Source organism: Kitasatospora sp. NPDC101108 (assembly GCF_055584725.1).
Genome location: NZ_JBVJLM010000004.1, coordinates 1 through 57,671 on the forward strand (window position 1 = coordinate 1; position 57,671 = coordinate 57,671).

The 57,671-nt window shown below is 74.9% G+C and carries 35 protein-coding genes and 1 pseudogene (1 of these 36 running past the window's edge); 20 read left to right on the plus strand and 16 right to left on the minus strand.

Features of this window, described 5'->3' with window-relative positions; translation table 11 throughout:
• On the plus strand, positions 1–470 hold a 470-nt coding region (locus ACZ6Z8_RS11315), incomplete at its 5' end, for a helix-turn-helix domain-containing protein (RefSeq protein WP_465608473.1).
• A 113-nt stretch (positions 471–583) separates the two neighbouring features.
• Positions 584–724: pseudogene (locus tag ACZ6Z8_RS11320) on the plus strand (IS701 family transposase); the annotation flags it as partial.
• A 116-nt stretch (positions 725–840) separates the two neighbouring features.
• Here the strand turns inward: ACZ6Z8_RS11320 and ACZ6Z8_RS11325 are convergent.
• Positions 841–1,482, minus strand: a complete 642-nt coding sequence (locus ACZ6Z8_RS11325; RefSeq protein ID WP_465608475.1) for a TetR/AcrR family transcriptional regulator — start codon at positions 1,480–1,482, stop codon at positions 841–843.
• A 119-nt stretch (positions 1,483–1,601) separates the two neighbouring features.
• Between ACZ6Z8_RS11325 and ACZ6Z8_RS11330 the strand changes: the two genes are divergently transcribed.
• The gene (locus ACZ6Z8_RS11330) at positions 1,602–2,603 is read left to right on the plus strand and encodes an ABC transporter substrate-binding protein (RefSeq protein ID WP_465608477.1); all 1,002 of its coding nucleotides are present in this window, start codon (positions 1,602–1,604) and stop codon (positions 2,601–2,603) included.
• Positions 2,604–2,989: 386 nt separating this feature from the next.
• Here the strand turns inward: ACZ6Z8_RS11330 and ACZ6Z8_RS11335 are convergent, their stop codons facing one another.
• The 5 genes from ACZ6Z8_RS11335 to ACZ6Z8_RS11355 all read right to left on the minus strand — a co-directional run bounded on the left by ACZ6Z8_RS11335 (position 2,990) and on the right by ACZ6Z8_RS11355 (position 7,449).
• Positions 2,990–3,979, minus strand: coding sequence for an aldo/keto reductase (locus tag ACZ6Z8_RS11335; protein WP_465608479.1), 990 nt, complete (start codon positions 3,977–3,979; stop codon positions 2,990–2,992).
• A 284-nt stretch (positions 3,980–4,263) separates the two neighbouring features.
• Entirely contained in the window at positions 4,264–5,538 is a 1,275-nt protein-coding gene (locus ACZ6Z8_RS11340; protein ID WP_465608481.1) for an alpha/beta hydrolase family protein, read from the minus strand.
• A gap of 154 nt (positions 5,539–5,692) precedes the next feature.
• On the minus strand, positions 5,693–6,226 hold the full coding sequence (locus ACZ6Z8_RS11345) for a hypothetical protein (RefSeq protein ID WP_465608483.1): 534 nt from the start codon (positions 6,224–6,226) through the stop codon (positions 5,693–5,695).
• 305 nt (positions 6,227–6,531) lie between these two features.
• Positions 6,532–6,912 carry a hypothetical protein gene (locus tag ACZ6Z8_RS11350; protein ID WP_465608485.1) on the minus strand — a complete coding sequence of 127 codons (381 nt, stop codon included), beginning with the start codon at positions 6,910–6,912 and terminating at the stop codon, positions 6,532–6,534.
• A 141-nt stretch (positions 6,913–7,053) separates the two neighbouring features.
• A complete protein-coding gene (locus ACZ6Z8_RS11355) occupies positions 7,054–7,449 on the minus strand; it encodes an SH3 domain-containing protein (RefSeq protein WP_465608486.1) in 396 nt (131 codons plus the stop codon).
• A gap of 218 nt (positions 7,450–7,667) precedes the next feature.
• On the opposite strand from ACZ6Z8_RS11355, the gene ACZ6Z8_RS11360 reads away from it, so the two are divergent.
• From ACZ6Z8_RS11360 to ACZ6Z8_RS11370, 3 genes are all read left to right on the plus strand, one after another.
• On the plus strand, positions 7,668–10,793 hold the full coding sequence (locus tag ACZ6Z8_RS11360) for an AfsR/SARP family transcriptional regulator (protein WP_465608487.1): 3,126 nt from the start codon (positions 7,668–7,670) through the stop codon (positions 10,791–10,793).
• A gap of 67 nt (positions 10,794–10,860) precedes the next feature.
• Positions 10,861–11,544: a M15 family metallopeptidase gene (locus ACZ6Z8_RS11365; protein ID WP_465608489.1), complete on the plus strand. Its 684-nt coding sequence runs from the start codon at positions 10,861–10,863 to the stop codon at positions 11,542–11,544.
• A gap of 151 nt (positions 11,545–11,695) precedes the next feature.
• Positions 11,696–12,241 carry an RNA polymerase sigma factor gene (locus ACZ6Z8_RS11370; RefSeq protein WP_402821779.1) on the plus strand — a complete coding sequence of 182 codons (546 nt, stop codon included), beginning with the start codon at positions 11,696–11,698 and terminating at the stop codon, positions 12,239–12,241.
• Positions 12,242–12,299: 58 nt separating this feature from the next.
• Here ACZ6Z8_RS11370 and ACZ6Z8_RS11375 read toward each other — a convergent pair whose 3' ends face one another.
• Positions 12,300–13,055 carry a hypothetical protein gene (locus ACZ6Z8_RS11375; protein ID WP_465608491.1) on the minus strand — a complete coding sequence of 252 codons (756 nt, stop codon included), beginning with the start codon at positions 13,053–13,055 and terminating at the stop codon, positions 12,300–12,302.
• Positions 13,056–13,283: 228 nt separating this feature from the next.
• Here ACZ6Z8_RS11375 and ACZ6Z8_RS11380 point away from each other — a divergent pair, with 228 nt between their 5' ends.
• Positions 13,284–14,441 carry a C40 family peptidase gene (locus ACZ6Z8_RS11380; RefSeq protein WP_465608493.1) on the plus strand — a complete coding sequence of 386 codons (1,158 nt, stop codon included), beginning with the start codon at positions 13,284–13,286 and terminating at the stop codon, positions 14,439–14,441.
• A gap of 135 nt (positions 14,442–14,576) precedes the next feature.
• Here ACZ6Z8_RS11380 and ACZ6Z8_RS11385 read toward each other — a convergent pair whose 3' ends face one another.
• The gene (locus tag ACZ6Z8_RS11385) at positions 14,577–15,143 is read right to left on the minus strand and encodes a Uma2 family endonuclease (protein WP_465608494.1); all 567 of its coding nucleotides are present in this window, start codon (positions 15,141–15,143) and stop codon (positions 14,577–14,579) included.
• 235 nt (positions 15,144–15,378) lie between these two features.
• Between ACZ6Z8_RS11385 and ACZ6Z8_RS11390 the strand changes: the two genes are divergently transcribed.
• A complete protein-coding gene (locus ACZ6Z8_RS11390) occupies positions 15,379–17,820 on the plus strand; it encodes a bifunctional serine/threonine protein kinase/MFS transporter (protein WP_465608496.1) in 2,442 nt (813 codons plus the stop codon).
• A gap of 408 nt (positions 17,821–18,228) precedes the next feature.
• Here ACZ6Z8_RS11390 and ACZ6Z8_RS11395 read toward each other — a convergent pair whose 3' ends face one another.
• The 3 genes from ACZ6Z8_RS11395 to ACZ6Z8_RS11405 all read right to left on the minus strand — a co-directional run bounded on the left by ACZ6Z8_RS11395 (position 18,229) and on the right by ACZ6Z8_RS11405 (position 20,541).
• Complete coding sequence (locus tag ACZ6Z8_RS11395; protein WP_465608497.1) at positions 18,229–18,555, minus strand: PadR family transcriptional regulator; 327 nt, start codon at positions 18,553–18,555, stop codon at positions 18,229–18,231.
• 165 nt (positions 18,556–18,720) lie between these two features.
• Entirely contained in the window at positions 18,721–18,975 is a 255-nt protein-coding gene (locus tag ACZ6Z8_RS11400; protein ID WP_465608499.1) for a hypothetical protein, read from the minus strand.
• Positions 18,976–19,089: 114 nt separating this feature from the next.
• The gene (locus ACZ6Z8_RS11405) at positions 19,090–20,541 is read right to left on the minus strand and encodes an amidase (RefSeq protein WP_465608501.1); all 1,452 of its coding nucleotides are present in this window, start codon (positions 20,539–20,541) and stop codon (positions 19,090–19,092) included.
• A gap of 190 nt (positions 20,542–20,731) precedes the next feature.
• Here ACZ6Z8_RS11405 and ACZ6Z8_RS11410 point away from each other — a divergent pair, with 190 nt between their 5' ends.
• Together ACZ6Z8_RS11410 and ACZ6Z8_RS11415 are read left to right on the plus strand one after the other, a co-directional pair.
• On the plus strand, positions 20,732–21,346 hold the full coding sequence (locus ACZ6Z8_RS11410) for a TetR/AcrR family transcriptional regulator (protein ID WP_465608503.1): 615 nt from the start codon (positions 20,732–20,734) through the stop codon (positions 21,344–21,346).
• 93 nt (positions 21,347–21,439) lie between these two features.
• Positions 21,440–22,675, plus strand: a complete 1,236-nt coding sequence (locus ACZ6Z8_RS11415; protein ID WP_465608504.1) for a cytochrome P450 — start codon at positions 21,440–21,442, stop codon at positions 22,673–22,675.
• Positions 22,676–22,879: 204 nt separating this feature from the next.
• On the opposite strand, the gene ACZ6Z8_RS11420 is transcribed toward ACZ6Z8_RS11415, so the two are convergent.
• Complete coding sequence (locus tag ACZ6Z8_RS11420) at positions 22,880–23,653, minus strand: hypothetical protein (RefSeq protein ID WP_465608505.1); 774 nt, start codon at positions 23,651–23,653, stop codon at positions 22,880–22,882.
• A 373-nt stretch (positions 23,654–24,026) separates the two neighbouring features.
• Between ACZ6Z8_RS11420 and ACZ6Z8_RS11425 the strand changes: the two genes are divergently transcribed.
• Positions 24,027–24,473, plus strand: a complete 447-nt coding sequence (locus ACZ6Z8_RS11425; protein ID WP_465608507.1) for a hypothetical protein — start codon at positions 24,027–24,029, stop codon at positions 24,471–24,473.
• Between the two features lie 73 nt (positions 24,474–24,546).
• Here the strand turns inward: ACZ6Z8_RS11425 and ACZ6Z8_RS11430 are convergent, their stop codons facing one another.
• The 3 genes from ACZ6Z8_RS11430 to ACZ6Z8_RS11440 all read right to left on the minus strand — a co-directional run bounded on the left by ACZ6Z8_RS11430 (position 24,547) and on the right by ACZ6Z8_RS11440 (position 27,260).
• A complete protein-coding gene (locus ACZ6Z8_RS11430; RefSeq protein WP_465608509.1) occupies positions 24,547–25,140 on the minus strand; it encodes a VOC family protein in 594 nt (197 codons plus the stop codon).
• A gap of 260 nt (positions 25,141–25,400) precedes the next feature.
• The gene (locus ACZ6Z8_RS11435) at positions 25,401–26,249 is read right to left on the minus strand and encodes an SDR family oxidoreductase (RefSeq protein WP_465608510.1); all 849 of its coding nucleotides are present in this window, start codon (positions 26,247–26,249) and stop codon (positions 25,401–25,403) included.
• A 129-nt stretch (positions 26,250–26,378) separates the two neighbouring features.
• Positions 26,379–27,260 (minus strand): SDR family oxidoreductase, encoded by an 882-nt coding sequence (locus ACZ6Z8_RS11440; RefSeq protein ID WP_465608512.1) that lies wholly within the window; start codon positions 27,258–27,260, stop codon positions 26,379–26,381.
• An 85-nt stretch (positions 27,261–27,345) separates the two neighbouring features.
• On the opposite strand from ACZ6Z8_RS11440, the gene ACZ6Z8_RS11445 reads away from it, so the two are divergent.
• The 8 genes from ACZ6Z8_RS11445 (at position 27,346) to ACZ6Z8_RS11480 (ending at position 36,773) form a co-directional block, all read left to right on the plus strand.
• Positions 27,346–27,924 carry a TetR/AcrR family transcriptional regulator gene (locus ACZ6Z8_RS11445; protein ID WP_465608513.1) on the plus strand — a complete coding sequence of 193 codons (579 nt, stop codon included), beginning with the start codon at positions 27,346–27,348 and terminating at the stop codon, positions 27,922–27,924.
• Positions 27,925–28,235: 311 nt separating this feature from the next.
• On the plus strand, positions 28,236–29,195 hold the full coding sequence (locus ACZ6Z8_RS11450) for a thiopeptide-type bacteriocin biosynthesis protein (protein ID WP_465608515.1): 960 nt from the start codon (positions 28,236–28,238) through the stop codon (positions 29,193–29,195).
• A gap of 1 nt (position 29,196) precedes the next feature.
• Positions 29,197–31,986, plus strand: coding sequence for a lantibiotic dehydratase (locus tag ACZ6Z8_RS11455; RefSeq protein WP_465608517.1), 2,790 nt, complete (start codon positions 29,197–29,199; stop codon positions 31,984–31,986).
• 11 nt (positions 31,987–31,997) lie between these two features.
• Complete coding sequence (locus tag ACZ6Z8_RS11460) at positions 31,998–32,165, plus strand: hypothetical protein (protein WP_465608519.1); 168 nt, start codon at positions 31,998–32,000, stop codon at positions 32,163–32,165.
• Positions 32,166–32,310: 145 nt separating this feature from the next.
• Positions 32,311–33,543: a lanthionine synthetase LanC family protein gene (locus ACZ6Z8_RS11465; RefSeq protein ID WP_465608520.1), complete on the plus strand. Its 1,233-nt coding sequence runs from the start codon at positions 32,311–32,313 to the stop codon at positions 33,541–33,543.
• A gap of 252 nt (positions 33,544–33,795) precedes the next feature.
• Positions 33,796–34,521 carry a hypothetical protein gene (locus ACZ6Z8_RS11470; protein ID WP_465608522.1) on the plus strand — a complete coding sequence of 242 codons (726 nt, stop codon included), beginning with the start codon at positions 33,796–33,798 and terminating at the stop codon, positions 34,519–34,521.
• Positions 34,522–35,270: 749 nt separating this feature from the next.
• The gene (locus ACZ6Z8_RS11475; protein WP_465609146.1) at positions 35,271–35,552 is read left to right on the plus strand and encodes a helix-turn-helix domain-containing protein; all 282 of its coding nucleotides are present in this window, start codon (positions 35,271–35,273) and stop codon (positions 35,550–35,552) included.
• Between the two features lie 183 nt (positions 35,553–35,735).
• The gene (locus ACZ6Z8_RS11480) at positions 35,736–36,773 is read left to right on the plus strand and encodes a GDP-mannose 4,6-dehydratase (protein WP_465608524.1); all 1,038 of its coding nucleotides are present in this window, start codon (positions 35,736–35,738) and stop codon (positions 36,771–36,773) included.
• Between the two features lie 57 nt (positions 36,774–36,830).
• On the opposite strand, the gene ACZ6Z8_RS11485 is transcribed toward ACZ6Z8_RS11480, so the two are convergent.
• On the minus strand, positions 36,831–37,148 hold the full coding sequence (locus tag ACZ6Z8_RS11485) for a chorismate mutase family protein (protein ID WP_402821843.1): 318 nt from the start codon (positions 37,146–37,148) through the stop codon (positions 36,831–36,833).
• A 278-nt stretch (positions 37,149–37,426) separates the two neighbouring features.
• Here ACZ6Z8_RS11485 and ACZ6Z8_RS11490 point away from each other — a divergent pair, with 278 nt between their 5' ends.
• Positions 37,427–57,671, plus strand: the 5' portion of a protein-coding gene (locus ACZ6Z8_RS11490) for a type I polyketide synthase (RefSeq protein ID WP_465609148.1). The gene runs 8,081 nt beyond the window's last position; the window shows 20,245 of its 28,326 coding nt (coding positions 1–20,245); it begins with the start codon at positions 37,427–37,429; the stop codon falls past the right edge of the window.

Genomic DNA, 57,671 nt, shown 5'->3' on the forward strand with positions numbered 1-57,671 from the left:
TACATCGAGCAGCAGCAACGGCCAGCTTGAAACGCTGCGGCCCGAGGCCGGAACGCTCCGCGCCTCGGGCCGCACGGGCTATCCCGGCCCTGAAGGACCGGGCTTGCGCCCGAATCAGGTGGGTCACCACCCCGGTGCCCGCCCCGGAGAACCACCCGCTCGCCGCGCTCTTCCCGTGGGTACTGGAACGGCTCGACCAGCCCCTGACGGTCGAGGACCTCGCCCGGCAGGCCCGGATGAGCTCACGCCACCTGGGCCGGCACTTCCGCGCGGTCACCGGCACCACGCCGCTGCAGTGGCTGCTCACCCAACGCATCCGCCACGCACAGGAGTTGCTGGAGACCACGAACGACGGGATCGAGCGGATCGCCGGCGCGACCGGCATGGGCACCGCCACCACGCTGCGCCGCCACTTCCAGCGCACGGTCGGCGTGCCTCCGGACACCTACCGCCGCACGTTCCGTTCTTGAAGCCGTCCTGACGGACGGTCACCGACCGGTCCGCCCGGGACCCGTCCGGGACCGGCGCTAGTACTGCAACGGTGTTTACCGTGACGGTTGTCGGTTCGCTCGTTGGGCGGTTTATGGGTGGGGACATATCCGAAGTTGATGCTCGTTGCTGGTCGGACGGGCTGGCCGGGCTGCATGAGCGGTTTGCTCACCGGTTCGCGCGGAGCGAGTCGCGGGATTCGGCGCTGGCCTACATGCGGGGCCTGCTGGCTCCTCATCCTGCCGAGCGGACCGCAATAGGTTCGATGGATACCTCATTACCGCTGAGGACGCATTTCCCTCGTGCCATGCCCAGAAGCCTCGCGCCCTGCGGGCCGAATAACGCGTGTGTTCAGGGGTGGCCATGTAGCGGTCCGGTGCCGCTGAGTGCGACGCGGACGTCGTGCTTGAAACCGGCGGTGTCGTCGAGTCCGAACGCCGTGTATTGCAGGACGAATCCGTGCAGCAATGCCATCACGATCCGTGCTCCGCGATCTGGGTCGAGTTCGGGCGGCACTGTGCCTGCCCGCCGGCCGTTGCGGAGCGCGTCCGCGATGCGTTGGCGCACGTCCTCGAAGCCCGCCATGGCCTGCCGCCGTAGCCCTTCGTGCCGGAGTAGCTCGCCCCACGCCTGGACGGCACAGCGCAGCAGCTCATCAACGAAGACGGGCTGGGCCGCCCCGTCGGCGGCGACATCACCGCTCACCGGGTCGATCGCCGCCGTGACCAAGTCGGCAACCGTCACGTCGTCGGCCGCGTCGGCGAACTTCTCGAGGGGATCGAACATCAGCCGGAAGGCGTCGCCTGCGATCTCGACAATGATCTCTTCCTTGCTCGCGAAGTAGCGGTAGGGGGCGCCGACCGACACACCCGCTTCGGCCGCGATGTCGGGCATCGAGGTCTGATGGAAGCCGGCGCGCGAGAAGCAGCGACGGGCCGCCGCCACGATCTGCGACCGGTTTGCCGCCCGACGTTCGGCGGTGATGCGTGGCACGAGCCATCCCTCCTTCGAAAATGAACGGCCATTCACCTTGACGATAGCAGGGTCCCGGGTGCACCGTAAAAATGAAAGCTCGTTCACGTAAGCAGTCCGCGAGGCGAAGGAGCCCTGTCATGACCGATCTGAAGCTCAAGGTGGGTGTCTACCGGTACGAACACACCGAGCCGCTGTTCGACGGGCAGGTCTCGATCGACGGTGTCGACACCACCTGGGACACCTCGCCGCTGATCTCCGACGTGTTCCACCGCATGGCCAAGGGCGAACTGGACATCGCCGAGTACGGACTGACCTACTTCCTGCGCACCTTCGACCTGGACGATTCGCCCTTCCTGGCTCTGCCGATCTTCCCGAACCGCAACTTCCGTCACTCCGCACTGTTCGTGAACACCGACAGCGGGATCGAGCGGCCGGAGGATCTCGCGGGCAAGACGATCGGCGAGTTCGCGCTCTACGGCAGCGACCCGGGGGTCTGGATGAAGGGCGTCCTGGCCGACGAATACGGGGTGACGCCTGATCAGATGGACTGGGTGATCGGCGGCACCGACCACCCCATCCCCGCGTTCGACTGGATCCCCCAGCCCGTTCCGGACGCCGTGCGCGTCCGCCACACCGACGGGGATCAGACCTTGGCCGCAATGCTCGAAGCGGGGGAAATCGATGCCCTGTTGTCGGTGGATGTGCCGCAGAGCCTGCTCAACGGGTCAACGAAGAAGATCCGGCGGTTGTTCGTCGACTACGAGACGGTCGAACGGGACTACTACCGTCGCACCGGCATCTTCCCGATGATGCACGTCGTCGCGATCCGCCGGGAGCTGGCCGAGGTGCCCGGCCTGGTGGAGGCGGTCTACCGGGCGTTTTGCCAGGCCAAGGAGATCGTGCAGGAGCACTACCGATCCAATGCGGCCAAGCAACATATGGCGGTGATCACCCCCTGGTTCAGTGAGCTGTTCGCGGAGAACCGCGCACTGCTCGGCGAGGACTGGTGGCCCTACGGCATCGACGCCAATCGCAAGGCCGTCGACACGTTCCTGCGCTACCACCACGAGCAGGGACTGTCCAAGCGGCTGCTCACCTCCGAGGACATCTTCGTGCCCGCCTTCCTCGGCACCCGTTGAACCCTGTCTGTCCCTCCTGTGCCGCACTACAACGGAGCCGCCGAATGAGCGCACCGGCGTTGCGCGTGGGCACCATGCCCTACGACACCACACAGGCACTTCTCGATGGCAGTGTCGCCTTTGCTGGAATCCAAGCGACGGTCGCTACCGCCGACATCGCATCCGACAGCGCGAAAGGTCAGTGCGACCTGGACGACCCTCACTCTCCCCGAGATCCGCCGGCTGGTCACCCACCTCACCCGGCCCGCCCGCAGCAGCGTCGACCACGTCCTGCACTGGTCCCGATGGCGCCGCCGACGCCAGCAACAGGCCCGGACCAGCCATGACAAGAAACGAGGCCACAGCCCAAGAGCTGAAGCCTCGTCACGGTAAGCACCGTTGCAGTACTAGCGGTTCACCGCCCGCATCCCTTCCTCGTCGTAGCGCTCGCCGGCCGCCTCGGGCAACTCGGCGTCGATGCGGGCCAGGTCCTGGTCGGTCAGCTCGACGTCGACCGCGCCCGCGTTCTGCTCCAGGTAGGTGCGGCGCTTGGTGCCCGGGATCGGCACGAGGTCCTCGCCGCGGGCCAGTACCCAGGCGATCGCCAGCTGGGCCGGGGTGACGCCCTTCTCCGCGGCGATCTCCTTCACCTTGTCCGCGAGCCGGAGGTTGGCGGCCAGGTTGGCCTCGGTGAAGCGCGGGTTGGTGCGGCGGAAGTCGTCCCGGTCGAGCTCGTCCGGGGAGCTGAAGCGGCCCGCGAGGAAGCCGCGGCCGAGGGGGGAGTACGGCACGAAGCCGATGCCGAGTTCCCGGCAGGTGGGGAGCACCTCGGCCTCTACGTCCCGGGTCCAGAGCGAGTACTCGCTCTGGACGGCGGTGAGCGGGTGGACGGCGTGGGCGCGGCGGATGGTGTCCGCGCTCGCCTCGCTCAGTCCGATGTGGCGCACCTTGCCCTCGGCGACCAGTTCGCCGAGCGCGCCGACGGTCTCCTCGATGGGCACGGTCGGGTCGACCCGGTGCTGGTAGTACAGGTCGATGCGGTCGGTGCCGAGCCGCGTGAGCGAACCGTGGACGGAACTGCGGACGTGCTCGGCGGAGCCGTCCTGACGGCCCACCGTCGACATGTCGCCCGGTACCGCGCCGTCCATCCGGTAGTTGAACTTCGTGGCGATCACGTACTCGTCGCGGTGGCCCCGGACGGCCTCGCCGACCAGGGACTCGTTGGTGAGCGGTCCGTAGACCTGCGCCGTGTCGAGGAAGGTGATGCCCAGCTCCAGGGCGCGCCGGATGGTCGCGACGCCCTCGTCCTGGTCGGCCGTGCCGTAGAAGGCGGACATCCCCATGCAGCCGAGGCCGATGGCCGACACCTGGAGATCCCGCAGACTGCGCTGTTGCATGTGACCCTGCCAGCCCTTCCGTTGGTCCTTCGCACGGCCCGACGCTCTTCCGCCACCTCGTTCCGGGCGCACCGGCCGGGCCTCGCGTCCTGGGAGAGGACCCTACGGGGCCCGCGCCGTCCGGCGGCGGACCGGCACGGCCCGGTGCGGGTTCCCCGCGGGGACCGGCGCGCGGCAGGCATGCCGTCGGGCTCCCGCTCGCCGGGCTGGACTCGCCGGGCGGCCCCGTCCTCCGGGCACGCCGTACCCCCCGTCAGGTGTGCCACGCACGGCTCCGGCGCGTGTCACCGCTCGTGGACCATCTCGGGGAAGACCGGCGAGGGGCCGTCGAGGAGGTGGTCGTCGTGGCCGCGCAGCCAGCGGTCGAGGAACGACGCGACGTAGGAGCGGGTGGCCTGCACCGCGCGGTCCGGGCGGACGTCGCCGACGTCGGCGGTCAGGTCCGGGCCGCTGATCGCGCCCTGGCGGGCGAGCTGGGGCAGCAGGGACTGCGCGTCGGTGTAGGAGCCGTGGCGGGAGCCGGTGAGGGTGACGTCGGCGTGCCAGCCGGTGCTGTGCTGCCACAGGGCGTTCCAGCCGGGCTGCTGGTGGTAGCTGCCCGAGTCGGGCGCCTGGGTGCCCATGAGCAGGAAGGGCCGGGTCAGGCCGTCCTGGGCGACGCTGGGCAGGAGGACGCCGGTCCGCCCGTCCGGGCCGGGGAAGTGCAGCTGGCCGTCGAGGTTGACGCCCGCCTTGAGGCGCGGGTCGTCGTGCATGGCCTGGAGGGCGGTGGAGCCGCCACCGGAGTGGCCGACCATGCCGATCCGGTCGAGGTCGAGGGAGGCGGCGAGCCCGGTCGGCAGGCCCGGAACGCGGCGCAGCCCGGTGAGCCGGTCCAGGACGAAGCGGGTGTCGTCGACCCGGGTCTGCAGGACCTTGCGCAGGAGGGCGCCCATGTCGACGCCGGGCTGCTCCATCAGGGCGGGGAGGACGGAGGCCGCGAGGTCCCCGTCGGGGAAGGCGACCTCGGAGGCGTCGTAGGTGTGGTCGACCGTCACCACGGTGTAGCCGCGCGAGGCGAGGTCCTCCACCAGGCCGGTGCCCCAGGTGCGCGGGTCGCCGAAGCCGGCCGAGTACAGCACGACGGGACGCCTGCCGCCGGGGAGGGCGGGCGCGTCGGCGCGGGCGTGGGTGCGGATGCCCGCCCAGTCGGTGCGGCCCGGCTCGAAGCCGTGTTCGCGCCGGCCGACGCTCCCGGCGCTGCCGAAGTGCTCGGCGGCGGCGGGGAGCATGTACGGCGCTCGGTCGTCGCCGCTGGCGGACCGGGTCGTCGGGTACCAGAAGCTGATCATCAGCTTGCGGTGCCGCCCGGGCTGCCACGGGTCGTCCCGGCGGTCGTCCGTGAGCTGCAGGGACGTCGTGCCGACCGGGTACGGCCCGGTGGGCTGCGGCAGCCAGGCTCTGGCCTGCCGCCCGGTGCCCCGCTCCGGCGCCGCCACCGCGCCCGGTGCGGCGACCACGCCCAGGGCCGCCGTCGCCGCCAGCAGCAGTGCCGCCACGGCCCGTCCTCGCCCGTACATCGCGTTCCTCCTCGTTCGCTTCCGTCTCGCGCCCAGCAGGGGCGACGGTACGGGCGAGAAGGGCCGGACTCCGTCATACCGGGGTGTCAAGTCCCCTGTGATACCCGGGTACGACGGTTCCGGCGCTGCTCCGGGACCTCACGTGCCCGGGCGGTCATGGGCGACGGCGCACACCGTCGCCTCCGTCCGGCCGTCGTTCGGCGGCGAGGCGACCGAGCATCGCCATCACGACGATCCGCACGTCCTTGTCGTTCGTCACCGCACAGTGGGCGTCGACGGCTCGCTCGTCCGGGTCCTCGTCCGGCTCGACCAGGCCCACCCCGATCAGGTCGACGGCGTACTCGCGGCACCGCAGGTGGTCCGCCGCGGCCTTGACCGCCTCGACGTGGTCGATGCGACCGGGGTCCTCGGCGCGCAGTCGCGCCGGGCTGGGCAGTGGGCCCAGCACCTCCTCCATCCACCCCGAGACGGCCTCCCGGGAAGAGCCCCGCTCCAGCTCCGACGCGGTCGCCGCGGTGAGTGCCAGGTGGATGACGAGCGACCCGAACCAGGCGGTGGCCTCGGCCGGAGGCGTGTCCGTGCCGGCCGGCGGCATCACGGCCCGGTACAGCGCAGCAGGGTCATCGGCACGCGCGGCGGCGACGACCGCCTTCACCGCGCTGCCGAGGGCAGCCTGATCGATGGTCATGTCGGCGATCCTTCCCGCTGTTGCCGGCCGTCAACTTACCCTTCCGGCAGGGCGAGCGGCGGATGAAGGACGGTTTCGCCGCCACTGCGGCTCTCTTGCTCCTCCGGACGCCGGGCGTGCGCCCCGCGGCGCAGGGCGGGCACACGCGCGCCCGCCGGACCGGCCGACGTCGGCCGGCCGACGTCGGCCGGGCGACGACGCCGACCGGGCGGTGCCGACCGGGCGGTGCCGACCGGGCGGTGCCGACCGGGCGGTGCCGGCCGGCAGCCGAGGACCTCCGGCTGCCGGGCCGGGCACCCCTCGGGTTACGGGTACTCGCAGTACACGGGGCTGGAGTTGGTCTCGACCGGTACGCCGGGCACCGGGCCGTCGTTGGAGCCGCCGCTGACGTACACGGCGCTCACCCAGCCCAGCCAGCCCCCCGGCGTGACGATCTCCACCCAGTAGTGGTTGTAGTAGGAGCCGTCGGAGACGTAGCCGTCCCAGCGCTGGCAGAACGCCTGCACGTTGACGTTGGTGAGCCGCTCCTGCGTGGCCAGTCCGCAGCTGGTGTTCGAGCACTCGCGCACCCGCACCTGGCTGGCCCAGACGTGGACGGACGACGTCGTGACGGCGGCCTGCGCGGGAGCCGCCGCCACCCCCAGCACGGCCGTCAGGCCGAGCAGGGTGGCGCACAGCGCGCGCACGGAGAACCTTCGGTTCGTGGACTTCCAGGACACAGCGGTGCCCCTCTCGGTGTCGTGTCGACGGGCGGAAACGGACGCGTCAACCGGGGGACGGCGTCGGCGGGCCGCCCGTATGAGCGTCCGCGCCGCCGTCCTCCGGGATCAGTGGCAGTCGGATTCGAGGGACAGGCCGGGCACCGGCCGGTCGTTGTCGCCACCGCGCACGTACACCGCGCTGATCCACCCGACCGGACCGCCCGCGTCCACCTGCACCCACCAGTTGTTGCGGTACGGGCCGTCCACCACCTCGGTGCTCTGACCCTGGCAGAAGGCCGTCACCCATCGCCGACCGATCTGCGCGCCCTCGATCGGCGGGCAGGAGGTCCCCGCGCAGGCCCGGACGTTCACATTGGTCGCCCACACGTACAACCGGGCGTCCGTGGTGGTCGCGTGGGCCTGCGCGGGCGCCAGCAGGGGCAGCGCCGCGGCCGTCGCGACGACGCCGGCCGGGAGCACGCGTCGCAGTGAACGCGCCGTCGTACGAAGGGGGTTCGTCATGTCGTCTCCTCGTTCGGTGACTCCTGGTCACTCCTCTGACCGGGTGCCCGTCCGCCCCGTATGAGCGCCGTCGGCCTGCAGGCGTGCGAGGGGACACCCGACGCGCGCCGCCGCACCGCGAGGGGGGCGGACGGCGCCCCGCCGATCCTTGACGCCCGCACCCGGACCACGGATATCGTGGTCTGGACCTTGCGCGGATCGCTGCTTGACGGGGAACCATGATCGACGTGCGCCTGCTGGGTCCGGTCGAGGTGCGGGACGACGAGGGCCGGCGTCTGCCCCTGGGCGGTTCGAGACCCGTGGCGCTGCTGTCCGCGCTCGTCGTGCACCTGGGTGAGGTCCTGTCCACCGCGCGGCTGGTGGACCTCGTCTGGGAGGACAGCGCCCCCGCGACCGCGGGCGCGCTGGTCGCCTCGCACGTCGCCGCCGCCCGGCGCGCCCTGGCACCGGCCGGCGCCGCCGCCGCGATCCGCACCCGGGCCCCCGGCTACCTGGCCGACCTCGCGCCCGCCCAGGTCGACACCCACCGGTTCGAGCGGCTGCTGACGGCCGGACGACGGGCCGCGGACGCGGGACGCGACGCCGAGGCGCTCGACCTGCTCACCGAGGCCCTGGCCCTGTGGCGAGGGCAGGACGCCCTGGAAGGCCTCGGCCAGTCCTTCGCCCGGATCGAGGCGGCCCGGCTGCAGGAGCTGCGCCTCGTCGCGCAGGAGCACCTCTACGCGCTGCGGCTGCGACTGCGGCACGACGTCGAGGTCGTCGCCCCACTGCTCTCCCACGTCGCCGCCCATCCGCTGCGCGAACGGCCGCGTGCCCAGCTCATGACCGCCCTGTTACGCATCGGCCGGGCCCCCGACGCGCTGCGGGTCTTCCAGGAGGGACGCGACATCCTCCGCGACGACCTCGGCCTCGACCCCGGCCCCGAACTGCGCGCGCTGCACCTCGCCGCGCTGCGCAACGACCCCGCGCTCGCCGCCGGAGCCCCCGCGCCGAGCCCCTCCGGTCCACCCGGCTCCTCCGCACCACCCGGCTCCTCCGCACCACCCGGCCCCCCGGTCGGCCCACCCTCCCTCCTGCCGCCGGACGTCGCCGACTTCGTGGGCCGCAGCCGCCAGGTCGGCTGGGTCACCGCCCTGCTCGACCAGGCGCGCGACACCGCCCGCACCGCACCGCCCATCGCGGTGATCTCCGGCCGCCCCGGCATGGGCAAGACCACGCTCGCCGTCCATGCCGCCCACCGCGCGGCGCACCTCTTCCCCGACGGCCGGCTCTTCCTCGACCTGCGCGCCTCCGACACCACCCCGCTGTCCACCGCCGACGCGCTCACCCGGCTGCTGCGGGCGCTCGGCGTCGACCCCGGAACCAGCTCCGGGACCGACGACCTGATCGGCCTCTACCGCACCCGGCTCGCCGGCCGCCGGATCCTGCTGATCCTGGACAACGCCCCCGGCGAGGCCGGGCTGCGGCCCCTGGTGCCCCCCGGCCCCGGCTCGGCCGTACTCGTCACCAGCCGCCGGCGGCTGACCGCCCTGGAGGGCGCGGTCCATCTCGACCTGTCGGTGCCCGACCCCGGTGAGGCGCTGCGCCTGCTCACCACCGTCGCGGGCCGCACCGGCGCGCAACCCGGGCCGGGCGACCTGGACGAGATCGTCTCCCTGTGCGGCCAGCTCCCGCTCGCCCTGCGGATTGCCGGCGCCCGGCTGGCCGCCCGACCGCACTGGACCCCCGGACAGCTCGCCGGCCGGCTGCGCGACGAGCGCGGCCGCCTCAACGAACTCCGCGCCGGCGACCTGGAGGTGCGCACCGGCCTCGAACTGGGCTACGCCGAACTCGACCCGCCCGAACGCCGGGCGCTGCGCCGCCTCGCGCTCCTGGACCTGCCCGACTTCGCCGCCTGGATCGCCGCGCCGCTCCTCGGCATCGACACCAGGGAGGCGGAGGAAGCGGTCGAACGGCTCGTCGACTGCCACCTGATCGAGGCGCTCGGCACCGACGGCACCGGCGAGAACCGCTACCGGATCCACGACCTCGTCCGGGAGCACGCCCGCGAGCGCTGTCTGGCCGAGGAGGATCCGGCCGAACGCCGGCGCGCGGTAAGGCGGTTGGCCGCCTGCTGGCTCACGCTCGCCGACCGTGCGGCCGTCGAGGGGCCGGGCGGGGTCTCCTGGCTGCCGCCGCCACCCCGCCCGGAGTACCGCCTCGACCCCGCGGTGCAGGACCGGCTGCTGTCCCGGCCCGCCGCCTGGTTCTCCGCCGAACAGGGCTGTCTGGTCGCCGCCGTTCACCACTGTGCGGCCCAGGGCATGACCCGGGCCGCGCGCGAACTGGCGGGCGCCCTGATCGCCAGTTCCGCAGCGCTGTACAACCGGTTCGACGTGTGGGCGCAGACCCACACCGTCGCCCTGGACGCGGTGCGTCGCGAGGGGGACGGCGAGGGCGAGGCCTGGCTGCTCGTCGGCCTCGGCCAACTCCGGTATGAACAGGACAGGTTCGAGGAGGCGTACGCCCTCCTGGACCGTGCGCGGCTCCTGTTCGACGGGCGGACGCCGGCCGTCGACGGCACCGGCGGGCCACCGGACGGCTCCGCGCGCGACGCGCTGCGGGGCAGCGCCGCCGCCCTGGTCGCCATCGGCACCATCCGCCGCGAACAGGCCCGGTTCGGCGAGGCGTCCGAAGCGCTCACCGCCGCCCGGGAACGGTACGAGACGCTCGGCGACGACGCGGGTCTGGCCCGCGCCCTCTCCGGGATCGGCTACGTCCACCGCGAGCAGGGCCGCGACCACCAGTCCCGGGAGGTGCTCACCCGGTCCCTGGAACTGTTCCGGCGGCTCGGCGACCGTCACGGCGAGGCCATCACCCTGCGCTCCCTCGCCCTGTGCGAGCGGGCCCGCGGCGCGCTCAGCGGCGCCACCGGCCTGCTCACGGAGGCGCTGCGCCTCTTCACCGCCCTCGACGACTCCTTCGGCCTCATGTACACCGAACAGGCGCTGGCCAAGGTCGAGTTGAGGCAGGGCCTGCTCGACCGGGCGGACCAGCGGCTCGGCCGCTGCCTGACCGTGGCCCGGGAGCGGCGGGACCGCTTCGGCGAGGCCCTGGTGCTGCGCACCCGGGGCGAGTGGCACCTCGCGGCGGGGGACCCGGACGGCGCGGAGGCCCCGCTGCGGGAGGCGCTCGCCCTCTGGGAGCAGCTCGCCCTGCCACTCTGGCGCGCCCGTACCCTGCGCGACCTGGCCCAGGTGCACACGGCGCACGGCCACCGCTCGGACGCCGAGCGCGCCCGACGTCAGGCGCACGCCGCCTTCCTGGCCTTCGGCAGCAGGGAGGCGTGGGAGGGACGCCGCTGAAGGGTGCTGCCGGGGGCGTGCAGAGGATCTGCAGGGAATCTGCAGAGGCCCCCGTGAGCATCGGTGTGTGACCGACATCATCACCCTCGCCGACCCCCGCGTGGCGGCCGTCCCGCTGGACGACTGCGGGGAGCCGCTCGTCGACCTCAGGGACGCACCGGAGCTGCTGCTCGACAGCCGGAAGGCCGACGGACCCGGCGCCTACGCCCGACTGCGGTCCGGCGTCCTCGACAGGCTGCTCCTGGCCCAGCGCGCACTCCCGCCGGGGACACGGTTCCTGGTGGTCGAGGGGTACCGTCCGCCGGGGCTCCAGCGCACCTACTTCGAGGCCTACTCGGCGACCCTGCGGGCCGCGCACCCCGACGCCTCCCCGGCCCGGATCCGGGAGCTGGCCAGCGCCTACATCTCGCCGCCCGAGGTCGCCCCGCACGTCAGCGGCGGCGCGGTCGACCTGACCCTGGCCACCGAGGACGGCACCGAACTGCCCCTGGGCACCGAGGTGAACGCGACCCCGGAGGAGAGCGACCAGGCGTGCCGCACGGACGCGCCGGGCATCGACGCCACCGCCCGGGCCCACCGCGCGACGATGCGGCGGGCGCTGGCGTCCGCCGGATTCGTCAACTACCCGACGGAGTGGTGGCACTGGTCCTACGGGGACCGGTACTGGGCACTGCTGACCGGGCGGGGGTCCGCCCGCTACGGTCCCGTGGAGCCGCCGCTCGGGACGGGGGCCTCCGCCGTATCGGCCTGAGCGGGTCCGCCCCCGCCCAGTCCGCCCACTTCCCGTCCGTCCGCCCCGAGTCCGTCCGCACGACCGGCCGGCGCCCCTGCCCCCGACCGGCCACCGCAGCAGCCGCGCCCAACCGACCAGCGACACCGCGTGCACCTGGGGGAACCGTCCGATGAGCATCGCCAAGCCCTGTGACACCGTCCTCGACCGTCCGCTCGACGTCATGGACTCCACCGAGTTCGACGCCGTCTTCACCGAGGTCATGCCCCGGCTGCGCCGGCGGCTGCTGGCCCTGACCGGCAATCCGCACGACGCGGACGACCTGCTCCAGGACACCTACCTGCGCCTCTCCCACCGGGCCAGGCGACGCACCCTCACCGTCCAGCAGCACCCGTACGCCTACGCCTCGGCGACCGCGCTCAACCTGCTGCGGGACTCCTGGCAGCGGCCCTCCCGCCGGGAGACGGCCACCGGCCGGCTGCCGGAACCGGGCTGGGACGGCGGAATCGAGCGCTGCGAGACCAGGTGCGCGGCGCTGGCGCTGCTCACCCTGCTGTCGCCGAAGGAGGCGGCCGCGGTGATCCTGGTGGACCTGGAGGGGCTCAGCCACGACGCGGCCGGGGAACGGCTGGGCGCGCACCGGGGAACGGTCCAGCGCAACCGGATGCGCGGCCTCGCCAAGATGCGGGCCGCGCTGGCCGACCTCCGGGCCCGCTGACCGGGGGCGACGGGGTGGGGGAGGGGCGCCGGACCCCCGCCCCCACCACGCTGCCGTCTCAGCACCTCGCGCCGGCCGGCAGCCCCGCGTACTGGTTCCCCTTCAGGTAGACCGCGCTGGCCCACCCCTCGGTGAAGCCGATCCACACGTCGTTGGTGTAGCCATGGTCCCGGACGGTCTCGCCGTGGGTCCAGCAGAGGGCGTCCGTACGGGTCTCCCCGGCCAGGATCTGGTCGAAGGCCCGGGAGGACGTGTTCGGACCGGTGCGGATGTTGACGGTCTCGTAGGCGGTGACGCTGTACGGGCCGAGCGTGGGCGCACTGCTCACGTCCGTCACGCCGCTCACATCCGTCACGCCGCTCACGTCCGTCGCACGGCTCACGTCCGTCGCACGGCTCGCACCGCTCATGCCGGGGCAGTCCGGAACGTCGGGAAGCCGGTTGTCCGGGTAGGCGACGTAGTAGCTCGCCAGCCATCCCGTCGACCGGTCGGTGTTGATCATCAGCCAGTACGGGTTGCCTCCCACGACCTGCCCGGGGCCCTGGCAGTAGACGTAGAACTGCGAGCCCGGCTGGAGGCGTTCGCGCACGTCGGGGCAGTTGGCGACGGACGGGTGGCGTCCGCAGGTGTTCGGATCGGCGTCGCTGACACGGACGTTCACGTCGGTGGCCCAGGTGTGGTAGTAGCGGCCGGCCGGGGCGGCGGCCGGCCGGGCTTCCGCCACCGGGGCGGTGGCCAGCAGGACGGCCGTGGCGGCGACGACCACGGCGGCGGGAACGGCGGCGGAACGGCGGAAGGACGGGAAGCGGGACACAGCACTCTCCTGACACGGGCTGACTGACATTGCGCCGGCTGAGACGGGCCGGCTGACGCGGGCCCGCGCCGCGCACGGCGGGCCACCCGGGGGACGGCGGCCGGACGGAGCGGGTATGACCGCTTCTCCCGCCCAGGGCTGTGACGCACATCACTGAATGCGGGGCATACCGCCAACTCCCCCGCGCAGTCCCCGCGGTGACACCCCGCCGACCGAGGACGTGCACCCGTGAACACAACCACCAGAACGCGCCACACCGCCGGCCGCTCGCTGGCCGTCGTCGCCGCCTTGGCCCTCTCCGCCGCCCTGCCCCTGACCGCGTCCGCCGCGTCGGCCGCCCCCGCGTCCGCCCAGGCCGCCTGCGACGTCCTCGCCCCGGGCGCGTCGGCCACGGCCGAGGCCGCCGTCCGGGCCGCCTGCAGCCAGCTCGGCGTCTGGTACAGCTGGGGCGGCGGCCACGGCGCCACTCCCGGCGCCAGCTACGGCTACTACGACGGCGTCGACCCCGCGAGCCTCCACGACAACGAGCGCAAGGGCTTCGACTGCTCCGGGCTGTCCCGCTTCGCCTACGCCCAGGCGACCGGCCGCGACCTGCTCAACGGCACGGCCGACGACCAGTTCCACACCTCCCACGCGTCGGCCCGGTTCTCCGCGGCCCAGGGCTCGGCGCCCCTCCTCCCCGGCGACCTGATGTTCTGGGGCAGCGGCCACATCCACCACGTCGCCGTCTACATAGGCGCCGGACAGATGGTCGAGGCCTACGAGTCGGGCACCCACATCCGGGTCACGCCGGTGCGCACCGGCGGCGACTACGCGGGCGCCGTCCGGATCGACGGCTCCGGTACGGTGCCGCCCCCGCCCGCCAACGGCGGCACCACCTTCGAGACCTGGGGCACCGGAGTGCGCACCCACTCCTCGCCCAGCGTCGGCTCGTCCGTCGTGGACACCTTCCCCGGCCCCGGCCAGGTGTCGGTGATGTGCCAGGAGCACGCCGAGCTGGTCACCGCGGAGGGCTACACCAACGACATCTGGTCCCGGCTGTCCGACGGCTCCTGGATGACCAACATCTACATCAAGGGCCCGGCGTCGCTGCCCGGCGTCCCGGACTGCGGCGGCACCTCCACACCGCCGCCGAGCGGCGGCAGCAAGGCGTTCCAGACCTGGGGCACCGCGGTGCGCACCCACTCCGAGGCCAACGTGAACGCCGGGGTGGTCGACTACTTCCCGCAGCCCACCACCGTCAACGTGGTCTGCCAGGCCCACGCCCAGACGGTGACCGCCGACGGCTACACCAACGACGCCTGGTCCCGGCTCACCGACGGCTCCTGGATGACCAACATCTACATCAAGGGCCCGGCCTGGCTGCCCGGGGTGCCCACCTGCTGAGCCCGACCGCCCCCGGTGCGGCGGCGCCCGCCGCACCGGGGTGTTCCGCCCCGTGCCCGCCGGCGTCGCGCCCTGTGGGCCCTGTTGGACGGGTGGGCCGGGTGGGCCGGACGGACCGAGTGGGCCGGGTGGGCCTCAGAATCCCGCCGTGTCGAGTTCGGTGTTCAACGGCGGCGGCAGCTGCAGCGGGGTACCGAAGGGGTGGGGACCTTCGACCAGGGTGTAGCCGAGCCGGCCCGGCTGGGAGAAGAGGGTGCAGGTGCGTTCCTGCCGGTCGACCAGGAGGTACACGGGGGCGCCGAACTGGGAGTAGCGCCGACGCTTGGCGGTGCGGTCGGTGTCGCCGTTCGACGGCGAGGTCACCTCGACGACGAGCACGGTCTGGTCGGGAAGGAGTGCCCCTTCTGTCTTCGCGAGTTCGGCGGGTACCACGGCAAGGTCGGGGACGTAGTAGTTCTCCGTGCCGGGCAGGTCGAGGTTTCCCGAGCCGGCGCGCAGGCCGAGTTCACGCATGCGGGGCCCGATCTGTTCACGGATCAGGTCCACGGCGGTCTCGTGGGCCCAGGAAGGTGACACGGGGGTGATGACTCCCTCGACGATCTCCACGCGGTCACCCGCGATGTGCTGAATCGCGTACTTCAGCGCCTGCTCCGGATTCGGCACCTGGCTGTAGTCACCCGGGCCGGCGTGCGCCGTGCTCACCTGCTGCTCTCCTGTCCGGATCTCAGTGCTCGGAACGGGTCCAGTGGCAACCCCGGCACGCCGCAGTGCGAGCGCGGCAAGGGCCCCAGTAACGTTACTAGCTGTCACCTCCGGTCACCTCCCCATCGGTGGAGCGAACAGTGACGCGCAGGTGCCCGTCCGCTCGGCCGGGCCCGACCGGCCGGAGCCCGCTGTTCCCGCACCCGCGCCGACCCGGCTCCGCTACATTCCTGGCGTGGACCAGTTGACCGCCGGAGATCCCCACCACATCGGCCCCTACCGCCTCATCGCCCGGCTGGGCGCCGGCGGCATGGGGCTGGTCTACCTCGGCCGCTCCGAGGCCGGCCGCACGGTCGCGGTCAAGGTCGTCCAGGCCGAGTACGCCGCACAGGGCGAGTTCCGCAGGCGGTTCGCCCGCGAGGTGGCGGCGGCCCGGCGGGTGGGCGGGAGCTGGACCGCGGACGTCCTGGACGCCGACACCGGGGCCGACGTGCCCTGGGTGGCCACCCAGTACGTCCCCGGGCCGAGCCTGGCCACGGTCGTCGCCGAGGACTTCGGCCCGCTGCCCGAACACTCGGTCCGGGTCCTCGCCGACCGGCTGGCCCTCGCCCTGCGGGCCGTCCACAGCGCGGGCCTGATCCACCGGGACCTCAAGCCGTCCAACGTGCTGGTGACCGTGGACGGGCCGCGGCTCATCGACTTCGGCATCGTCCGGGCCATGGACGGCCTCGTGGGTGACAGCCTGCTCACCCGCACCGGCATGCTGATCGGCTCGCCCGGCTTCATGTCCCCCGAACAGGTCCGGGGCCTCGAACTCACCCCCGCCAGTGACGTCTTCTGCCTCGGCGCCGTCCTCGTGTACGCCGCCACCGGGCGCCTCCTCTTCGGTGCCGCCGACGTCAGTCTGAACGCCCACCTCTTCCGGATCGCCGAGGAGGAACCCGACCTGACCGGCGTCCCGGCCTCCCTGGACGAGCTCGTGCGCGCCTGCCTGGACAAGGACCCGACCCGGCGGCCCACCCCGGCGCAGATCTCGGCCCGCACCGGCGGGGACGAGGGCGGCGTGTGGCTGCCCGGTGAGATCCTCGCCCAGCTCGGCCGCCACGCCGCCCAGTTGCTGGACTACGTCCCGGCCCCGCGGAGCGACGTCCCCGAAGCCCGGACCGACACGCCCGCCCCGGCACCCCCGGCCCCGCTCCCGGCCCCGCTCCCGGCCCCGCTTCCGGTTCCGTCGATGTCGACGCGGGCCGAAGTGCCCGCCGGAGCGGCCGCCTACACGCCGACGGCCCCCGCCCACGACGTCCACGCCCGTACTCCCGTTTCCGCCCCGGCCGCCACCCCCGACCCGTCGCCGCGCCGCCGCAGCGGCCAGGCGGTCGTCGCGACGGCGCAGTTGGCGGTGGCGCTCGGGACGGTGTACGGGATCTGGTTCGCCGCGGCCTCCCACTCCCACTTCTTCTACCGGAGCCCGGGGTTCTCCGCCTTCGCCGTGGCGTTCGCCGCGCTGCTCCTGCCCGGCGGCCACCTCGCGGACATCGCGGGACGCAGGCGGACCCTGGCGGTCGGGCTGGTGGGTCTCCCGGCGGCCTGCCTGCTCGGCTACACGACCGGCATGGGCTCCGCCCCGCTGCGGATCCTGGTGCCCGCCCTCCAAGGGGGCTTCGCTGCGCTCGTCCTGGCCGCCTCGCTCGCCGTCACGGCCGACGGTTCCACCGGACCACAGGAACGGAACCGAACCCTCGCGGTGTACGCCTCGACCGGTGTCGGCGGTTCGGTGGCGGGGCTGCTCGTCGCCCAGTTCGCGGGCATGGACGTACTCCTGCTCGTCGGCGCGGCCGCCGCGCTGGCCGCCCTGCTCGGCGTCCCGGCCCTGCCGCGGGACCCCCGGGGCCGCACCGGTGTCCGTTTCGACCCGCTCGGCACGCTGCTCGGAGGCCTCGGCCCCGCCGTCCTGCTCGCGGGGCTCGGCCAGGCCTGGCTGGGCCCCTGGATGGTCTCCCTGAGCGCCGCCGGCCTCGTCCTGTCCATGCTCTTCCGGTGGCAGCAGGCGGCGGCGAAGGACCCGCTCCTGCCGCCGGACGCGGTCAAGGGCCGTGGCCGCCCGGGCGGCCTGCTGGTCGCGGCCCTCACGGGTGTCGGCCTGCTCTGCCTGCTGCCGATGCTGACCGGCATGGTGTACCGCGCGTCCGGCTACTCGGGCCCGCGGGCGTGTCTGCCGATGCTGCTGATGGCCGTCGCGACCGCCGTCGGCGTCGCCCTGGTCGGCCCCCGCCTACGGCGCCGCGGGACCTCGCCCCGCGTCCTGGTCGTGACGGGCCTGCTGGTGACCGTGCTCGGCATGGGCGTGGGGATTCTCGCCCTGGAGAGCGGGCAGTCGGACATCGTCCTGCCGGTCGGTACGGCCGTCGCGGGGCTGGGCGCCGGCGTCGCCTTCCTGCCGCTGTTCTCCTTCGCGGCCGGGACCGCCGTCCCCCGGCGGGCCGGTGCGGTGTCGGGTGCCCTCGTCGCGGCGCAGTTCGTGGGGCAGGGCGTCGGGACCTCGGTGCTGTACGCCGACACCGGGGTCCCGCCGTGGTGGGCCGCGGTCTGCCTGCTCCTCGCCGCGGTGCTCGCCGGTGTCACGCTGCCGGGCGAGGCCCCGGTCCCGGGCGGTGCGGAGGCCGGCCTCGGGCGTTGACCCGGCGGCCGTTCGGGGCCGGGGGCCCGGAATCCGGCCCGCACCACCGGCGGTCAGCCGCGGGAGGGACCCGTCAGCGAGGGCGCGCCCGTCGCCGGGGCGGAGCCGGGAGCGGTGAGCGCCAGGGCGCTGGGCGGACCGCTCAGCGAACTGGCCGCCGACTACCTGGTCCGACAGCTGGGCGCACTGCGCCCGGAGGTGCGGCTGGTTCCCGGACCCGCACACGAACGAGCCCGCTCCCTCCTCGACCTCGCACCCCACGACCTCGTCGTCGCCTACGACTTCAGGCGCTACTCGGCCGCCACGTCCGCCTACGTCCGCACGGCCCGCGAACGCGGCGCCACCCGGGGCACCCCTGGACCGCGGAGCTGTAGCCGGCGGGCGGTCGGTTCCCGTCCGACCGGGACCTCAGCTCGCGCCCTCCCTGAGCCTGTCGATGCGTGACGAGACGTACTGCCACTTCGCCCAGAACCTCGCGAGCTGCTCGCGTCCGGCGTCGTTCAGCGCGTAGAACTTGCGCGGCGGACCGACCCCGGACGGCCGTCGGGTGACCTGGACGAGTTGGTTCCGCTCCAGCCGCTGCAGGATGGTGTACACCGTCCCCTCGACGACGTCGGTGAAGCCGAGTTCGTTCAGCCGGCGGGTGATGGCGTACCCGTAGGTCTCCTCGCTGCCGATGATTTCGAGCACGCACCCTTCGAGCGTGCCCTTCAACATCTCCGTCAGGTCGTCCATCGCGGGTGCTCGCTCCTCAGCGCTGGCGGTACTGTGTGCTACCGAGTACTGCTGCACGGTAGCACCGGGCAGTGGGAGTGCGGGACATGCCGGACGCGGCGGCCGGACACGTCCGTGCCCGGCCGCCGCCCCGGGGCCTCGCGCCCACAGCCACCGTTGCCGCTTTCAGTGTTTCGGTGCGCGCTTGCGGACGAGCTGGAGCGCCACGTAGCCGATCACCATGAACAGAGCACCCCAGAACATGCGCAGCCCGACGAGGAACGCGCCGAGCATCATGACGGCTGCGGCGGCCGACTGCCGGCGGATCTCAAGCGCGGAGCGTCGGCTGGCCGACGGCCGGACCAACTGACGCCCGGTGAAGACCTGCACGAGGTTGATCGAACCCAGAAGACCCGCGACCACGGCAAAGGCTGTCCACATCCCCGGAAGGGTAGTCAGCGTTGGCGATCATCGTCGAACTCGGTGCCTGTCCCGACGGCCCCGTCGGAGTCGTCGGGCGGTCCGGGGTGGGGCGCTCAGCCCCGCGGGGCGGCCTCAGCGGGCCGGATGGTCCCCCGCCCACACCGTGGGGGTGCGGTCCGACCACGGGGCGGCCTGTTCGAGTTGCCCGGCGAGGCGGAAGAGGCGGCCCTCGCGCCCGTAGCCGGCGGCGAACTGCATGCCGACCGGGAGCCCCGTGCCGGGGTCGGCCGTCACCGGCACCGACATGGCGGGCGTGCCCGCCACGTTGAACACCGCGGTGAAGGGCGAGAGGTCGAGGAGCCGGCGGAGCCAGCCGAGGCCGTCCAGCGTCTCCGCTCCCCGGCCGTGGGTGCCCAGGGGCACGGGGAGGTCCGGCACGGTCGGGGTGAGCAGGACGTCGTACGCGTCGAAGGACCGTGCCAGGCTCCGGGAGACCCGGTTGCGGACGGCCAGGGCGGTCACGAGCTCGGTGCCGGTGACCTGCCGCCCGTAGTGGTAGCTGGCGAGGACCGGCGGTTCGAGGGTCGAGAAGTCGACCGGCCGGCCGGAGGCGGCGGCCAGCTCGTCGATCCACGCGGTGAGGTTCACCGTCCACTGGCGGGCGTTGGCCAGGACGAACTCCTCCCAGTCGACGCCGAGTTCGGCTTGGGCCTGTTCCACCCGGTGGCCGAGGGACTCCAGCAGGCGCACGGTGCGCGACAGCGCCTCGGCCACGGGTGCCGTGGTGCGGTGCCCGCCCCACGGCTGGGCGAGGACACCGATCCGCAGGGAGCCCGGGTCCCGGGAGACCTCCTGCGCGTACGGCCGGGGCGGCTCCGGGGCGACGTAGGGGTCACCCGCCGCCGGGCCGCTGACCAGGTCGAGCAGGAGCGCGCTGTCGCGCACGGTGCGGCTGACGCCGCCCTGCACGGCCAGGCCGTTGAAGATCTCGTCGACGTCGGGGCCGACGGGTATGCGGCCACGGGTCGGCTTCAGTCCGAACAGGCCGTTGTAGGCGGCGGGGACGCGGATCGACCCCGCCGCGTCGGTGGCGTGCGCGAGCGGCACGATCCCGGCGGCGACGGCCGCGCCCGCGCCGCCGCTGGAGCCGCCGGCGCTGCGCGTGAGGTCCCACGGGTTGCGGGTCGGGCCGTACAGCGCGGGTTCCGTCGTGGTGCTGTAGGCCAACTCCGGGATCGCGGTGCGTCCGAAGGTCACGAGGCCCGCGCGGCGGAAGCGCGTCATCAGGGTGGAGTCGGCGGCGGCGACGTTCCCGGCCGCGAGGCGGCTGCCGAGCTCGGTGCGCCGGCCGGCCATGGTGATTCCGAGGTCCTTGATCAGGAAGGGGACCCCGGCCAGCGGCGCGCTGCCGGGGCGGGGCCGGTCGTCGGCCGGCCAGGTCTCCACGACGGCGTTGAGCTGCGGGTCGACGGCCCGTACGGCCTCCCGCGCGGCCGCCTCCACCTCGGCGGGGGTCACCTGGTCCCGGGCGATGAGTTCGGCGAGCCCGACCGCGTCGAAGCCCACGTACTCCTTGACGTCCACTGGGTCACTCCTTGCATCGGAGAACGATACCGACCAGTCACTGTCGATACCGATCAATCTCCAGCGATACCGATCGGTATCGCGTGGAACGGACTGGTACCGTAGCAGGAAGATCAGAGGGAACAGCAAGAGCGGGAAGCGGAAGACCCGCGAGCGACCGGAGGCCCCAACCGCCATGACATCGCCCGCCATGACATCGCCCGCCAGACGACCGAGCCGGGTGGCGAAACTGCCGCCCCGTGAGCGCATCCTCGACGCCGCGGAGGAGCTCTTCCAGAGCGAGGGCATCCGGCGCGTGGGCGTCCAGGCGATCGCCGAGAAGGCCGAGACCACCAAGATGGCGATCTACCGCCACTTCGAGACCAAGGACGAACTGGTCGCCGAGTGGCTGCGGATCGTCGCCGCGGACTACCAGGCGGCGTTCGACCGGGTCGAGGCCGAGCATCCCGGCCGGCCCCGGGAGCAGATCCTCGGCCTCGCCCGCTTCATCGCCGAGGGGCTGCCGGCGGTCTCGCACCGGGGCTGTCCCTTCATCAACTCCATCGCCGAGCTGCCGGACCGCGCCCACCCCGCACGGCAGGTGATCGAACAGCACAAGGAGCGCCAGACCCGCCGGCTGGTCGACATGTGCGCGCGCGCCGGGCTGCCCGACCCCGAACAGACCGCGGCCGAGATCACCTTCCTCCTCGAAGGAGCCCAGGTCAGCAAGCAGAACGGCAGCATCGACCGGACGGGCGAGCGCCTGATGCGGATCGTCGAGGGGATCGTCGGCCGGGCCGGAACGCCCGCCCCGACCGCCCGCTGAGGGGCTCAGGGCGCCGGGACGCCCCGACCCGCGCCCGGGGGCATCCGGGCGACACCCGGTTTTGCCCCGCGCCGTCCCGGGCAGCCGAGGCCCATGGACCGACGATCTTGCCCCGGGGCCGACAACACCCTGCCGCTGCTGCTGAACGGCTACGCCTGGCTGCCGAACCGGAGGCGCCGCCGTCCCGGACCGGTGCTGCGCACCCGGCTGCTCGGCCGTCCGGCCGTGGCCCTGCACGGCCCGGAAGCGGTGCGCTTCTTCTACGACGAGCGCCACATCCGCCGCGCCGGCGCGCTGCCGGAACCGGTGCGCTCCACCCTGTTCGGCCACGGCGCCGTCCACGGCCTCGACGGGGCCGCGCACCAGCTGCGCAAGGCGATGTTCCTCGGCCTGCTCGCCGACCCGGACCGGCTGGAAGGGCTGGTCGCAAGTGTGGGCGCGGCCTGGGACGCGGCGGTGCCGGTCTGGCGCGAACGCGGACGGGTCGTTCTGCTCGACGCGGTGGCCGAGGTGCTCACCGCGGGTGTCGCCCGCTGGGCCGGCCTCACCCTCCACGACGACGAGGTGACGCCCCTGGCCCGCGACCTGGTGGCCATGGTCGACGGCTTCGCCACCGTGGGCCCGCGCCACTGGCGGGCCCGGCTGGCCCGGCGCCGCCGCGAGCGCTCACTCGCCGCCCTGGTCGAGGCCGTCCGTGACGGTTCCGCGTCCGTACCGGCGGACTGCGCCGTCCAGGTCGTGGCCCGGCACCGCGACGCGGACGGCGAGCTGCTGACGCCGAGGGTCGCGGCGGTGGAGTTGCTGAACGTCCTGCGCCCGACCGTCGCGGTCTGCTGGTTCGCGGCGTTCGCGGCCCACGCCATGCACCGCTGGCCCGACAACCGCCGCCGGCTCGCCGAGGGCGACGCCGCCTTCGCCACGGCCTTCACCCAGGAGGTGCGCCGCTTCTACCCGTTCGCCCCCTTCGTGGGCGGCAAGGCGGCCGCGGACCTGACCTTCGCCGGCGAGCCCCTCCCGGCCGGCACCCTCGTTCTGCTCGATCTCTACGGGCACCTCCACGACCCGGCACTGTGGGAGGACCCCTACCGCTTCCGCCCCCAGCGCTTCCTCGACGCGCCCGCCGACCCGCAGAAGCTGATCCCGCAGGGCGGCGGCGACGCGGCCACCGGCCACCGCTGCCCGGGTGAGGGCGTCGTGGTGGGGCTGCTGGAATCCCTCGCCCCACGGCTGGCACGGCTCGACCACACGGTCCCCGACCAGGACCTCACCATCGCGCTCGACCGGGTGATCGCCCGCCCCCGCAGCGGCTTCGCCATCGACCTGGCCTGACACGAACGACCCCCGGCCTGACGCGAACGCATCCGGGCCTGACGCGAACGCACCCGGGCCTGACGCGAACGCACCTCGGCCCGCGCGATCCGCGATCCGTCGCGGGCGGTCCCGGAGGCCCTCGGCGTCCGGATTGCCCCGGAGTGCGCGAGGTCCTCGGCGGGGAGCAGCTCCTCGCCCTGGAGGGAATGTGCGGTGTGACAGTCATGACGGGGAGCGCGGTGCGGAGTTCCGACGGGGCCGCCGGGCGGGGGACGCGAGGCGAATGTAGTCGTAGCCGGTACCGGCCGCGATCAGCCAGAGCGCGACGCCGATGGCCAGGGTGACGTTCGGCGGCCACAGGATGAGGATCAGGAAGAAGGTGGCGCAGGTGGTCATGACCGCGGCCCCCAGTCCGCCGGACAGGAAGTCACCCCTCATGGCCGCGGCGTCGTTCGGGAACAGGGCGGTGAACAGCAGCACCAAACCGGCGCCGATCAGCACTCCCTGCGCGATGAGCGGCGGCCAGACCCCGTCGTGGAGCTGCTGGCTGCGGCCCTGGTAGCCGAGCTCGAACACCTTTCCCCGCAGGACCTTCAGGTCCAGCACGGTACCCGGCCGGACTTCGCGGTAGAACGCGGCGTCCACCGTGTAGCTGCCGGCCGGCGCCTTCTCGCGGGCGACGGTCAGCTTGAACACGGTCGAGGTGTCGTCCGGTTCGGTCCACTGCTTCGTCACCCTGCCGCTCTCCCTGGCCGTGCAGAGCGCACCGGGCTTCGCCTCCGCGGTGCCGCAGAGCGGAGCGGTGCGCTGCCCGTGCTGCTCCTCGAAGACCTCGGCGAAGATGACGAACCCGCGAACGGTGAGGGCGAGGGCCAGCAGCCCGAGCAGGATCCGGGCGACGCCTCTGAGCCGTCTCCTGAGGGCGTGGGCCGCTTCCTCCGACCGTTCCTTCGGTGGCGCGTCCCGGATCGGCACCGAGTCCTCAGGCATCGTCATCGTCACCACTCCGCGTCCGTACCGTCCGTGCGTCCATCGGCGCCCCCCACCGGCAGATGGCTTCCCGTGGCGCTTTACCCCGCCTCACCCGCCTACCTGCCTTACCCGCCCTTCCCCGTTCGTACCCGGTACGAGTCCGGGCGCCCACCTGATCATGCCAGGCCCGGCGGGAGCCTGCGACGAATTCGGGCCTCTCCCAGTGGACTTGACCGGCGGCACCCCTCGGCGTGTTCCGGGCCTGGCGGCGCCGGTACCGGTCGTCCTGGTCCGGCTCGCCGCGGTGCTGTGACGGGGAGCCGTCGGGTTGTCAGTGCCGGATGGGATCGTACGGGTACGTCGGGCCGCCGGGCCCGGCACTGAGGAGGGGACAACCATGCGGCGTGCGAGCTTCGCCTGGGCGGCGGCGGCAGCGGCGGTGGCGACGATCGCGGGAGCTGCCGCTCCCGCGGCTGCCGGGCAGGTCGGGACACCCGGGACGGGAGAGGTCCTGCCGTACCCAGGGCAGGAGGGGCTGCTCTGGATCCCCGACTGGACAGGCGACGGCGGGGCCGTCACCGGTGGCGCCTTCCCGGCCGGACCGCCCGTCACGGTCACCCTCGGCTGCCGGGCGGGCGGCGGCGCGGGTGAGGTGCGGGTCGCCTTCACCGCGGTGTACGGCGACACCACACCGGTGGAGTTCACCGTGGCCTGCCCGGCCGAGGCCGTCGGCACGGGCTCGGCCGTGGTGACGGCCGAACAGGGCCGGTCCTTCCACGTCGCGGTGGCCACGTCGGCGCCGGACGTCCACTGGGGGCTCACGGTCACCCAGCCGGACGCCTGACCGCCCGGGACATGGTCTCGCTGGGCGAGATCATGGACGACCTTCGGTGCCCTCGTGGGCCCGAGGCGGAGGATCACCCTGCGACGTGGAACTCGTTCCCGCCGGGGTCGAGGAACTCGCCGGGCTCCCGGCCGGGTTGGGTGACCTCCAGCCGCAGTCTGTTCCGCGACTCCTTCGGCGCCGCGGGTGGGCCCATCACCAGCGAGACCGTACTGGTGGGCGTCCGGCGCAGCCGCATGCCCCAGTCGTGGTCCTCGGCCGCGTGCCAGTCGGCCAGGGACTGCCAGAAGGCCTTCTGTGCGTCGCGGTGCTCCTGCGCGACGTCGAGGCAGATCGCCACGAGGCCGGAGTCGCCGAGGACGCCGGGGTGGCCGGGACGCAGCACACAGAACTCGTTGCCCTCCGGATCGGCCAGCACGTCCCACGGGACGTCGCCCTGGCCGATGTCGACCCGCGTGGCACCGAGCGTGAGCAGGCGCGCCACTTCGGCCTCCCAGTCGGGCCCGCCGGCCAGATCGAGGTGGAGCCGGTTCTTGTGGGCCGTCTTCGGTTTCGCGGCCGGGGCGAACCGCAGCCGGAGGCCGCCCGTCCGGCCCCGCGTCGCGTCCGCCCAGAAGCGGTCCATACGCGCGGTGTCCAGCGCGTCGATCACGATCCCGGTCAGCATCCCGTTCCCCCTCCCCAAGCCCTGGAACCCGCCGCATGCTCGTACCGGCCGCCGCTGTCGGTGTCAGTGTCGGTCCCGGATCGGGAGCAGGCATCCCGGACACCCTGCCGCCGAAGATCGCCGAGCGCAAGACCTGCGCCGCCGCCGCTCCGGAGGCGCGGGTCGGGGGTCAGCGTGGGCGGTGCCTCCCGGGGTCCGTGACCTGCGGCGGTGGGGTACCGGTACGGCGGTTCACACCGTGCCACCGGTCTCCGGCCGGCTCAGCGGAAGTCGTCGACGTGGTCGACGGCCCACTGGGCGTAGGTGTGCGCCGGCGTGCCGGTGATCTTTTCGGTGATGACGGAGGTCGGGGCCGGGACGCCGTCGGCGGCGGCCCACTGACGCACGATCGCCTCGGCCACGACCGGATGCATGGTCCTGCCCACGTCCGTACGAGCCTGTTCGTCGGAGACGTGGTCGACCCGGATGCGGCGGCCGAGGGCCTCGCCGATGTACTCGACCTGCCGCTGCAGGGTCAGGGACTCGGCGCCGTAGACGGTGTAGGCCTGGTGCGAGTGCCCCGGTTCGGTCAGGGCGGTCACCGCGAGTGCCGCGATGTCCTTCTCGTGCACCGGTGCCGAGTGTGCGAGCGGATGGGGGAGACGGACGACGTTGTCCGTGCGGATCGATTCGGCCCACCAGGTACGGGTGTTGATCGCGAACGTCCCTGGCCTGACGAACGTCCAGTCCATGCCGGACCGTTGGATGGCCTGCTCGATCGTGCGGTTGAGGCGGGGGACAGGGTGGTCGGCGCCGTGGTTCACGACCGACACCGACGAGAGCAGGACCACCTGCCGGATCCCCGCGGCTGTGGCCGCCGCGGCGACCTTCTCGATGTCGTAGGGCTTCTGGGGGTCGAGCATTCCGTACAGGAACATCTTGTCGGCGCCGTCGAGCGCCGCGGGCAGCGTCTCGGGACGGTCCAGGTCGGCGGCGACGGCTTGCCGGCCGGGCGTCGAGCCCGGGGCCGGGGTCCTGCTGACCGCTCTTACCTGCTCGCCGGCGGCCAGCAGGCCATCGGCCACGTGACGAGCGACGTTCCCGCGAGCGCCGAAGACGACTGCCACCATGGTGGGGGCCTCCTCCTGGGTGTGGACCTGCTGGTTGTGGACGTGAACGGCCGCGCGGCGGCGATGCCGGGTGGGGGAGGGCGTGCCGTCGTCGGCGCGGCCGCCGTGAGCCGGCTTTCCGGTCGCCGCTCAGGGCTGGATGTTCTCCAGGTCCTCCAGGAGGCTCAGGTGCTTCGGCTCCCAGCCGAGGGTCTGCCGGGTGTGGGCGCTGGACGAGGGCTGGTCGTTCGCGAAGATCGGGCCGAGAGGGCCGTACGTCAGCGGCGGCACCGACTCGACCGGCAGGGCCAGTCGTCGGCCGATGACCGCGGCGATGTCCCGCACCTGGTCCCCCTCGTCGCCGACGGCGTGCCAGGAGGTGCCGGCTTCCGCCCGCTCCAGCGCGAGCCGGAAGAGGACTGCCGCGTCGAGCGCGTGCACGGCCGGCCAGCGCTGGGTGCCGTCGCCCGGGTAGCCGGACACTCCGGTCCGGCGTGCGATGTCGGTCAGCAGGCCGGCGAAGCCGCCCGTGCCCCGGTTGTGGACCGTGCGCGGCAGGCGCACGGCCGTGCTCCTGACCCCGCGCGAGGCCAGGCCCAGCACCGCCGTGACGGCGCGGCCACGACCACCGACCGGCCCGTCGGTCGGCAGCGGGTCGGCCTCGGTGGAGGCCCGGCCCGGCACGTGGGGCGTACCCGCGCAGGTGACCAAGGGCCGGTCGCTGCCGACGAGTTCCTCGCCGAGCGTCGCGAGGGCGGCACTCTCCTCGGCGACCGCTTCGGCGACGGCGTCGGGGCTGCTGAAGTCGTTGGCGAAGGCCAGGTGGATCACCCCGTCGGCCCGGGCGGCGCCGGAGCGGAGGACGTCCAGATCGGCGAGAGCTCCCCGGAGGGGTTCGGCGCCGGCCGCCTCGGCGGCCCGCGCGGAGGCGTCGGAACGGGCGAGCGCGAGGACGGTGTGGCCGTTGCCGAGCAGTTCGGCGACGACCGCGGAACCGATCAGACCGGTGCCACCCGTGACAAAGACGTGCATGCGGCTCTCCCTCAAGTGATGGGACTCTTGTCCCATTACTCTAACAGGATGATGGGACAAGAGTCCCATCACGTATGATGAGGCCATGGCTCGATGGGAACCAGGCGCACGCGAACGCCTCGTGGTGGCCGCAGTGGACCTGTTCACCGAGCAGGGGTACGACGCCACGACGGTCGCGCAGATCGCCGAGCGCGCCGGGGTCACCAAAAGCACCTTCTTCCGGTACTTCCCCGACAAGCGGGAGCTGCTGGTGGCCGGACAGGAGACGCTGAGCCGGCTGCTGACCGAGGGGATCGCCGAGGCGCCCGATGACGCCAGCCCCCTCAAGGCGGTCGCCGCCGGTCTTGAGCGCGCGTCGAGCGCGATGGGTCCCATGAATCGCGAGCTCGCCCCGCGACTGAAGGCTGCCGTCGCCGCCAGCGTCGAGCTCCAGGAGCGTGACGCCCTCAAGACCGTCAGCCTCGCGGCCGCGATGGCGACCGCCCTGGTCGCCCGCGGTCTGTCCGAACCGGCCGCGGCTCTCGCCGGCGAGCTGGGTGTCCTCGCCTTCAAGCGCGGGTTCGCCGAATGGTCCGAGGGCGACCGTGACGGCAAGGACGAACTCGCCGGGTATGTCCTGGCGGCGCTGGACGAGTTGCGTACGGTGAGCGCATCACTGGGCTGAGCGTCCCGCTCGTCCGTCTTCGGTAGCTTCTCGCCGGGCTCGATGCGGAGTTCCGCCCGCAGGACGCCTCCCGCGGGCGGGATGATCCGACGGCGTGACGATCAGGGCGAACCGTGACCTCGGTGCGGCCTGCGCGTCGTGTCGCCCCGTTGTGAAGTACGCCCGCCGGGAGCGCATTCGGCGCGCACAGTCCTCTGCACGCTTGGGGCGCAACCCTTTTGATCGTATGAGTATTTGCCTTCCGTTTTTCAATCCGGCCAAATCCTGGAATACCAAGGGGAGTAGCGGAAATCACGAGGAGGTGGGGCGCGATGTTGGACGTCGAACGATTGCTGACGGACTGCCTCCAGGACATTCGCGACGTTCCGCGGGGCACGGTACCGGTCGATTCCGCGAGCCCCGAATACGAAGCCGCGCGCCGCACCTTCCTGAGTGCCGGCCTGTCCGCGCTGCGCGACGACAGGCCGGAGGACGGCTGGGTTCAGATCAACCTCGCGCCGGACCCGGCCACTTGGTGCCGGACGTACCGCGCCGTCGCGGACACGGCCCGCGATCTGATCGCCGCCGGCTCGGCCCGCTCCTTCTTCTTCATGCACAAACCGCCGGGACTGCGGGTCCGGTTCGAGGCGGCCCGTTCGGATTCCGAGGCACTGCGCGAGGAACTCGCGCGGCGATTCCGCGGCGTGGACGGACGGTCCGGTCCGCCGTTGTGCGGAAGGTACGAACCGGAGACCTATCTCTTCGGCGGTCCGCGATCGATGCGACACGTCCACGAGCTGTTCACGGTGGATTCCCTGGCCTGGCTCGATCACCACGACACCGTCGCCGGGAGCCGGCCGGAGGCGATCGCGGACTGGCGGTTCTCCCTGTACCTGCTCGGTGAACTCCTCGACGGCCTCGGCATCGTCGGCTGGGAGCACCGCGGGGTCTGGCAGGTGCTGCGGGACGACATCGGGCGCAGGCTGGGCGCCGACCCGGACGAGGACGCCCGGCGAGCCGCCGCGGGCATCCTGGCGGTCTGGCGCAGCCGGGGCCCGGACATGCTCGCCCCGCTTCCGCCGCGGCGGCGGGCGGCGGTCGAGGCGCACGGGAACGCCCTGCGCCGGGCCGCCGAGGCCTGGCGCACCGGCTACTTCGAATCCGGTGAGGCGGTGCTCGGCCCACGTCGCGCCGCCGCCCACTACGTGGTCTTCCACTGGAACCGGGGGCGGCTCTCCCTGGCCCGGCAAAGCCTGCTGACCCACGCTCTCGCCGGTGACGGGGGGTTCTGACGTGAACGGGAACGTGAACACGGACGTGGCCGAGGCCGCGGGACCGGCCGGCACGGCGCTGCTCCGCGTGGCCGGCATGCCCCTGGAGGCGTGGACGGCGGCGGGCAACCCGGAGCTGTTCGCGCAGTTCGCCGACCACGCCCGGCGGGACGAGCGGCGGGCGGAGCACGCCCGGGAGCTGGCCGAGCGGTTGGGCGCCGTGGTCGTGCCGCACCCCGGTCTCACGCCCGCCGACCGCCGCGCCGTGCTGGCCCTGCGCCGCCGGCTGCACTCCGGCGCCGCGCCGGGCCCGGCCGACCGCCGACTGCTGGAGCGGCTGCCCGCCGCCCGCGGCCTCGTCACCGACGCCGCCCGGCTGGCCGCCGACGCCGAGTCCTCCTCCGCCGCCCTGCGGCGGCTGGAGGACGCGGTGGCGGACGAGCGCGAGCGCGTGGGCGCGCTCGGCTGGTCCCTGCTGTGCGCGTCCCCGGTCATGCGGGCCTTCCTGGACGAGACGGATCCGGGAGCCGCCGCGGACGTGGACGGGCGGCTGGCCGCGGGGGAGTCCTGGGGCGGGAAGCGGCTGCGCAAGCGTGCGGCGTACGCGTGGCGGGCCCTCGGCCGGGCCGCGGCCAAGACCACCCCGCGCGGCTGGGTCGGCCAGGTCACCCTGGTGCCGGTCGCCCCGGCGGGCGAGGACGGTGGCGGGGCCGACGGCGCCCCGCCGCGGCTCATCCCTCCGGGCGCGGTCCTCGGCGAGGTGGCGGCCGAGGCCGTGGAGAACGTCCATGCGGTGCGGGCCCGGCTCGGCGGCCTGGACCTGCGGACCGCCGACCCGGCCACGCTACTGGCCCTGACTCCGCTGCACTTCCCTCAGCCCGGGAGCGGCGCACCGGGCACCGGGGTGCTGCGCTGCTGGACGGTCGACCCGAACGAACGCAGCCGGATGCGCCAGGTCGTTCTGCGGCGCGTCCTCCCGCTGGAGGACGTCCTCGCCCACCTGGGCGGCGGCCCCAGGACGCTGTGCGACCTCGAAGCCGCTCTGCTGGGCACGGCGGCGACCGGGACGGGGGTTCGCGGACCCGAGGTGCTGCGCGGCTTCCTCGCGCACCTGCTCGGGCTCGGCGTGCTCCAGGCCTGTCAGGCCCCGCGCCGCCGTGCCACGGGCTGGTTCCCCGCCGAGGACGTCCGCGAACGCGGCACCCTTCCGCAGCCGGTGCCGGTGCCGGTGCCGGTGCCGATACCGGGCGCCGGTTGCGTCATATCCGCCCCGGCGCCGGCGCACCGCACCACCGGCTCCCCCTCCGTCCCCGCCGGGAGCGGGACCTCCCCCGCCGGGACCGGGACCTCCACCGCCGGGACCTCCCGGGCGTGGTTCACCGATTCCTACCGCACCACCGCCTCGGCCGTGTCCGGAGCGGCCGTCCGCCGGGTGGAGCGGGGCCTCGGCACCGCCGCCCGCGTGGCGTGGCTGCGGGAGACCGACCGGTTCGCCGGGCCCGACCCGCACCGGCTTCCGCCAGAGCCGGCCGAGCTGGCGGAGCTCACCGAACGTCCGTGCCCGCTCGGCGACATCCTCGCGCGCTGCCTGCCCGACGGCGACTCCCCGCCACCGCAGCCCCTGCGCCGGTACACGGGCTGGCACCCCGCCGAGACCTCCGGCTCCGGCTACGCCGCACTGCTGGCCCACCTGTCCGCCCGGGCCGACACCGGGACGGTGGACCTGGACGACGACCTGCTGGACACGCTCGGGGCTCCCCCGGCCGCCACGGTCCTGCCGCCCTGGCCCCTGGACTGCCTGCTGCGTCCGCTGCCGGGGCCCGGTCCGGCCGCGGTCCTGGAGACCGCCTCGCCGGCCGGCGTGCTGGACGCCCGGTTCGCCGACGCACTGGACACCCTGCACGGCGGCTACGACAACCTCCGGAACTACCGGGCCTTCCTCACCTCCGTGGAGCGGCTGTCCGGGGCGCGCTTCGTCGAACTGCTGGTACCGCCGCTCGCCGAACGCGCCGCCAACGCCGTGCGACGGCCGGTCATGACCGGATGGTGGACGGGGGATCCCGACCCGCTGCCCTACCAGGGCGCGGACGGCCTGACGGCCCGCTACCTGCCGCTGAACCGCATCACCCTCCGACGGGCCGGGCCGCGGATCATCGCCGAGGCCGACGGGTACCGACTGCTGCCCGTCCACCACGCCACCCGCACACCACTGCCCCCGTACGACGTCCTGCTCCGGCTGTTGCTGGCCGCGGGCCACCCGGCGGGCGCGCGCCTGATCCGCCTGGACGGCCTGGCCCAGGCGTTCCCCGGCACGAGCCGACTGCCCCGGGTGACCGTCGGCGGCGGCGCCCTGGTCATCAGCCCCGCGGTCTGGCGCGTCCCGGCGGCCCTGCCGTGGCGGCCCGGCGACGGTGAGCTGGTCAAGGCACGCGCCCTCGCCGACCTCCAACGCCGCGCCGGGCTGCCGCGGTTCGCGTTCGTACGGGCCGTGCCCCAGCCCAAGCCGGTGCCCGTGGACTTCGCGGCGCTGACCGCGATCCCCCTGCTGGAGCGGATCAGCGCGCGCCACCCCGACGCGGACCTGCTGGTCGAGGAGATGCTCCCTGCCCCGGGCGACCTGCCGCTGCGCGATCCCCTGCACGGAGGCGCCGCCGTCGCCGCCCAACTGCTGCTTCGACTTCCGTTCGACCGGGGCGCCGAGGAACTCGCGGAGCCCGCCGCCGCCGCACTGCGCGGCGAACCCGACGTCCCTGGTGCGCCCGCCCCCCGTGGGCGGGCCACCGGGGCGGTCCACACCCCTCACCGCTCCTGAAGGAGGCAACCATGTCCGACACCACCGCGCTCACCGACCTCGACGCCCTGATCGGCGACCTGGACGCGCGCATCACCGAGACCACCCTGCCGACGCCGGAGGCCAGCAGCATGGGCTGCAGCGGGCTCTGCACCATCGTGGTCTGCGCGACGGTGGTGATCTGCAGCGCCGGCTGCTGATCATCCACCTCAGGCCGTCCGAGGGGTGACCGACCTCGGACGGCCGCCCGGGCGGCGGCCCTGACGGCCGCCGTCACCGGCGCTCCGCCCGGCCCGCACCGGCCGCGAGGGCGGAGCGCCGACCCGTCGTCCCCGAGGAGTCACCGTGCCGCAGCACACCGCCAACGCCGAGAGCACCGGCACCGCCGTCACCCGACTCGCCGTCACCCGACTCGCCGTCCGGCTCCTGGACGCCTGGTCGTCCCGGCCCCGCGAGGGTCTGGCGGGCGCCGAACTCCCCTCCGATCCGGGCGTCCCCGTCCTGGCGTCCCTGCTGCACGCCACCGGAGGGCCGGAGGCCGAACGGTCCGCGGCCCGGGCCGTGACGGTGTGGACCCGCAGCGCCGGCCGGGGCCCGGCCCACTGCGGGCTGTACGACGGCGGACTCGCCGGAACACTGGCGGGCCTGCGCCTGGGAGCCGGGGTCCACCCGGAACTGCACCCGGTCGCCGACCGGCTCCGCGACCGCCTGGTCCACACCGCTGCCTCCCTCGGCCGGCGCTGCGAGCGGGTCGCCTTCCCGGACTACGACCTCATCGTCGGTCCCTCCGGCGTCCTGCTCGCCCTGAGCACGGGGACCCGCCCCACAACGGCCGAACTCGGCCCTTTCACCGACCACCTGATCCGGCTGTGCGACGACGACGAGCTGCCCCGGCTGCGAACGGGGCAGTACGCCGGCCATCCGAACCTGGGCTGGCTCGACGGGCGGATCAACACCGGCATGGGCCACGGCGTCGCGGGAGTCGTCGCCGCCCTCACCGCGGTAGTGCGCCACCTGGGACCGCGGCCCGGGCTGACGCCCGCCCTGCGCCGCGCGACCCGGTGGCTGGTGCGACAGTCCTTCGATGACGCCCGCTCCATCCGCACCTGGGACGGCGCCGGGCTCGACGACGGCCCGCCGCCCGCCGGACCGCGCGCCCGCCAGGCCTGGTGCTACGGCACGCCCGGAGTGTCCTGGGCGCTGTGGGACGCCGCCGACGCGGTGGGCGACCCCGAAACGGCCGCCTGGGCCTCAGCGGCGTTCAGCACGCTCGCCGAGCGGTACGACGAGCGGTTCCACCTCTTCGGCGACCGCCCGAGCGACCTGCTGGCCCTGTGCCACGGGGCCTCCGGCGTCCTGGCGGTGGCCGACGCCTTCGCCCACCACGCCGGCCTGCCCGCCGCGGCCGCGCTGAGGACCCGCCTGCTCGCCCACCTGCGGGCGCGCCTGCCCGAGGTGGAGACCCTCGGCGCGGAGGGGATGGGACTGCTCGGCGGAGCGGCCGGCCCGCTGTGTGCCCTGCTCACCGCGGGCCACGGCGCCTCACGGGCCTGGCTGTCCTGCCTCGGACTGCGCTGAGCCGTCCGGCGCCCGGCCCGCACCGGCGGAGCTCCGCTGCCGGAAGTCGCCGCTGCCGGGAGTCGTCGCTGCCGGAAGTCGCCGCTGCCGGACGCCGGTTCGAAACCGGCGACCGCCGACCACCCCGTTCCGGCGGGGGCGGGCAAGCGCCCCGGCCCTCACGCCGGAGCCGCAACCGCCTGAAGGCGCAGCCGCGTCCACCCGGATACGAACGGTCGCCCGACCGCCGTACAACCGGGGGGATTTCCGGACATGCCGATCAACGATGCCCTGCCCGAACCGCCACGCGGCTCGATGCCGCCCTGCCCGGGCTGCGCCCTGACCGACCAGGTCCGCGCCGTGCCGGCCGTCCACATGGCCGAACGGCGCAACGTCACCGTGCGCTCCACCGACCGTGACGGGCACACCCAGACCCGAACCCAGGAAGAGGTGTCCGCCCTCGGCCGGGCCCTGGCGCCCGCACCGCCCGCCACCAGCACGGCGTTCAAGGCCCTGGTGATCCTGAGCTTCCCGGCGCTCGCCGGGGCGGTCGGCACCTTCACCGCGGGGATGCAGGAGCGCAACAGGGCCGCCGACTCCGGCCCCGACCTCTCACCGCCGGCCTGGGCGACCAAGCAGCCGGGGTTCCCCGACGACCTCCCCGGCTTCCCGAAAGCCCCGTCGCCCTCCCCCCTCGCGCACACGGCCGACGTGAGCGGCACTCCGACCGTCCTCCTGGTGTCCTACCTGCTCATCGGCGCCGTGATCGCGCTGCTGGCAGGAGCGACCGCGCTGTTCCTCGCCAGACGGCGCCGTCTCGCCGGGCGTCCGCGGGCCGAGCGGCTCTGGAACCAGGCCTGGTACTGCGCCCGCTGCGCCACCGCGCACTTCCCGCCCTCCGCAGGACAGGGCACCGCGGCGCTCACACTCACGGACTTCCGCAGAACGGTCTGGACAGCAGGCGGCTACGGCGACCTCGCCGACCGATACCGGCCCTAGCCACATCACCTGCCCCGGGTGTCCCATTGCCGCCCGCCTGCGCGGTGCCGCTCTCCTCCTTCGGAGGGCGCGGCGGCGGCCCGGGGGGTGCCGCCGCCGCGCAGCGGGAGACTACCTCACTCGCGGGCGCCGCAAAATCTATGCGCGCCGGAGTAGACATTGCTCGCGGGCGGGTCTAACGTTTTTCTCGAAGACAGCAGTCGGCGATACCGGCCAGACACGAACTGGCCGGGGTTGTTGGACAGAAGTTCGCAGTTCGGTCCGGCAGTGGAGTTCCGAAGCCAAGCAGGTGCAGGACGGCGACGGGACTGGCTGCCGGACCGGGCGGCCCGCAGGTATCAGGGGCTGCCATCAGCGGTGCCAGTAGTACGCAGTTCAGTAAGTGCGGTACCAGCGGTACGAAAAGTGACAGTTCAGTAACAGAGAATGAACGGAGGGCGCAAGCGCCATCAGGATCGCCCGGCCCGTGAACACTCGCCCGGGCGGACACCGCAGACCCCAACGCAAGGACGGTGGTTTCCGGTCACGCATACGCGATCCCCGTACACCCCTCCCCTGGGGCCGTGCGGAAGTTGAAAGGACCGGCCCAGGCCGGTAGATGGTGTTGTTCCCCTTCGGGGCCCCGGAGCCGACACGGCGCCGGGGCCCCTCGACGCGTTCTCCCCGAGAACCAGAGAGGTGCAGTGACTACAACGGCCAGCCCCGGCACACCCGACAAACTCGACGACGACGACTACCCCGCCTACACCATGGGTCGCGCCGCCGAGATGACCGGCACCACCCCCGGCTTCCTGCGGGCCCTCGGCGAACACCGCCTCATCACCCCCCTGCGCTCCGACGGCGGCCATCGCCGCTACTCCCGCTACCAGCTGCGCATCGCCATGCGCGCCCGCGACCTCGTCGACCAGGGCACACCCATCGAGGCCGCCTGCCGCATCATCATCCTCGAAGACCAACTCGAAGAGGCCCTGCGCCTCAACGAACAACTCCGCCGCTCCCAGCCCGGCCAGGAACCGCCCGCGGACACCTGACCACCGAGCGGCACCCGGTTCCCCTGCCGCAGCCCCGCCGGTCCTCGCTGTCCCGCTCCGCGGGGCCACCGAGCACAGCTCAGCACGGCCCCGCGCGGGAAGTCTCGCAAATTCCTTAGCCCGGCCGGTGGTTCGCTGGCTGTTGCCGAGAGCGGACCGCGAGCAGTGGCTGAAGGGGAACGGATGTCCAAGCGAGCACTGATCACCGGGGTGACCGGCCAGGACGGGTCGTACCTGGCCGAGCACCTGATCTCCCTGGGGTACCAGGTGTGGGGCCTGAGCCGAGGGCAGGCGAACCCCCGGAAGGACCGGGTCAGCCGGCTGATCCCGGAGCTGCGGTTCGTCGACGGCGACCTGATGGACCAGGGCAGTCTGGTCTCCGCGGTCGACACGATCCAGCCGGACGAGGTGTACAACCTGGGGGCGATCTCCTTCGTCCCGATGTCCTGGCGCCAGCCGGAGCTGGTCACCGAGGTCAACGGCACCGGCGTGCTGCGGGTGCTGGAGGCGATCCGGATGGTCAGCGGGATCAACAAGCCGGCCGCGGCCGGCGACGGGACCGGGCAGATCCGGTTCTACCAGGCCTCCAGCTCCGAGATGTTCGGCATGGTCGCGGAGACCCCGCAGCACGAGTCCACCCGGTTCCACCCGCGCAGCCCGTACGGCGTGGTGAAGACCTACGGGCACTACATCACCCGCAACTACCGCGAGTCCTACGGGATGTACGGCGTCTCCGGGATCCTGTTCAACCACGAGTCGCCGCGCCGCGGTGCGGAGTTCGTGACCAGGAAGATCTCACTCGCGGTCGCCCAGATCAAGCTCGGCCTGCAGGACCGGCTGCTGCTCGGCAACCTCGACGCCGTCCGCGACTGGGGCTTCGCCGGGGACTACGTGCGGGCCATGCACCTGATGCTCCAGCAGGACGACCCGGGCGACTACGTCATCGGCACGGGCCGGATGCACTCGGTCCGCGACGCGGCCCGGATCGCCTTCGAGTGCGTGGGCCTGGACTGGGAGAAGCACGTCGAGGTCGACCCCGCGCTGGTGCGGCCCGCGGAGGTGGAGACGCTCTGTGCCGACGCGCAGAACGCACGCCGCGTCCTGGGCTGGGAACCGACGGTGGACTTCACCGAACTGATGCGGATGATGGTCGAGTCCGACCTCGAACAGGCCCGGCTGGCCCGCGACTACGGCGAGGTGCTGACCGGCGCGCGCTGGTGACGGCGGGTACCGGCGGAAGGGCGGTGGGGGACCGGGCGGAACCGGGCCCCCACCGCCCTACGGGCGTTCCGGGGCCGGCGCAGGGGAGGCCGGCGGGCGGGAGAGCTCCAGGATCGCCAGCGCGATCCCGGCGCCCTGGTCGCCGAGCCGGGCGGCGTAGCGGAGCAGCATGGCGTTCTCCTGGGCCAGACTGGTGGTCGGCAACCCGGCGGCGCGGCGGCTCAGTTGGTGGCCGCGGGCCAGCCGGATCCGGTGCACCAGCTGGGCGATCAGCTGCTCGTCGAGTGCGCTGAGCTGCTCCGCCGTCTCGTCCGCGATGCCCTCGGTGGCCCGCGGCGGTCTCGGCTGGTCCCCGTGCGGGACGGATTCGGGCATGGCGGTCATCCTCGTCGACGTGGGTGGCCCGCGGCGCGCCCGACGGACCGCACCCATGGCTCGCGCATCCGACGATCCAGCCGGAACGCCCGGCAATTCCCTAGAGTCCGGGGCCCGTTCGCCGACCCCCCGGACAGACCCTAGGGATTTCCCGCGCCGGGCCGATCGAGACTGATCGCCGAAGTGCGGGAATGCGAGCGCCGCGCGTGCGGAGCACGCGGGCCGTCCACAGCGGACCCCCTGCCGTTCGCCGGTCCTCCAGATGGGTTGCGTCGATGATGGACAAGGAACAGAAGCTCCGGGACTACCTCAAGCGGGCCAGCGCGGATCTCCAGCGCTCCCGGCAGCGGGTGGACGAACTGGAGGCCGCCGCCCGGGAACCGATCGCCATCGTCGGCATGGGCTGCCGCTTCCCCGGCGGGGTGGCGAGCCCGGAGGACCTCTGGGCAATGCTGGTCGACGGCCGGGACGGCATCACCGGCCTGCCGGCCGACCGCGGCTGGGAGCTCGACCCGGCCGACGGCCCGACCGACGTCCGGGGCGGCTTCCTGCGCGGCGCCGCCGACTTCGACCCCGGCTTCTTCGGCATCTCGCCCCGCGAGGCGCTGTCCATGGACCCGCAGCAGCGCGTCCTGCTGGAGACCGCCTGGGAGGCGTTCGAGCGGGCCGGCATCGATCCCACCGGTATCCGCGGCACCCGGACCGGCGTCTTCGTCGGCGCCATGCCGCAGGACTACCGCACCGGCCCGGACGACGACGTCCAGGGCTTCGTGCTGACCGGCAACGCCACCAGCGTGATCTCCGGCCGGCTCTCGTACGTGTTCGGCGCGGTCGGCCCCGCGGTCACCGTGGACACCGCCTGCTCCTCCTCGCTGGTCGCCCTGCACCTGGCCGCCCAGTCGCTGCGGGCGGGGGAGTGCGGCCTGGCGCTGGCCGCGGGCGTCACGGTGATGTCCACCCCCACGACCTTCGTCGAGTTCGCCCGCCAGGGCGGGCTGGCCGCCGACGGCCACTGCCGGTCCTTCGCGGACTCCGCCGACGGCACCGGCTGGTCCGAGGGGGTCGGCGTGCTGGTGCTGGAGCGGCTGTCGGTGGCCCGGCGCAACGGCCACCGGGTGCTGGCCGTACTGCGCGGCTCGGCCGTCAACCAGGACGGCGCCTCCAACGGCCTGACCGCCCCCAACGGCCCCTCCCAGCAACGGGTGATCGAGCAGGCGCTGCGCAACGCCCGGCTCTCGGCCGACCAGGTCGACGTGGTCGAGGCGCACGGCACCGGCACCGTGCTCGGCGACCCGGTGGAGGCGCAGGCGCTGCTCGCCACCTACGGGGTGAACCGGGAGGCGCCGCTGCTGCTCGGCTCGGTGAAGTCCAACCTCAGCCACACCCAGGCGGCGGCCGGCATGGCCGGGGTGATCAAGACGGTGCTGGCGATGCGGCACGGCCTGCTGCCCCGGACGCTGCACGTGGACGCGCCGTCCTCGCACGTCGACTGGGAGTCCGGGGCGGTCCGGCTGCTCACCGAGGCGACCCCCTGGCCGCAGGGCGCCGAACCGCGCCGCGCCGGGGTCTCCTCCTTCGGCCTCAGCGGCACCAACGCTCACGTCATCATCGAGGAGGCCCCGGAGGTCCGGGCCCCGGACGCGTCGGACGGCCTGATCCAGGGCCAGGTCGAGGCGGAGGCCGAGGCCGAGGCCGAAGCCGGTTCCGGGGCGCTGCCCTGGCTGGTCTCGGGCCGGACCGCGGAGGCGCTGCGCGCCCAGGCGGAGCGGCTGCGGGACTTCCTGGAGTCCGGCCCGGCCGGCTCCGACGCGGAGCTGGCCCGCGCCCTCGCCACCACCCGGGCCGCCCTGGAGCACCGCGCGGTGGTCACCGCTCCCGACCGGGCCGGGGCGGCCGCCGCCCTCGCCGCGCTCGCCGCCGGCACCGGCGACGGACGGCTGGTCCGGGGCACCGTCCAGGGCCGCGGCAAGCTCGCCTTCCTGTTCGCCGGGCAGGGCGCCCAGCGCCTCGGCATGGGCCGCGAACTGGCCGCCCGCTTCCCGGTGTTCGCCGCCGCGCTGGACGAGGCGCTGGCCGCGCTCGGCGACCGGCCGGGCCCGTCGCTGCGCGAGGTGATCCTCGGCGCCGACGAGGACCTGCTCAACCGCACCGGACAGGCCCAGCCCGCGCTGTTCGCGATCGAGGTCGCCCTGTTCCGGCTGCTGGAGTCCTGGGGCGTCACCCCGGACTTCGTGGCCGGCCACTCGGTCGGCGAGATCGCCGCCGCGCACGTCGCCGGGGTCTTCTCGCTCGCCGACGCCGCCGCCCTGGTCGCCGCCCGGGCCCGGCTGATGGAGGCGCTGCCGGAGGGCGGCGCGATGATCGCGCTCCAGGCCGGCGAGGACGAGGTCCGGCCGCTGCTCGGCGAGGACGTGGCGCTGGCCGCCGTCAACGGCCCGCGGGCCGTGGTCGTCGCCGGCGCGAGCGCGCCCGCCGAGGCCGTCGCCGCGCACTTCGAGGCACTCGGGCGCAAGGTCCGCCGACTGCGGGTCTCGCACGCCTTCCACTCGCCGCTGATGGACCCGATGCTCGACGAGTTCCGCACCGTCGTCGCCGGGCTCTCGCCGCAGGCGCCGGTCATCCCGGTCGTCTCCACGCTCACCGGTGCGCCCGCCACCGTCGAACAGCTCACCTCCGCCGGCTACTGGGCCGACCAGGCCCGCCGGACCGTCCGCTTCGCCGACGCCGTCGACCGGCTCGCGGCCCACGGCACCGCGACGTTCCTCGAACTCGGTCCGGACGGCACCCTCGCCGCGCTCGCCCAGACCTGCCTCGACGGGTCGGCCGCCGACGGTGCCGTCGCCCTCGCGGCGCTGCGCCCCGGCCGGGACGAGACCGAGGCACTGACCGAGGCGCTCGCCGGACTGCACGTCCGGGGCGTGCCGGTCCGCTGGGACGCCTACTTCGCCGGGACCGGCACCGCCCGCCACGTCGACCTGCCCACCTACGCCTTCCAGCACCGCCGGTACTGGCCGAAGAGCGCGCTCGCCCGCACCGGCGACGTCCGGGCGGCCGGGCTCGGCTCGGCCAACCACCCGCTGCTGGCCGCCGCCGTGTCGCTGGCCAACACCGACGGTCTGCTGCTGACCGGCCGGCTGTCGCTGCGCACCCACCCGTGGCTGGCCGACCATGCCGTGGCCGGCACCGTGCTGCTGCCCGGCACCGCGTTCCTGGAGCTCGCGGTGCGGGCGGGCGACGAGACCGGCTGCGACCGGGTCGAGGAACTCACCCTCACCGCGCCGCTGCCGCTGCCCGCGCAGGGCGGCGTGCAGGTCCAGGTGTGGGTCGGGCGGCCGGACGCCACCGGGCGGCGCGGCATCGGGATCTACGCCCGTCCCGAGGGGGACGAGGACGCCCCCTGGACCCAGCACGCCGACGGCCTGCTGGCCGTGGACGAGCACCGTCCGGCCGGGGAGTCCGGCGCCTGGCCGCCGGCCGGTGCGGAGCCGCTGGACCTGACCGGCCCGGACGGCCTGGACCGGCGGCTGGAAGGCGCGGGCTTCCGCTACGGGCCCGCCTTCCGCGGGCTGACCGCCGCCTGGCGCCGGGACGAGGAGGTGTTCGCGGAGGTCGCGCTGCCGGAGGCGGTGCGCGGAGAGGCCGGCGGGTTCGGCATCCACCCGGCCCTGCTGGACGCGGCGCTGCACGCCGCGGGCTTCCTGGTGCCGGGCGGGGTGCCGTTCTGCTGGCAGGACGTCAGCCTGCACGCCGCCGGGGCGTCGACCGTCCGGGTGCGGCTCTCGGCGACCGGAGAGGACACCGTCGCCGTCGCGGTCGCCGACGCCTCGGGCGGCCCGGTCGCCTCGGTCGGCGCGCTGGTGCTGCGGGCGCTGCCGAACGGTGCGGGCGCGGGCGCGGGCCCTTCGGCGGAGGCGCTGTTCGAGCTGCGCTGGGCCCGTCCGCGCGGTGGCGGGGCGCCGGTGCCGGCCGCGGTGGCGGTCGACGGGCCGGACCCGCTCGGCCTCGGGACGCTGCCGCCCGCCGGGGACGGGCCGGCCGGGGTGGTGCTGGTGCCGCTCGCGGGCGACCCGGCCGACCCGGTCGGCGCGGCCCACGAACTGACCGCCCGGGCCCTGGCCCGGCTCCAGGCGTGGCTGGCGGACGAGGCGACGCAGGACGCCCGGCTGGTCTTCGTGACCCGCGGCGCCGTCAGCACCGGGGCGGACGAGGAGGTCACCGACCCGGCCGCGGCCGCCGTCTGGGGCCTGGTGCGCTCCGCGCAGGCCGAGCACCCGGGCCGGTTCGGCCTGGTCGACCTCGATCCGGCCGGCGGCCCGCTGCCCGAGGCGGCGCTCGCCGGGGACGAACCGCAGCTGGCGGTCCGGGCCGGCGGCGTGCTCGCGGCCCGGCTGGCCCGGGCCGGCGCCGTCGCCGGTGCGCCCGGGGAACGTTCCGGGGCGGCCCAGGAGCCGGCCGGGGCCGGGTGGGACCCGGCCGGGACCGTGCTGATCACCGGCGGCACCGGCGGGCTCGGCGCCGTCCTGGCCCGGCACCTGGTGGCCGAGCGCGGCGTCCGGCACCTGCTGCTGGTCAGCCGGCGTGGCGCGCGGGCCGAGGGCGCCGCCGAACTGGCCGCCGCTCTCACCGAGTCCGGCGCCGAGGTCACCGTCGAGGCCTGCGACCTGACCGACCGGGCGGCCGTGGACCGGCTGCTGGCCGGCGTTCCGGCCGAGCACCCGCTGACCGCGGTCGTGCACGCCGCCGGCGTGCTCGACGACGGGGTGGTCACCGCCCTGACGCCCGAGCGGCTCGCCGCCGTCCTGCGGCCCAAGGCCGACGCCCTGTGGCACCTGCACCGGGCCACCGGCGGCCTCGACCTGGCCGCCTTCACGGTGTTCTCCTCCTTCTCCGGCACGGCCGGCGCGCCCGGCCAGGGCAACTACGCGGCCGCCAACGCCTTCGCCGACGCACTGGTGCACCACCGCCGCGCCGCCGGACTGCCCGCCCAGTCGCTCGGCTGGGGGCCGTGGGCGCCCACCGGCGGGATGACCGGCGGCCTCACCGCCGCCGACCTCGACCGGCTGGCCGCGGCCGGCACCCCGGCACTGTCCGCCGCCGACGGCCTCGCCCTGTTCGACGCCGCGCTCACCCGGCCGCAGGCCGTGCTGCTGCCCGTCCGGCTGGACCTGCCCGTGCTGCGGGCCGGCCGGGAAGTACCCCCGCTGCTGCGCGGACTGATCCGCACCCCCGCCCGGCGCGCCGCCGCGGCCGCCACCGAGGCGGCCGGGACGCTCGCCCGCCGGCTAGCCGGGCTGGACGCCCGGGCCCGCACCGAGGCCGCCGTCGAGCTGGTCCGCGCCGAGGTCGCCGCCGTGCTGCGGCACGCCGACCCGGCCGAGGTCGACCCGCGGCGTCCGTTCCAGGACCTCGGCTTCGACTCGCTCACCGCCGTCGAACTGCGCAACCGGCTCGGTGCCGCGACCGGCCTGCGGATCCGCGCCACCGTGGTCTTCGACCACCCGACCGTGGCCGCGCTGGCCGAGCACGTGCTGGACGCACTGACCGGCGCCCAGGCCCCGGCGGCCCCGGCACCGGTACGCGCCGCCGACGCCGCCGACCCGATCGTCATCGTCGGCATGAGCTGCCGCTACCCCGGCGGCGTCGCCTCGCCCGAGGACCTGTGGCGGCTGCTCCACGAGGGCACCGACGCCGTCTCCGGGCTGCCCACCGACCGCGGCTGGGACCTGGACGCGCTCTACCACCCGGACCCGGACCACCTGGGCACCAGCTACACCCGGTTCGGCGGCTTCCTGCACGAGGCGGCCGACTTCGACCCGGCCTTCTTCGGCATGAGCCCGCGCGAGGCGCTGGCCACCGACGCCCAGCAGCGACTGCTGCTGGAGGCCTGCTGGGAGGCGGTGGAGCGCTCCGGGATCGACCCGGTCGCGCTGCGCGGCAGCCGCACCGGCGTCTTCGCCGGCGTGATGTACAACGACTACTCCGCGCTGCTGGCCGGCGGCCGGTTCGAGGGCCACCAGGGCAGCGGCACCTCGCCGAGCATCGCCTCCGGGCGGGTCTCCTACACCCTGGGCCTGGAGGGTCCGGCGGTCACCGTGGACACCGCGTGCTCCTCCTCGCTGGTCGCCATGCACTGGGCGATGCAGGCGCTGCGGACCGGCGAGTGCACCCTCGCGCTGGCCGGTGGCGTCACGGTGATGTCCACCCCGACCTCGCTGATCGAGTTCTCCCGGCAGCGCGGCCTGGCCCCGGACGGGCGCTGCAAGGCCTTCTCCGACCGGGCCGACGGAGTCGGCTGGTCCGAGGGCGTCGGCGTGCTGGTGCTGGAGCGGCTCTCCGACGCCCGGCGCAACGGGCACCCGGTGCTCGCGGTGGTGCGCGGCTCGGCGGTCAACCAGGACGGCGCCTCCAACGGGCTGACCGCCCCCAACGGGCCGTCCCAGCAGCGCGTCATCCGCGCCGCCCTCGCCAACGCCGGGCTGACCGCGGGCGAGGTCGACGTGGTCGAGGCGCACGGCACCGGCACCCCCCTCGGCGACCCGATCGAGGCCCAGGCACTGCTGGCCACCTACGGCCAGGACCGCGAACTCCCGCTGCTGCTCGGCTCGGTGAAGTCCAACCTCGGCCACACCCAGGCCGCCGCCGGTGTCGCCGGGGTGATCAAGACCGTGCTCGCCATGCGGCACGGCCTGGTCCCGCGCACCCTGCACGCCGCCGAGCCGTCCTCCCACGTGGACTGGGAGGAGGGCGCGGTCGAGCTGCTCACCGAGGAGACCCCCTGGCCGGAGACCGGGCGTCCGCGCCGGGCCGGCGTCTCCTCCTTCGGCTTCAGCGGCACCAACGCCCACGTCATCCTGGAACAGGCTCCCGCCGCCGTCACCGCGCCGTCCGTCCCGGGCGTCGCGGAGCCCGTCCTGCTCTGGCCGCTGGCCGGGCGCAGCCCCGCCGCGCTGCGGGACCAGGCCGCCCGGCTGCGGTCCTTCGTCACCGCCCGCCCCGGGCTGCGCCCGGCCGACGTCGGGCTCGCGCTCGCCACCACCCGCTCCGCATTCGGCCACCGTGCGGTGGCCGTCGGCGCCGACCGGGACGAACTGCTCGCCGCCCTGGCCGCGCTGGCCGTCGGTGAGCCGGCCGCCGGGCTGGTCGCGGGCGAGAGCGGCGGCGGGCGGCTCGCCCTGCTGTTCGCCGGCCAGGGCGCCCAGCGCCTCGGCGCCGGGCGCGAACTCGCCGAGCGCTTCCCGGTGTTCGCCCAGGCCCTGGAAGAGGTGCTGGCCGAGTTCGGCCCCCGGCTGGAGCGCCCGCTGCGCGAGGTCCTGCACGGCGACGACGAGCAGCTGCTGAACCGGACCGGCTGGGCCCAGCCCGCCGTCTTCGCGGTCGAGGTCGCGCTGTTCCGCCTGCTCGACTCCCTGGGCGTGCGGCCCGACCTGCTGCTCGGCCACTCGATCGGCGCCGTCGCCGCGGCGCACTGCGCCGGCGTCCTCACCCTGGCCGACGCCTGCGCGCTGGTCGCCGCCCGGGCCCGGCTGATGGACGCGCTGCCCGAGGGCGGCGCCATGGTCTCGGTCGAGGCCGCCGAGGAGGAGGTGCTGCCCCGCCTGGTGCCGGGCGTCGCCCTCGCGGCCGTCAACGGCCCCCGGGCCGTGGTGCTCTCCGGCCTGGCCGACGAGGTCCTGCGGATCGCCGGCGAGTTCGCCGCCGAGGGCCGCCGGACCAAGCGACTGGCCGTCTCGCACGCCTTCCACTCGCCGCTGATGGAACCGATGCTGGCGGAGTTCCGCGAGGCCGTCGCCGCCCTGGAGTTCCACCCGCCGCGCATCCCGTTCGTCTCCGACACGACCGGCCGAGCCGCCACCGAAGCCGAACTGCGCTCCCCGGACTACTGGGTCGAGCACGTCCGGCAGGCCGTGCGCTTCGCCGACGCGGTGCGCACCGCCCGTGCGGCCGGCGCCGTCACCTTCCTGGAACTCGGCCCCGACGGCGTGCTGTCCGCACTGGCCGAGGACGTCCTGGCCGGCGACACCGCGGTGACGGCCGTCCCGCTGCTGCGGGCCGGCCGCCCCGAGGAACGCTCCACCGCCGGGGCCCTGGCCGCCCTGCACGTGCGCGGCCACGCCCCGGACTGGGCCGCCCTGTACGCCGGCACCGGCGCCCGGCCCGTCGAACTGCCCACCTACGCCTTCCAGCACGAGCGCTACTGGCCCGAGGCCGAGCCCGGCGCGGTCGCCCCGGCCGCCGACCCGGCCGACGCCGCCCTGTGGGGAGCCGTCGAGCGCGGCAGCGCCGCCGAACTCGCCGGGCTGCTGGGTCTGCGCGACGAACAGCACGCCGGCCTGTACGCCCTGCTCCCGGCCCTCGCCGACTGGCGCCGCACCCGGCACGAGAAGACCCTGCTGGACGCCGCCCGCTACCGGGTGCGCTGGCAGCCCGTCCGGCCCACCGCCGCGCCGGTGCTCGACGGCAGCTGGCTGGTGGTCACCGCCGAGGGCGTGGACGACGCCGAGCTGCTTGCCGCGCTGCGCGGCCACGGCGCCCGGCTGGAACGGCTGGTGCTCGACGAGGCCTGTCACGACCGGGCCGAACTCGCCCGCCGGATCGACGGGTGCGGCGAACCGGCCGGAATCCTGTCGCTGCTCCCGCTGGCCGACCGGCCCACCCCCGGGCCCGGCCTGCCGGCCGGCCTGGCGCTGGGCGCCGTGCTCGCCCAGGCCCTGGGCGACCTCCGCTCGCCCGTCCCGCTGTGGACCGTCACCCGCGGCGCGGTCTCCACCGGACCGGCCGACCCGCTCACCAACCCCGTCCAGGCCGCCTCCTGGGGCTTCGGCCGGGTGGCCGCCCTGGAGCGGCCGCAGGCGCCGGGCGGCCTGGTCGACCTGCCGCCGGTGCTGGACGCGCCGACCGTGCAGGGCCTGGTCGGCGTCCTGGCAGGCGGCGGCGGCCGCAGCGGCGAGGACCAGGTCGCGCTGCGCGGCACCGCCGTGTACGGCCGCCGCCTGGTGCGCCACCCCGTCGACGAGCTGCCCCGGGCCGAGGAGTTCACCGCCGACGGCACCGTGCTGATCACCGGCGGCACCGGCGCCCTCGGCGCCGAGACGGCCCGCTGGCTGGCCCGGGCCGGCGCCCGGCACCTCCTGCTGACCGGCCGCCGCGGCCCGCAGGCGCCCGGGGTCGCCGAACTGGTCGCGGAACTGGCCGAGCTGGGCGCCACCGCCACCGTGCTGGCCTGCGACGCGGCCGACCGGGACGCGCTCGCCGCGGCCCTGGCCGCCGTCCCGGCCGAGCACCCGCTGACCGGCGTGGTGCACGCCGCCGGCCTCGGCCAGGCCGCCCCGCTGGCCGACACCCCGGCCGAGGAACTGCACCGCCTCACCGCCGCCAAGCTGCACGGCGCCGCCCACCTCGACGCCCTGCTCGCCGACCACGACCTGGACTTCTTCGTCCTGTTCTCCTCCGTCGCGGGGATCTGGGGCAGCGCCGGTCAGAGCGCCTACGCCGCCGCCAACGCCTACCTGGACGCGCTCGCCGAGAACCGCCGGGCGCGCGGCCTGACCGCCACCTCGATCGCCTGGGGCCCGTGGGCGGGCGCCGGGATGGCCGCCCACGAGGCGGTCTCCGACGGCCTGCGCCGCCAGGGGCTGCGCCTCCTCGCCGTGGAGAGCGCGCTCACCGAGCTGCGCCGCGCGATCGTCCACGAGGACGCCGCGGTGACCGTCGCGGACGTCGACTGGGAGCGTTACGCCCCGGTCTTCACCGCCGCCCGGCCCAGCGCGCTGTTCGACGAGATCCCGGAGGTCCGGGCACTGGCCCGGACCTCCGCCGCCGACACCGGCGCCGCCACCGACCTGGCCCGCCGGCTGCGCGGACTGGCCGGCCCGGAGCGGGAGCGGCTGCTGGTGGACCTGGTGCGCCGCGAGGCGGCCGTGGTCCTCGGCCACGGCTCCGCCGACGGGGTGCCGGAGAAGCGGGCCTTCCGGGACGCCGGCTTCGACTCGCTGACCGCCGTCGAGCTGCGCAAGCGGCTGGCCGCCCTGACGGGGCTGTCGCTGCCCAGCACGCTGGCCTTCGACCACCCCAACCCGCTCGCCCTGGCGACGTTCCTCGGCGAGGAACTGCTCGGCGTGGAGGCGGAGACGGCGGACCGCCGGACCACCGTGGCCGATCCCGCCGAGCCGATCGCCATCGTCGGCATGGGCTGCCGCTTCCCCGGCGGCGCCGCCAGCCCCGAGGAGCTGTGGCGGCTGGTCGCCGAGGGACTGGACGCCACCTCCGAGTTCCCGGACAACCGCGGCTGGGACAGCGGACTCTACGACCCGGACCCGGACGCCAACGGCCGCACCTACTCCACCCGCGGCGGCTTCCTGCACCAGGCCGGCGAGTTCGACGCCGCCTTCTTCGGCATCTCCCCGCGCGAGGCCCTCGCGATGGACCCCCAGCAGCGCCTGCTGCTGGAGACCACCTGGGAGGCCTTCGAGTCCGCGGGCATCGACCCGACCTCGGTGCACGGCAGCGCCACCGGCACGTTCATCGGATCCACGTACCAGGAGTACGGGCTCGGCATGGACGACAGCTCGGCCGGGCACGCCGTCACCGGCACCAGCCCGAGCGTGCTCTCCGGCCGGCTCGCCTACCTGCTCGGCCTGGAAGGCCCGGCCGTCACCGTCGACACCGCCTGCTCCTCGTCGCTGGTCGCCCTGCACCTGGCCTGCCAGTCGCTGCGCGGCGGCGAGAGCAGCCTCGCGCTGGCCGGCGGTGCCACCGTGATGACCAACCCGAACGCCTTCATCGCCTTCAGCCGTCAGCGCGCGCTGGCCGCCGACGGCCGCTGCAAGGCCTTCTCCGAGGCCGCCGACGGGATGACCCTCGCCGAGGGCGTGGGCGTCCTGGTGCTGGAGCGGCTCTCCGACGCCGAGCGCAACGGCCACCCGGTGCTCGCCGTGATCCGCGGCTCGGCGATCAACCAGGACGGCGCCTCCAACGGCCTCACCGCCCCCAACGGGCCCTCCCAGCGACGCGTCATCCGCCAGGCCCTCGACAACGCCGGGCTCACCGCCGCCGACGTCGACGCCGTCGAGGCGCACGGCACCGGCACCGCCCTCGGCGACCCGATCGAGGCCCAGGCGCTCCAGGCCGCCTACGGGCGCGACCGCGACCCTCAGCGCCCGCTGCTGCTCGGCTCGGTGAAGTCCAATCTCGGCCACACCCAGTCGGCGGCCGGCGTGGCCGGAGTGATCAAGATGGTCCAGGCGCTGCGGCACGGACTGTTGCCGCGCACCCTGCACGCCGACCAGCCCTCCTCGCACATCGACTGGACCCCGGGCACCGTCGCCCTGCTCCAGGAACCGGTGGCCTGGCCGGCCGGCGAACGGACCCGCCGCTGCGCGGTCTCCTCCTTCGGCATCAGCGGCACCAACGCCCACGTCCTGCTGGAGGAAGCCCCGGCGGCCGTCCCGGCCCCGGCGCTCCCGCAGGCCCCGGACGCCCCGGCCGGCGGCCCCGTCCCGTGGGTGCTCTCCGCCCGTACGCCCGCCGCGCTGCGCGCCCAGGCCGCCCGGCTGGCCGAACACCTGGAGGCCGAGCCGGGCCCGTGCCCGCGCGACGTCGGACACGCGCTGCTGACCACCCGTACGCTGTTCGAGCACCGCGCCGTGGTGCTCGGCACCGACCCGGCCGAACTGCGCGCCGGTCTGGCCGCGTTCGCCGCCGGTGCCTCCACGCCCAACACCGTGCACGGCCTCGCCGAGGGCACCGGCCGGACGGTCTTCGTCTTCCCCGGCCAGGGCTCCCAGTGGGCCGGCATGGCCGCCGAACTGCTCGACGAGTCACCGGTGTTCGCCGAACGGCTGGCCGAGTGCGCGGCCGCGCTGTCGGCGCACGTCGACTGGTCGCTGCTCGACGTGCTGCGGCAGGCCGACGGCGCGCCCGGCCTGGACCGGGTGGACGTGGTGCAGCCGGCCACCTTCGCGGTGATGGTGGCGCTGGCCGCGCTGTGGCGCGCCCACGGGGTGCACCCCGACGCGGTGATCGGGCACTCCCAGGGCGAGGTCGCCGCCGCCGTGGTCGCCGGGGCGCTCTCCCTGGAGGACGGCGCCCGGGTGGTCGCCCTGCGCAGCCGGCTGATCGGCCGCGTCCTGGCCGGCTCCGGCGGGATGGTCTCGGTGCCGCTGCCGGCCGAGGAGGCCGAGGAGCGGCTGCGCCGGCACGGCGACGGGCTGGGCATCGCCGCCGTGAACGGCCCGCGGACCGTCGTGGTGTCCGGACCGGCCGGGCAACTCGACTCGCTGATGGCCGAGTTCGAGGCCGAGGGGATACGCGCCCGGCGGATCAGCGTCGACTACGCCTCGCACTCCGCCCAGGTCGAACTGCTCGCCGGGGAACTGGTGGCGGCCCTCGCCCCGATCCGCCCGCGCGCCGCGGAGGTGCCGTTCCACTCCACCGTCACCGGCGAGCTGGACACCAGCGCCCCGGACACCACCGCCCTGGACACCACCGCCCTGGACGCCGACTACTGGTACCGCAACCTGCGGCAGCCGGTGCGCTTCGACCCCGCGATCCGTGAACTGATCGCCCAGGGCCACGACATGTTCATCGAGGTCAGTCCGCACACGGTGCTCACCATGGCCATCGAGGCCACCGCCGAGGACTGCGCCGGCCGGGCCGCCGCCGTCGGCACCCTGCGCCGGGACAAGGGCGGCACGGCCCGGTTCCTCGGCTCGCTCGCCGAGGCATTCGTCCGCGGTGCCCGGGCCGACTGGTCCGGCCTGCTGGCCGGGGCCCGGCCGGTCCCGCTCCCCACCTACGCCTTCCAGCACGAGCACCTGTGGGCCGTCGCCCCGCGGCCCGGAGGGGAGCCCGAGGACGGCGAGTTCTGGAGCGCCGTCGAGGAGGCCGACGTCGAATCGCTGGCCGCCCGGCTGCGCATCGACAGCGGCGCGCTCGCCCCGGTGCTGCCCGCGCTGTCCGACTGGCACCGGCGCCGCCGGGACCGCTCCACCCTCGGCACCTGGCGCTACCGGGCGGCCTGGAAGCCGCTCGGCAACGCCACCGGCACCGCCACCGCCACCGCCGCCGCCGCGCGGCTGGACGGCACCTGGCTGCTGGTCACCACCGCGCCGGACACCGCCCCCGGCACCGAGCCGGGCACCGAGCCGGCGGCCGGACAGGACGTCGTCGAGGCGCTGACCGCCCACGGCGCCCGGATCGAGCACCTCGTCCTGGACGGCGAGTGCACCGACCGGCAGCGGCTCGCCCAGCGGCTCGCCGCCCTGGACGGTACCGAACTCACCGGGATCGTCTCCCTGCTCGCCACCGCCGAACGGCCCGCCGAGCGCCACCCGGCGCTGCCCGAGGGCCTCGCGCTCACCCTCGCGCTGATCCAGGCCCTCGGCGACACCGGACGCGACGCCCCGCTGTGGTGCCTCACCCGGGACGCCGTCGCCGCCGTTCGCGGCGACCGGCTCGCCCACCCGGTGCAGGCGCAGGTCCACGGCCTCGGCTGGACCGCCGCGCTGGAACACCCCCAGCGCTGGGGCGGCGTGATCGACCTGCCCGAACGGCTCGACGAACGCGGCGGCGAACGGCTCGCCGCCGTGCTGGCCGGTGCCCTCGCCGGCTCCGCCGAGGACCAGGTGGCGATCCGCCCGTCCGGCGCGTACGCCCGCCGGATCGTCCGGGCCGAACCGGCGACCGCCCGCCCGGCGGCCCCCGCGCCGCGCGGCACCGTCCTGATCACCGGCGGCACCGGCACCCTGGCCCCGCACCTGGCCCGCCGGCTCGCCGCCGACGGCGCCGAGCGGATCGTGCTGACCAGCCGCCGCGGCCCGGACGCCCCCGGCGCCGCCGAGCTGCTCGCCGAACTCGCCGCCCTCGGCTGCGAGGCCGCGATGGTCGCCTGCGACCTCACCGACCGGGACGCCGTCGCCCGGATGCTCGACGCCCTGGCCGCCGACGGCCGCCCCGTGCGCACCGTGGTGCACACCGCCGCCGTCATCGAGCTGCTGACCATCGAGGAGACCACCCCCGAGGCCTTCGCCAAGGTCCTGCACGCCAAGGCCACCGGAGCCCGGCACCTGGACGAACTCCTGCCCGACGACCAGCTCGACGCCTTCGTGCTGTACTCCTCCACGGCCGGGATGTGGGGCAGCGGCCGGCACGCCGCCTACGTCGCCGGCAACGCCTACCTCAACGCGCTCGCCGAGCACCGCCGCGCCCGCGGCGGCCGGGCGACCGCCGTCTCCTGGGGCATCTGGGCCGACGACCTCAAGCTCGGCCGGGTCGACCCCGGCCAGATCCGCCGCAGCGGACTGGTCTTCATGGACCCGGCCCTCGCCCTGGACGGGCTGCGCCAGGCCCTCGACGGGGACGAGCGGGTGCTGGCGATCGCCGACGTCGACTGGGAGCGGTACCACCCGGTCTTCACCTCCGGCCGCCCCACCGCGCTGTTCGAGGACGTCCCCGAGGTGCGCCGGCTCGCCGAGGCCGGCCGGCAGGCCACCGGGGACGGCGAGTTCGCCGCCCGGCTGCGCGCCCTGCCGGCCGCCGAGCAGGAGCGCCGGCTGCTGGACCTGGTCCGCGCCGAGGCGGCCACCACGCTCGGCCACGCCTCGCCCGAGGTGCTGTCCGAGCAGCGGGCCTTCCGCGACGTCGGCTTCGACTCGCTGACCGCCGTCGACCTGCGCAACCGGCTGGCCGCCGCCACCGGACTGACCCTGCCCAGCACACTGGTCTTCGACCACCCCGACCCGCGCGCCCTGGTCCGCCACCTGCGCGAGCGGATCGCCGGGACGGACACCGCCGCAGCCGTGCCCGACACCGGCCCGGCCACCAGGGACGAGCCGATCGCCATCATCGGCATGAGCTGCCGCTACCCCGGCGGCGTCGCCTCCCCCGAGGACCTCTGGCAGCTGGTCGCCGACGGCGGCGACGCCATCACCGAGTTCCCCGCCGACCGCGGCTGGGACACCGAGGGGCTCTACGACCCGGACCCGGACGCGCCCGGCCGCACCTACTCGGTGCGCGGCGGGTTCCTGCGCGGGGTCGCCGACTTCGACGCCGCCTTCTTCGGCATCTCCCCGCGCGAGGCGATCGCCATGGACCCGCAGCAGCGCCTGCTGCTGGAGAGCGCCTGGGAGGCGGTCGAGCGGGCCGGGCTCGACCCGGCCGCGCTGCGCGGCAGCCGCACCGGCACCTTCATCGGCGCCAGCTACCAGGACTACACCCCCGGCGACTCCGTCCAGGACGGCGCCGAAGGCCACCTGGTCACCGGCACCATCCCGAGCGTGCTCTCCGGCCGGATCTCCTACACCTTCGGTTTCGAGGGCCCGGCCGTCACCCTCGACACCGCCTGCTCCTCCTCGCTGGTCGCCCTGCACCTGGCCTGCCAGTCGCTGCGCAACGGGGAGAGCAGCCTCGCGCTGGCCGGCGGCGTCAGCGTGATGGCCACCCCGAACGCCTTCGTCGGCTTCAGCCGCCAGCGCGCGATGGCCGCCGACGGCCGCTGCAAGGCCTACGCCGAGGCCGCCGACGGCATGAGCCTCGCCGAGGGCGTCGGCCTCGTCCTGGTCGAGCGGCTCTCCGACGCCCAACGCCTCGGCCACCCGGTGCTCGCCGTGATCCGGGGCTCGGCGGTCAACCAGGACGGCGCCTCCAACGGCCTCACCGCGCCCAACGGGCCGTCCCAGCAGCGCGTCATCCGCGCCGCCCTCGCCGACGCCGGGCTGACCGCGGGCGAGGTCGACGTGGTGGAGGGGCACGGCACCGGTACCGCCCTCGGCGACCCGATCGAGGCCCAGGCGCTGCTGGCCACCTACGGCCAGGACCGCGAACTCCCGCTGCTGCTCGGCTCGGTGAAGTCCAACCTGGGCCACACCCAGATGGCCTCCGGCGTCGCCGGGGTGATCAAGACCGTGCTCGCCATGCGGCACGGCCGGGTGCCGGCCAGCCTGCACATCGACCGGCCGTCCAGCCACGTCGAGTGGAGCGACGGCGCCGTCGAGCTGCTCACCGAGGCCCGCGACTGGCCGGACACCGGGCGCCCCCGCCGGGCCGGCGTCTCCTCCTTCGGCCTCAGCGGTACCAACGCGCACGTGGTCCTGGAACAGGGCCCCGCCACGCCGCCGGCCGCCGCGCCGCAGGAGGGCCGGACCCTGCCCGTCGTGCTCTCGGCCCGCACCGACGAGGCGCTGCGCGGCCAGGCCGCCCGACTGCTCGCCGTGCTGGACCGGCAGCCCGAACCGCCGCTCGCCGACCTGGCGTTCTCGCTCGCCACCACCCGGGCCGCGCTCGACCGGCGGGCCGCCGTCAGCACCGGTGACCCGGCGGACCTGCGCCGCGCCCTCACCGCCCTGCGCGACGGGCTGCCCGACGCGGCCCTGGTCACCGGCCGGCCGGTCGGCGGCGGCCTGGCCTTCCTGTTCACCGGCCAGGGCAGCCAGTACGCCGGCATGGGCCGTGAGCTGTACCGGCGGTACCCGGTCTACGCCGAGGCGCTGGACGCGGTGCTGGCCCGCTTCGACCTCGTGGGACCGGACCCGGACGGCGCCGGCCCCGACCGCGGACTCCCCCTGCGTGAGGTGTTGTTCGCGGTGGAGGGGTCGGTGGAGGCGGGGTTGCTGGACGACACGGGGTTCGCGCAGCCGGCGTTGTTCGCGCTGGAGGTGGCGTTGTTCCGGCTGGTGGAGTCGTGGGGTGTGCGGCCGGACTTCGTGGTGGGTCATTCGGTGGGGGAGCTGGCCGCCGCGCACGTGGCGGGGGTGTTCTCGCTGGAGGACGCGTGCACGCTGGTGGCGGCCCGGGCGCGGTTGATGTCGGCGCTGCCCGGCGGGGGAGCGATGGTCTCGGTCGAGGCGGCGGAGGAGGAGGTGCTGCCGTTGCTGACGGACGGCGTGTCGATCGCCGCCGTCAACGGCCCGCGCGCCGTCGTCCTCTCCGGCGACGAGAGCGAAGTCCTGCGGATCGCCGCCGAGTTCGGTGACCGGCGGACCAAGCGGCTGCGGGTCTCGCACGCCTTCCACTCCCCGCACATGGAGCCGATGCTCGCCGCCTACGCCCGGGTCGCGGCGACCCTCACCCGGCACGCCCCGGCGATCCCGCTGATCTCCACCGTGACCGGAGCGCCCGCCGGCGCCGAGGACCTCGGCGCCCCCGACCACTGGGTCCGGCAGGTGCGCGGCACCGTCCGGTTCGCCGACGCCGTCCGCGCCCTCGCCGGGCGCGGCGCCGGACTGCTGCTCGAACTCGGGCCGGACGGCACCCTGACCGCCGCGGCCCGGGACACCCTCGGGGACGACGGCGCGCTCCCCGGCGCCGCCGCGCTGCGCCCCGGCCGGCCCGAAGTCACCACCCTCGGCACCGCGCTGGCCACGCTCTTCGTCCACGGCACCCGGCCGCACTGGGCCGCCGTCTTCGAGGGCACCGGCGCCCGCCGCACCGACCTGCCCACCTACCCCTTCCAGCGGCAGCGCTACTGGCCCGAGACCGGCCGGCCCGCGCCGACCGGCACCGATCCGGTGGACGCCGCGTTCTGGGCGGCCGTCGACCAGGGCGACCTCAGCGCCCTCGACGCCGGACTGGACCTCGACCGGGACACCGTCGCCGCACTGGCCGGCTGGCGCCGGGGCCGGCGCGAGCACGCGGCCGTCGACGCCTGGCGCTACCGCGCCTCCTGGACCCCGCTGGACACCGCCGGTGCCGGCGGCACCGGCACCGGCCCGGCGGCCGGCCGCTGGCTGGTCCTCACCACCGAGCCCGTGCCGTGGCTGGAGCGGATCGTCGACCAGCCCGTACCGCTGATCACCCCGGCCGGTGCCGACCGGGCCGCGCTCGCCGAACTCCTGCGCGCAGCCGCCCGGGAGGGCGACGGCTTCACCGGCGTGCTCTCCCTGCTCGCCCTCGGCGGCGACCCGCTCGCGGCCACCGCCACCGCCGTCCAGGCCCTCGGCGACGCCGACCTGCCGGCCCCGCTGTGGTGCCTCACCCGCGGCGCCGTCTCCACCGGCCGCTCCGACCGGCCCGCCGACCCCCGGCAGGCCGCCGTCTGGGGCCTCGGACGCTCCGCCGCCCTCGAACTGCCCGCCCGCTGGGGCGGCCTGGTCGACCTGCCGGAACCGTCGGAGCAGTCGGAGCAGTCCGGGCAGCGGGACGGCACCGGGCAGCCGGACGACACCGTGCTGCGCCGACTGGCCGCCGCGCTCACCCGCACCGACGGCGAGGACCAGCTCGCCGTCCGCGCCTCCGGCACCTTCGCCCGCCGCCTGGTGCGGCACCCGATCGGCGACCGGCCGGCCACCCGGCCGTACGCGCCCCGCGGCACCGTGCTGATCACCGGCGGCACCGGCGGCCTCGGCGGCCATCTCGCCCGCCACCTGGCCGAACGGGGCGCCGGACACCTGCTGCTGCTCAGCCGCAGCGGCGCCGACGCCCCGGGCGCCGACCGGCTGCGCGCCGACCTCGCCGCCCTCGGGACGGAGGCCACCCTGGTCGCCTGCGACGTCGCCGACCGCGACGCCCTCGCGGCCGTCCTCGCCGCCGTACCGGCCGACCGGCCGCTCAGCGCGGTGTTCCACACCGCCGGCGTGGTGGCCGACGGCACCCTCGACACCCTGGACGCCGACCGCTTCGCCGAAGTGTTCCGGCCCAAGGCCGACGCGGCCCGGCACCTGGACGACCTCACGCGTGAGGCCGACCTCGACGCCTTCGTCCTGTTCACCTCCACCGCCGGCACCCTCGGTGCCGCGGGCCAGGCCAACTACGCCGCCGCCAACGCCCACCTCGACGCCCTCGCCGAACAGCGGCGAGCCGACGGCCGTCCGGCCACCGCGATCGCCTGGGGCCCGTGGGCCGGCGAGGGCATGGCCGGGGCCGGCAACGGGGTCGAACAGCGGGTCCGCCGGGGCGGGTACGCGCCGATGGCGCCCGGGCGCGCCCTGGCCGCCCTCGGCCACGCCCTCGACCACCAGGACACCGCGCTCACCGTCGCCGACATCGACTGGCAGCGCTTCGCCGCCGTGTTCACCGCCCAACGCCCGTTCCCCCTGATCGCCGACCTGGCCGGGCCGGCCGGGCGCCGCACCGACGCCGCCCCGGAGTCCGGGCTGCGGCAGCGCGTCGCCGAGCTGCCCGAACAGGCCCGCCGGCGCTTCCTGCTGGACTTCGTCCGCAGCCGGGTCGCCGCCGTCCTCGGCCACCCCGGCGGCGACGGGATCGGCGCCGACCAGGCCTTCACCGACCTCGGCATGGACTCGCTGACCACCGTCGAACTGCGCAACACGCTCACCGCCGCCACCGGACTCACCCTGTCCGCAACCCTGGTCTACGACCACCCGACCCCGGCGGACCTCGCCGCCCACCTGCTCGCCGAACTCCTCGGCAGCCTGCCGGAGGCGGGCCGGACAGCGGCCCCGCGCCCGGTCGCCGAGGACCCGGTGGTGATCACCGGCATGGCCTGCCGCTTCCCCGGCGGCATCGAGACCCCCGAGGACCTGTGGCGGCTGCTGGCCGACGGCGCCGACGCCGTCCGCCCGTTCCCCACCGACCGCGGCTGGGACCTCGACGCCCTCGGACAGGGCGGCTCGGCCACCCTGCACGGCGGCTTCCTCGACGACGTCGGCCGCTTCGACGCACGCTTCTTCGGCATCTCGCCGCGCGAGGCGCTGGCGATGGACCCGCAGCAGCGGCTCCTGCTGGAGACCTCCTGGGAGGCGCTGGAGCGCTCCGGCATCGCCCCCGACCGGCTGCGCGGCAGCGACACCGGCGTGTTCGTCGGCACCAACGGCCAGGACTACCTGACCGTGCTGCGCCGCGGCACCGCCGACGTGCGCGGGCACGCCGCCACCGGGAACACCGCGAGCGTGCTCTCCGGCCGGCTGTCCTACACCCTCGGGCTGGAGGGCCCGGCCGTCACCGTGGACACCGCCTGCTCCTCCGCCCTGGTGGCGCTCCACCTGGCCGCCCGCGCGCTGCGCGCCGGCGAGTGCTCGCTGGCCCTGGCCGGCGGCGCCTCGGTGATGTCCAGCCCGGACGCCTTCGTCGAGTTCACCGCGCAGGGCGGACTGGCGGCCGACGGCCGCTGCAAGGCCTTCGCCGACGCCGCCGACGGCACCGCGTGGTCCGAGGGCGCGGGCGTCCTCGTGCTGGAGCGGCTCTCCGACGCCCTCCGCAACGGGCGCCCGGTGCTGGCGGTCCTGCGCGGCAGTGCCGTCAACCAGGACGGCGCCTCCAACGGGCTGACCGCCCCGAACGGCCGGGCCCAGCAGCGGGTGATCCGCGCGGCGCTGGCCGACGCGGGCCTGACCGCCGGTGAGGTGGACGCCGTCGAGGCGCACGGCACCGGCACCGCCCTCGGCGACCCGATCGAGGCGCACGCCCTGCAGGCCGCGTACGGGCGGGAGCGTGAACTCCCGCTGCTGGTCGGGTCGGTGAAGTCCAACCTGGGCCACACCCAGGCGGCGGCCGGGGCGGCCGGGGTGATCAAGACGGTGCTGGCCCTGCGGGCCGGCGTCCTGCCGCGCACCCTGCACGTCGACACGCCCT

What these genes read in the sequence shown, in the direction of transcription:
- ACZ6Z8_RS11485 (WP_402821843.1), bottom strand. Translation starts at nt 37,148, where the DNA reads ATGCCCGAATCCGTCCCGCACGGGGACCAGCCGAGACCGCCGCGGGCC.
- ACZ6Z8_RS11345 (WP_465608483.1), bottom strand. Translation starts at nt 6,226, where the DNA reads ATGACCATCGATCAGGCTGCCCTCGGCAGCGCGGTGAAGGCGGTCGTC.
- ACZ6Z8_RS11470 (WP_465608522.1), top strand. Translation starts at nt 33,796, where the DNA reads ATGCCGATCAACGATGCCCTGCCCGAACCGCCACGCGGCTCGATGCCG.
- ACZ6Z8_RS11445 (WP_465608513.1), top strand. Translation starts at nt 27,346, where the DNA reads ATGGCTCGATGGGAACCAGGCGCACGCGAACGCCTCGTGGTGGCCGCA.
- ACZ6Z8_RS11395 (WP_465608497.1), bottom strand. Translation starts at nt 18,555, where the DNA reads ATGGACGACCTGACGGAGATGTTGAAGGGCACGCTCGAAGGGTGCGTG.
- ACZ6Z8_RS11425 (WP_465608507.1), top strand. Translation starts at nt 24,027, where the DNA reads ATGCGGCGTGCGAGCTTCGCCTGGGCGGCGGCGGCAGCGGCGGTGGCG.
- ACZ6Z8_RS11450 (WP_465608515.1), top strand. Translation starts at nt 28,236, where the DNA reads ATGTTGGACGTCGAACGATTGCTGACGGACTGCCTCCAGGACATTCGC.
- ACZ6Z8_RS11460 (WP_465608519.1), top strand. Translation starts at nt 31,998, where the DNA reads ATGTCCGACACCACCGCGCTCACCGACCTCGACGCCCTGATCGGCGAC.
- ACZ6Z8_RS11400 (WP_465608499.1), bottom strand. Translation starts at nt 18,975, where the DNA reads ATGTGGACAGCCTTTGCCGTGGTCGCGGGTCTTCTGGGTTCGATCAAC.
- ACZ6Z8_RS11335 (WP_465608479.1), bottom strand. Translation starts at nt 3,979, where the DNA reads ATGCAACAGCGCAGTCTGCGGGATCTCCAGGTGTCGGCCATCGGCCTC.
- ACZ6Z8_RS11410 (WP_465608503.1), top strand. Translation starts at nt 20,732, where the DNA reads ATGACATCGCCCGCCAGACGACCGAGCCGGGTGGCGAAACTGCCGCCC.
- ACZ6Z8_RS11370 (WP_402821779.1), top strand. Translation starts at nt 11,696, where the DNA reads ATGAGCATCGCCAAGCCCTGTGACACCGTCCTCGACCGTCCGCTCGAC.
- ACZ6Z8_RS11340 (WP_465608481.1), bottom strand. Translation starts at nt 5,538, where the DNA reads ATGTACGGGCGAGGACGGGCCGTGGCGGCACTGCTGCTGGCGGCGACG.
- ACZ6Z8_RS11420 (WP_465608505.1), bottom strand. Translation starts at nt 23,653, where the DNA reads ATGACGATGCCTGAGGACTCGGTGCCGATCCGGGACGCGCCACCGAAG.
- ACZ6Z8_RS11435 (WP_465608510.1), bottom strand. Translation starts at nt 26,249, where the DNA reads ATGGTGGCAGTCGTCTTCGGCGCTCGCGGGAACGTCGCTCGTCACGTG.
- ACZ6Z8_RS11360 (WP_465608487.1), top strand. Translation starts at nt 7,668, where the DNA reads ATGATCGACGTGCGCCTGCTGGGTCCGGTCGAGGTGCGGGACGACGAG.
- ACZ6Z8_RS11430 (WP_465608509.1), bottom strand. Translation starts at nt 25,140, where the DNA reads ATGCTGACCGGGATCGTGATCGACGCGCTGGACACCGCGCGTATGGAC.
- ACZ6Z8_RS11440 (WP_465608512.1), bottom strand. Translation starts at nt 27,260, where the DNA reads ATGCACGTCTTTGTCACGGGTGGCACCGGTCTGATCGGTTCCGCGGTC.
- ACZ6Z8_RS11330 (WP_465608477.1), top strand. Translation starts at nt 1,602, where the DNA reads ATGACCGATCTGAAGCTCAAGGTGGGTGTCTACCGGTACGAACACACC.
- ACZ6Z8_RS11480 (WP_465608524.1), top strand. Translation starts at nt 35,736, where the DNA reads ATGTCCAAGCGAGCACTGATCACCGGGGTGACCGGCCAGGACGGGTCG.
- ACZ6Z8_RS11355 (WP_465608486.1), bottom strand. Translation starts at nt 7,449, where the DNA reads ATGACGAACCCCCTTCGTACGACGGCGCGTTCACTGCGACGCGTGCTC.
- ACZ6Z8_RS11475 (WP_465609146.1), top strand. Translation starts at nt 35,271, where the DNA reads ATGGGTCGCGCCGCCGAGATGACCGGCACCACCCCCGGCTTCCTGCGG.
- ACZ6Z8_RS11415 (WP_465608504.1), top strand. Translation starts at nt 21,440, where the DNA reads ATGGACCGACGATCTTGCCCCGGGGCCGACAACACCCTGCCGCTGCTG.